50 protein-coding genes (1 of these 50 cut by a window edge) are annotated in these 57,007 nt (G+C 66.3%); 36 read left to right on the forward strand and 14 right to left on the reverse strand.

Annotation, left to right across the window (positions count from 1 at the left end; translation table 11 throughout):
- The 4 genes from G452_RS21275 to G452_RS17435 all read right to left on the reverse strand — a co-directional run.
- Window positions 1-374: RHS repeat-associated core domain-containing protein (locus tag G452_RS21275; protein ID WP_162141256.1), on the reverse strand; the 374-nt coding region annotated here is incomplete at its 3' end.
- Window positions 375-404: 30 nt separating this feature from the next.
- Window positions 405-1,085 carry a hypothetical protein gene (locus G452_RS17430; protein ID WP_051141955.1) on the reverse strand — a complete coding sequence of 227 codons (681 nt, stop codon included), beginning with the start codon at window positions 1,083-1,085 and terminating at the stop codon, window positions 405-407.
- Window positions 1,086-1,364: 279 nt separating this feature from the next.
- Window positions 1,365-2,696: a sigma-54-dependent transcriptional regulator gene (locus G452_RS0100490; protein ID WP_022660300.1), complete on the reverse strand. Its 1,332-nt coding sequence runs from the start codon at window positions 2,694-2,696 to the stop codon at window positions 1,365-1,367.
- On the reverse strand, window positions 2,693-4,156 hold the full coding sequence (locus G452_RS17435; RefSeq protein ID WP_022660301.1) for a sensor histidine kinase: 1,464 nt from the start codon (window positions 4,154-4,156) through the stop codon (window positions 2,693-2,695). Before G452_RS17435 ends, G452_RS0100490 begins: the two co-directional genes overlap by 4 nt.
- A 165-nt stretch (window positions 4,157-4,321) precedes the next feature.
- Here G452_RS17435 and G452_RS0100500 point away from each other — a divergent pair, with 165 nt between their 5' ends.
- From G452_RS0100500 to G452_RS0100535, 7 genes are all read left to right on the forward strand, one after another.
- Window positions 4,322-4,900 (forward strand): hypothetical protein, encoded by a 579-nt coding sequence (locus tag G452_RS0100500; protein ID WP_027188891.1) that lies wholly within the window; start codon window positions 4,322-4,324, stop codon window positions 4,898-4,900.
- Window positions 4,897-5,679 (forward strand): LytR/AlgR family response regulator transcription factor, encoded by a 783-nt coding sequence (locus tag G452_RS0100505; protein WP_022660303.1) that lies wholly within the window; start codon window positions 4,897-4,899, stop codon window positions 5,677-5,679. The genes G452_RS0100500 and G452_RS0100505 overlap by 4 nt, the downstream gene beginning before the upstream one ends.
- Before the next feature lie 19 nt (window positions 5,680-5,698).
- On the forward strand, window positions 5,699-7,411 hold the full coding sequence (locus G452_RS0100510; protein WP_022660304.1) for a LytS/YhcK type 5TM receptor domain-containing protein: 1,713 nt from the start codon (window positions 5,699-5,701) through the stop codon (window positions 7,409-7,411).
- A 201-nt stretch (window positions 7,412-7,612) separates the two neighbouring features.
- Complete coding sequence (locus tag G452_RS0100515; protein WP_022660305.1) at window positions 7,613-9,352, forward strand: carbon starvation CstA family protein; 1,740 nt, start codon at window positions 7,613-7,615, stop codon at window positions 9,350-9,352.
- Window positions 9,353-9,420: 68 nt separating this feature from the next.
- A complete protein-coding gene (locus tag G452_RS20290; RefSeq protein ID WP_022660306.1) occupies window positions 9,421-9,951 on the forward strand; it encodes a hypothetical protein in 531 nt (176 codons plus the stop codon).
- A 44-nt stretch (window positions 9,952-9,995) separates the two neighbouring features.
- Window positions 9,996-10,298, forward strand: coding sequence for a hypothetical protein (locus tag G452_RS0100530; protein WP_051141958.1), 303 nt, complete (start codon window positions 9,996-9,998; stop codon window positions 10,296-10,298).
- Window positions 10,299-10,316: 18 nt separating this feature from the next.
- Window positions 10,317-11,216 (forward strand): ArsA family ATPase, encoded by a 900-nt coding sequence (locus G452_RS0100535; RefSeq protein ID WP_022660308.1) that lies wholly within the window; start codon window positions 10,317-10,319, stop codon window positions 11,214-11,216.
- A gap of 6 nt (window positions 11,217-11,222) precedes the next feature.
- Here G452_RS0100535 and G452_RS0100540 read toward each other — a convergent pair whose 3' ends face one another.
- Entirely contained in the window at window positions 11,223-12,671 is a 1,449-nt protein-coding gene (locus tag G452_RS0100540) for an aminotransferase-like domain-containing protein (RefSeq protein ID WP_022660309.1), read from the reverse strand.
- A 135-nt stretch (window positions 12,672-12,806) separates the two neighbouring features.
- Between G452_RS0100540 and G452_RS0100545 the strand changes: the two genes are divergently transcribed.
- The 14 genes from G452_RS0100545 to tpx all read left to right on the forward strand — a co-directional run bounded on the left by G452_RS0100545 (window position 12,807) and on the right by tpx (window position 27,530).
- The gene (locus tag G452_RS0100545; RefSeq protein WP_022660310.1) at window positions 12,807-13,397 is read left to right on the forward strand and encodes a LysE family translocator; all 591 of its coding nucleotides are present in this window, start codon (window positions 12,807-12,809) and stop codon (window positions 13,395-13,397) included.
- Window positions 13,398-13,605: 208 nt separating this feature from the next.
- A complete protein-coding gene (locus tag G452_RS0100550; protein WP_022660311.1) occupies window positions 13,606-14,772 on the forward strand; it encodes a rhodanese-like domain-containing protein in 1,167 nt (388 codons plus the stop codon).
- Window positions 14,773-14,777: 5 nt separating this feature from the next.
- Window positions 14,778-15,812: an ABC transporter substrate-binding protein gene (locus G452_RS0100555; RefSeq protein ID WP_022660312.1), complete on the forward strand. Its 1,035-nt coding sequence runs from the start codon at window positions 14,778-14,780 to the stop codon at window positions 15,810-15,812.
- Window positions 15,802-17,754, forward strand: coding sequence for a SpoIIE family protein phosphatase (locus tag G452_RS0100560; protein WP_022660313.1), 1,953 nt, complete (start codon window positions 15,802-15,804; stop codon window positions 17,752-17,754). The genes G452_RS0100555 and G452_RS0100560 overlap by 11 nt, the downstream gene beginning before the upstream one ends.
- 19 nt (window positions 17,755-17,773) lie before the next feature.
- Window positions 17,774-18,103: an STAS domain-containing protein gene (locus G452_RS0100565; protein WP_022660314.1), complete on the forward strand. Its 330-nt coding sequence runs from the start codon at window positions 17,774-17,776 to the stop codon at window positions 18,101-18,103.
- 6 nt (window positions 18,104-18,109) lie between these two features.
- On the forward strand, window positions 18,110-18,529 hold the full coding sequence (locus G452_RS0100570) for an ATP-binding protein (protein ID WP_022660315.1): 420 nt from the start codon (window positions 18,110-18,112) through the stop codon (window positions 18,527-18,529).
- Window positions 18,530-18,577: 48 nt separating this feature from the next.
- Window positions 18,578-20,242, forward strand: a complete 1,665-nt coding sequence (locus tag G452_RS0100575; protein WP_022660316.1) for a Na/Pi cotransporter family protein — start codon at window positions 18,578-18,580, stop codon at window positions 20,240-20,242.
- Window positions 20,239-21,573: an ATP-binding protein gene (locus G452_RS17445; RefSeq protein WP_155887439.1), complete on the forward strand. Its 1,335-nt coding sequence runs from the start codon at window positions 20,239-20,241 to the stop codon at window positions 21,571-21,573. The genes G452_RS0100575 and G452_RS17445 overlap by 4 nt, the downstream gene beginning before the upstream one ends.
- Window positions 21,554-22,669 (forward strand): histidinol-phosphate transaminase, encoded by a 1,116-nt coding sequence (hisC, locus tag G452_RS0100585; protein ID WP_022660318.1) that lies wholly within the window; start codon window positions 21,554-21,556, stop codon window positions 22,667-22,669. The genes G452_RS17445 and hisC overlap by 20 nt, the downstream gene beginning before the upstream one ends.
- Before the next feature lie 147 nt (window positions 22,670-22,816).
- Window positions 22,817-24,325: a sensor domain-containing diguanylate cyclase gene (locus tag G452_RS17450; protein ID WP_022660319.1), complete on the forward strand. Its 1,509-nt coding sequence runs from the start codon at window positions 22,817-22,819 to the stop codon at window positions 24,323-24,325.
- Window positions 24,326-24,360: 35 nt separating this feature from the next.
- Window positions 24,361-25,245, forward strand: coding sequence for a PhzF family phenazine biosynthesis protein (locus G452_RS0100595; protein ID WP_022660320.1), 885 nt, complete (start codon window positions 24,361-24,363; stop codon window positions 25,243-25,245).
- A 32-nt stretch (window positions 25,246-25,277) separates the two neighbouring features.
- Window positions 25,278-26,030, forward strand: coding sequence for a substrate-binding periplasmic protein (locus G452_RS0100600; RefSeq protein ID WP_162141257.1), 753 nt, complete (start codon window positions 25,278-25,280; stop codon window positions 26,028-26,030).
- Between the two features lie 171 nt (window positions 26,031-26,201).
- Window positions 26,202-26,870, forward strand: coding sequence for a hypothetical protein (locus G452_RS0100605; protein WP_155887441.1), 669 nt, complete (start codon window positions 26,202-26,204; stop codon window positions 26,868-26,870).
- A 144-nt stretch (window positions 26,871-27,014) separates the two neighbouring features.
- Window positions 27,015-27,530, forward strand: coding sequence for a thiol peroxidase (gene tpx / locus G452_RS0100610; RefSeq protein ID WP_022660323.1), 516 nt, complete (start codon window positions 27,015-27,017; stop codon window positions 27,528-27,530).
- Between the two features lie 228 nt (window positions 27,531-27,758).
- Here tpx and G452_RS0100615 read toward each other — a convergent pair whose 3' ends face one another.
- From G452_RS0100615 to G452_RS0100650, 7 genes are all read right to left on the reverse strand, one after another.
- The gene (locus G452_RS0100615) at window positions 27,759-29,411 is read right to left on the reverse strand and encodes an FmdE family protein (protein ID WP_022660324.1); all 1,653 of its coding nucleotides are present in this window, start codon (window positions 29,409-29,411) and stop codon (window positions 27,759-27,761) included.
- On the reverse strand, window positions 29,377-30,264 hold the full coding sequence (locus G452_RS17455) for a formate dehydrogenase accessory sulfurtransferase FdhD (RefSeq protein WP_022660325.1): 888 nt from the start codon (window positions 30,262-30,264) through the stop codon (window positions 29,377-29,379). Before G452_RS17455 ends, G452_RS0100615 begins: the two co-directional genes overlap by 35 nt.
- A 53-nt stretch (window positions 30,265-30,317) precedes the next feature.
- On the reverse strand, window positions 30,318-31,229 hold the full coding sequence (locus G452_RS0100625; RefSeq protein ID WP_022660326.1) for a formate dehydrogenase accessory protein FdhE: 912 nt from the start codon (window positions 31,227-31,229) through the stop codon (window positions 30,318-30,320).
- Window positions 31,230-31,618: 389 nt separating this feature from the next.
- A complete protein-coding gene (locus G452_RS0100630; protein ID WP_022660327.1) occupies window positions 31,619-32,365 on the reverse strand; it encodes a 4Fe-4S dicluster domain-containing protein in 747 nt (248 codons plus the stop codon).
- A gap of 49 nt (window positions 32,366-32,414) precedes the next feature.
- Window positions 32,415-35,456, reverse strand: a complete 3,042-nt coding sequence (fdnG, locus tag G452_RS0100635; RefSeq protein ID WP_081650407.1) for a formate dehydrogenase-N subunit alpha — start codon at window positions 35,454-35,456, stop codon at window positions 32,415-32,417.
- 130 nt (window positions 35,457-35,586) lie between these two features.
- A complete protein-coding gene (locus G452_RS0100645) occupies window positions 35,587-36,003 on the reverse strand; it encodes a winged helix-turn-helix domain-containing protein (protein ID WP_022660328.1) in 417 nt (138 codons plus the stop codon).
- Between the two features lie 274 nt (window positions 36,004-36,277).
- Entirely contained in the window at window positions 36,278-38,368 is a 2,091-nt protein-coding gene (locus G452_RS0100650) for a molybdopterin-dependent oxidoreductase (RefSeq protein ID WP_027188900.1), read from the reverse strand.
- Window positions 38,369-38,695: 327 nt separating this feature from the next.
- Here G452_RS0100650 and G452_RS0100655 point away from each other — a divergent pair, with 327 nt between their 5' ends.
- From G452_RS0100655 to G452_RS17460, 3 genes are all read left to right on the forward strand, one after another.
- On the forward strand, window positions 38,696-39,142 hold the full coding sequence (locus tag G452_RS0100655; RefSeq protein WP_022660330.1) for a 4Fe-4S dicluster domain-containing protein: 447 nt from the start codon (window positions 38,696-38,698) through the stop codon (window positions 39,140-39,142).
- Between the two features lie 64 nt (window positions 39,143-39,206).
- A complete protein-coding gene (locus tag G452_RS0100660) occupies window positions 39,207-40,349 on the forward strand; it encodes a sulfite exporter TauE/SafE family protein (protein WP_022660331.1) in 1,143 nt (380 codons plus the stop codon).
- A 183-nt stretch (window positions 40,350-40,532) separates the two neighbouring features.
- Window positions 40,533-41,180: a hypothetical protein gene (locus tag G452_RS17460; protein ID WP_022660332.1), complete on the forward strand. Its 648-nt coding sequence runs from the start codon at window positions 40,533-40,535 to the stop codon at window positions 41,178-41,180.
- 121 nt (window positions 41,181-41,301) lie between these two features.
- Here the strand turns inward: G452_RS17460 and G452_RS0100670 are convergent, their stop codons facing one another.
- Window positions 41,302-41,811: a hypothetical protein gene (locus G452_RS0100670; protein WP_022660333.1), complete on the reverse strand. Its 510-nt coding sequence runs from the start codon at window positions 41,809-41,811 to the stop codon at window positions 41,302-41,304.
- 155 nt (window positions 41,812-41,966) lie between these two features.
- Between G452_RS0100670 and G452_RS0100675 the strand changes: the two genes are divergently transcribed.
- Genes G452_RS0100675 through G452_RS0100700 form a run of 6 tightly spaced genes read left to right on the forward strand, consistent with a single transcriptional unit; the run spans window position 41,967 to window position 49,709 of the window.
- Window positions 41,967-42,938, forward strand: a complete 972-nt coding sequence (locus G452_RS0100675; RefSeq protein WP_022660334.1) for a phosphate/phosphite/phosphonate ABC transporter substrate-binding protein — start codon at window positions 41,967-41,969, stop codon at window positions 42,936-42,938.
- Window positions 42,935-45,091: an ATP-binding protein gene (locus tag G452_RS17465; protein WP_081650408.1), complete on the forward strand. Its 2,157-nt coding sequence runs from the start codon at window positions 42,935-42,937 to the stop codon at window positions 45,089-45,091. The genes G452_RS0100675 and G452_RS17465 overlap by 4 nt, the downstream gene beginning before the upstream one ends.
- A complete protein-coding gene (locus G452_RS0100685; protein ID WP_022660336.1) occupies window positions 45,084-45,443 on the forward strand; it encodes a response regulator in 360 nt (119 codons plus the stop codon). The genes G452_RS17465 and G452_RS0100685 overlap by 8 nt, the downstream gene beginning before the upstream one ends.
- A 21-nt stretch (window positions 45,444-45,464) precedes the next feature.
- On the forward strand, window positions 45,465-47,924 hold the full coding sequence (locus G452_RS0100690; protein ID WP_022660337.1) for a PEP/pyruvate-binding domain-containing protein: 2,460 nt from the start codon (window positions 45,465-45,467) through the stop codon (window positions 47,922-47,924).
- Between the two features lie 7 nt (window positions 47,925-47,931).
- Window positions 47,932-49,020, forward strand: a complete 1,089-nt coding sequence (locus tag G452_RS0100695; RefSeq protein ID WP_022660338.1) for a protein-tyrosine phosphatase family protein — start codon at window positions 47,932-47,934, stop codon at window positions 49,018-49,020.
- Entirely contained in the window at window positions 49,017-49,709 is a 693-nt protein-coding gene (locus G452_RS0100700; RefSeq protein ID WP_022660339.1) for a phosphoadenosine phosphosulfate reductase family protein, read from the forward strand. The genes G452_RS0100695 and G452_RS0100700 overlap by 4 nt, the downstream gene beginning before the upstream one ends.
- Before the next feature lie 28 nt (window positions 49,710-49,737).
- Here G452_RS0100700 and G452_RS0100705 read toward each other — a convergent pair whose 3' ends face one another.
- Complete coding sequence (locus G452_RS0100705) at window positions 49,738-50,676, reverse strand: hypothetical protein (protein ID WP_022660340.1); 939 nt, start codon at window positions 50,674-50,676, stop codon at window positions 49,738-49,740.
- A gap of 209 nt (window positions 50,677-50,885) precedes the next feature.
- Between G452_RS0100705 and G452_RS20295 the strand changes: the two genes are divergently transcribed.
- The 6 genes from G452_RS20295 to dxs all read left to right on the forward strand — a co-directional run.
- Window positions 50,886-51,917: a hypothetical protein gene (locus tag G452_RS20295; RefSeq protein ID WP_155887443.1), complete on the forward strand. Its 1,032-nt coding sequence runs from the start codon at window positions 50,886-50,888 to the stop codon at window positions 51,915-51,917.
- Between the two features lie 91 nt (window positions 51,918-52,008).
- Entirely contained in the window at window positions 52,009-53,433 is a 1,425-nt protein-coding gene (gene xseA, locus G452_RS0100715) for an exodeoxyribonuclease VII large subunit (protein WP_022660342.1), read from the forward strand.
- Window positions 53,434-53,493: 60 nt separating this feature from the next.
- Window positions 53,494-54,450 carry a M23 family metallopeptidase gene (locus G452_RS17480; RefSeq protein ID WP_155887445.1) on the forward strand — a complete coding sequence of 319 codons (957 nt, stop codon included), beginning with the start codon at window positions 53,494-53,496 and terminating at the stop codon, window positions 54,448-54,450.
- Between the two features lie 10 nt (window positions 54,451-54,460).
- Window positions 54,461-54,697: an exodeoxyribonuclease VII small subunit gene (gene xseB / locus G452_RS0100725; RefSeq protein WP_022660344.1), complete on the forward strand. Its 237-nt coding sequence runs from the start codon at window positions 54,461-54,463 to the stop codon at window positions 54,695-54,697.
- Window positions 54,694-55,599 (forward strand): polyprenyl synthetase family protein, encoded by a 906-nt coding sequence (locus G452_RS0100730; protein WP_022660345.1) that lies wholly within the window; start codon window positions 54,694-54,696, stop codon window positions 55,597-55,599. The genes xseB and G452_RS0100730 overlap by 4 nt, the downstream gene beginning before the upstream one ends.
- Before the next feature lie 17 nt (window positions 55,600-55,616).
- Window positions 55,617-57,007: the 5' portion of a 1-deoxy-D-xylulose-5-phosphate synthase gene (gene dxs, locus G452_RS0100735; protein WP_022660346.1), read on the forward strand. Its footprint extends 508 nt past the window's final position; 1,391 of the gene's 1,899 nt are visible here — the first part of the coding sequence; the start codon lies at window positions 55,617-55,619; its stop codon lies off the right edge, out of view.

Here is a 57,007-nt window from a genome sequence, read left to right on the forward strand (position 1 = left end):
AATAGTGTCTCTACGCCAGGGAAAGATCGTATCATATTTACATCATCTTTCGTAATTGGTTCATAGTCTCCGCACAGAAAGCAGTTTTCGGTACAAGTGTTGTGGTTGCAATATATATTTTTGTCTCCACATTTTTCGGAGTTGTCTTTACATTCATAAAGCCCCTGCGGATCCCGCCCATTGACTGGATCATCCGAACAATACCCATACCAATCCGAATCCCCTCCAGCAGCGCCGATGGGGTCTTTGGCTGTGAAGCGTCCGGTATCCGGATCGTAATCCCGCCAGCCGAAGCGGACCCGTCCCGTATCCCAGTCGTGCAGGCCGCCCGCAAATCCGAGGGGCGAGCGCAGGTATGGGTTGCCGTCCTTCACCACATTGCCGAAGGCGTCGTACAGGATTTCCTATACCATGCCTTCGGTCGGAAATTCAACCATACGCACACTGCCGATCTGGTCCGTATGCAGAAGAATTTCCGCGCCTTGCCCCTGACCTTGCCCCTGATCTTTTGTAACCAGTCCCACGGGCCGACCATCCTGGCCGTAAGCCACTTCCCACCATTGCCCGCCCGCCATGTCCGCATGGGACCAGGCCGCCAGGTGCGCCCGGTCATGCCAGCGGAATCGTTCCGTCAGCCTGCCGTCCACGTGCTTGGCGCTGCGCAGGCCGTGTTCGTCGTGCGCGTATTCCACGACCTTGCCGTCCGGCAGTTCCACGGCCAGCAGGCGGTAGTCGGGCGCATAGTGGTAGCGCGTCTCGCCCTGGGGCGTAACCTTGCGGCTTCGGAACCCTCTGTCGTCGTGCTCGTAGCGCGCGTCCCCGGCCTGAAGCAGGCGGTTGTCCGGGCCGTATCGGAAAGCACGGTCAGCTTGACCCCGCAGGGGCACATAGTCCTCGGCGCGGCGGTCCTGCGCATCATAGAGATACAGCTCCACGCCCGTGCCGTCGCGATTCACGCAAGCCAGTCGGCCAGCAGCGTCATAGCGGTATTCCCAACGCACGGACCAACCGTTTGCAAGCTCTTTTTTGGTGGTGATCCGACCCTGCCCGCCGCGCTCCAGTTGCAGTGAATATTTTTGTTCCATCTCCATCCTCCTTGCGGTTGATTGCCCGCCGCGCACTTTCGGACGATCGGATGATGCGCGCGGCGGGATTTCCGCAAGGCTACCCCCGGTCTTAGGGGTGGGATGACAATGGAGGGAAAATGGAATGCAAAAGGACGAGAATTCCCTATTGACAGAGAGGAGGAATCCAGAATTCCGTCTCAATGCCCATCATGGTTCAAACTTGATTTGTGGCAGACGGAATGTCGGCTCTGAGCGGCAGACAGGGGCTTGGCGCGGCCGTTTCAGAGCAAGGCCGGGCTATTCCAGCCCGTGGCGCTTGAGCTTGCGCCAGAGCGAGACGCGGTCGATGCCGAGGATGCGCGCGGCCTGGGTCTTGTTGCCGCCGGAGGCGCGCAGCACCTTCTCTATCTGGCGGCGCTCGGTGTCCTCCAGGGTCAGCAGCGGCGCTCTTTCCGGACAGGAGCGGACCTCCGGGGGGAGCAGGTCCGGGGTCAGGGCTTCGCCCTTGGCCAGGGCCAGGGCGCGCTGGACGATGTTTTCCAGCTCGCGCACGTTGCCGGGGAATGGGTAGTTCACGAGCATTTCCAGGGCTTCCGGGTCGATGGTCGTGATGGTTCGGTCGCGGGTGCGGTGCTTTTCCAGAAAATGTCCCACGAGCACGGGAATGTCCTCGCGGTGCTTGCGCAGGGGGGGGGCTTCCAGCGTGACCACGTTCAGGCGGTAGAAGAGATCCTGGCGGAAGGTTCCCTGCTCCACGTGCTCGCGCAGGTCGCAGTTGGTGGCGGCGATGACCCGGATGTCCACGGGGATTTCGCGGGTGCCGCCCACGCGCAGGAAGCTGCGCTCCTGCAGCACGCGCAGCAGCTTGACCTGCATGTGCAGCGGCAGCTCGCCGATCTCGTCGAAGAACATGGTCCCGCCGTCGGCCACCTCCAGGATGCCTTTCTGGCCGCGATGCGCCCCGGTGAAGGCTTCCTTTTCGTGGCCGAAAAGTTCCTTGTCCATCAGCTCGGCCGTGAAGGTGCCGCAGTTGATGGCCATGAATCGCTCCTCGGAGCGCTGGCTGAGCATGTGCACCCCGCGCGCGACCAGCTCCTTGCCCGTGCCCGTCTCGCCCTGGATGAGCACGTTGCAGTTCATCTGGGCGAGCTGCTCCACGGCCTTGCGCAGCCGGGTCATGACCTCGCTCTGGCCCACGAGGGGGAAGTCGCGTCCGCCGCGCGCCACGACCTCGCGCAGGCGCAGCACCTCGGCGGAGAGCGCGCGCTGTTCCAGGGCCTTGCGCACCTGGAGCCGCAGCTCCTCCAGGTTCAGGGGCTTGGCGATGTAGGAGTGCGCTCCTTTCTGCATGGCGCGCACCGCCGTGGGCACGGTGGCGTGGCCCGTGACCACGATGGCCTGGATGGCGGGCTGCATGGCCCGCGCGCGCTCCAGCAGGCCGATGCCGTCCATGCCGGGCAGCATCAGATCCGTGATCAGCAGGTCGTACTCGCTGCGGTCCAGCTCGCGCAGGGCGGCTTCGGCGTTTTCGGACGTGGTGGTGGCGTGCCCTTCCTGGGTCAGGACATGGTCGAGGTTGTCGCGGGCGATGGCCTCGTCGTCCACGATGAGGATGTGCGCGACGCTCATGCCCCGGCTCCTGCATGGGGATCGCTCGTCGTGGGCGCGTTTTCCGCTGCGCCCTCGACCGCTTCGGGCAGGGGCAGCCGGATGGAGAAGGTCGTGCCCTTGCCGGGCGTGCTTTCCGCGTCGATGCGGCCCAGGTGCTTCTCCACGATGCCGTAGACGATGAACAGGCCCAGGCCCGTGCCCTGGCCCACTTCCTTGGTGGAGAAGAAGGGATCGAAGATGCGTTCCAGCGTCCTGGCGTCCATGCCCGAACCGTCGTCCTCCACGGTGATCAGGGCGTGGTGCTGTTCGCGCTCGGCGCGGATGCGGATGTGGCCCTCGTCCGGCTCGATGGCCTGGACCGCGTTGAGGATCAGGTTGATGAAGGCCTCCTGGAGCCGCTGCTGGTCGATGCGCAGCAGGAGGTCGTCCGGGATGTCCGAGGTCAGGGCGATGTTCGAGGGCAGCTGGCTGGAGACGAGGCGCATGGCTGAGCGCACCACCGCGGACAGGGGAAAGGGCGAGGGCGCGAAGTCCTGGTGGCGCGAGAATTCGAGCAGGCCCTTGACGATGTCGCGGGCGCGCAGCGTTTCCTGCTCGATGTTGCGCATCATCCGGTCCGCGAAGGCGTCCTTGCCGCCCTCGTTTTCCATGAGCAGCTGGCAGGAGGTGGAAATGTTGTTCAGCGGGTTGTTCAGCTGGTGGGCGATGCCGGAGGAGAGCGTGCCGATGGAGGAGAGCTTCTGGGCCTGGACCAGCTGGATCTGGCGCTTTTCCAGCTGCTCGACCATGGAGTTCAGCGCCACGAAGACCTGCTGGACCTCGTCGTGGTCGTTGCGGATGGGCAGCGGGGCGAAGGTGCCCTGGGCGATGTTGCGCGTGGCGACCTGCACGCGCCGCAGCGGCCGCAGGATGCCGGAGGAGACGAAGAGCACGAGGGAGAGCATGACCGCCGCGATGACGCCCATGGAGACCACCAGGGTGGTGCGCAGCTCGCGGTTGATGTCCAGGATGCTCTGGCGTTCCAGGCGGGTCACGGCGCGGGAGTGCTCCACGAGGCGCTGGCCCGCCTCGCGCAGGAGCTGGGCGGCCTCGCGGTCCTGGGAGGCGCTGCCCGGAGTGCGGTCGATGCGGTCCAGGAGCGTGCGGTATTCGCGCAGGTCCGTGGCCAGGGTCGCGCCGTGGGCGCGGGCCGGGGCGTTCTTCATCTCCGGCATGATCGCGTCCAGCACGGAAGCGGCCTCGTCCACGTAGCGCACGCCCTGGGTGAACAGGGCCGGGTCGTTGTAGAGAAAGAAGTTCTTTTCCACGCGCCGCGCTTCCAGGATCAGGTTGCTGAGGTCGTCCGTGCGTTCCACGAGCTGGACCTCGTGCTCCAGCTGGTCGATGTTCGTGAACGAGAGCACGGCGATGCAGCCGAAGCAGATGGTGAAGATGGCGATGCCGAAGACGATTTTCTGTCGGATGTTCGGTTTGAGCATGTTTTTCCCGGAGCGCGTTTTTCGGGCGCAGGCCCGACCATGGGGCCAAGGGTAAGCCGCGGCTGCGCAAAAGGCAATAGAGCCGCTTCTCGCGTTGCGCTTCGGCCTTTGTTCGCCGCTATCCGGCATGGACAACGGACGTGATTTTCTAGTATGCGCGGAGGCATGGACAAAGAGCGGAAGGAATGCTGCGCGGGCTGCGGCTCCTGCGACGGCCTCGGCCGGGGAGTCTACTATTACGGCAAGCAGCTTTCCATGCGGGAGCGCACGGAAGGCTCCTGCTGCCGCACCAGGGAGGTCGTCACGGCCTTCGAGATCCAGGGCCGGGGGAGCGAAGCCGTCTGCGACGGCTGCGTGCGGCGGCGGCGACTGCTGCTCCTGCTTTCCGCGCTGCCCTGCCTGGGATTGATGGCTTTCGCGCTGGCCGCTCCCGGAGCGATTCCCCCGCAAGGCCCCGTGCGCCTGGCTTTCTTCGCGCTCATGGCCGCGAGCCTTTTCCCGGTCTGGATTTTCGGCCGCCGGGCCTTTTTCAGGGCGGACTGGCTGCGCGACGAGATCGCGGCGGCCCGCGCAAAGCGCCGTCTGCGCGGCAAGGTCGCCTACGAGCGGGTCAACCGGGCAGGGATCGACGGCGGGCCGGGCGCCGGGGAGGAATGGACCGGGACCACGACCCTGCGCAGCTATTCCTTCTTCACCCGGCGGGAGTATCGCCGCCTGGGCGGAACGGACCGGGGCACGCCATGAAGATCCGGACCCTGCTCGTGGACGACGAACCCCCGGCGCGGGACGAGCTGGCCTACCTGCTGGCGAGCTTTCCGGACCTGGAAGTCTCCGAGGCCCGCAACGCCAGCGAAGCCCTGAGCGCCATCCGCGAGACTACGCCCGACCTCGTTTTCCTCGACATCCAGATGCCCGGCCGCGACGGCTTTTACGTGCTCCGCGAATCCCTCTGCCTGCCCGACCCGCCCCTGTTCGTCTTCGTCACCGCCTACAACGACTACGCCGTGCGCGCTTTCGAGGAAAACGCCGTGGACTACCTGCTCAAGCCCGTGGCGCGGGAGCGGCTGCAAAAGAGCGTGGAGCGCGTGCGCGGGCTGCTGCGCAGGAGCCGGGAATCCGGCCCGCTCCAGCCGGAGCTGGCCGCCCTGGTCCGGGACGCCGTTGCCGGACCTCCCTCCGGGGCGCTGGTCCGGCTGACCGTGGAGACGGGCGGGCGCATCCAGCTCCTGGACGCCTCGGAGGTCACGCACTGCGAGCGGCAGGACAAGCACATCCTGGTCCATACGCGCACGGAGAGCTTTCCCTGCCACGGCACGGGAACCCTGGACGAGCTGGAGGAGCGCCTGCGCGGGCAGGCGTTTTTCCGGGCCAACCGGGGCACGCTGGTCAACCTGGAGCGGGTGCGCGAGTTCGCGCCCTGGACCGGGGGGAAATACAGCCTCGTGCTCGACGACGACGCCGGGACCGAGGTCACGCTGAGCCGCAGCCGCGTCAAGGACTTCAAGCAATGCCTCGGCATCTGAGGCCGGGGAGCGGGGAGAGATGACCTACTACATACTCAACCTGCTGCTCACGCTCATCGAGCGTTTCGGGGCCATGCTGGCCATGGGCCTGTTCGTGCTCTCGCTCACGCCCCTGGGCAAGCTCGGCGTGATCCGCAAGCCCGATCCGCGCTATCGGCTGGTCCTGGCCGTGATCTTCGGCTGTTTCGGCATTCTCGGCACCTACGGCGGGGACGTGGTCTACGAGTCCTACGCCAACCTGCGCGGGGTTTCGGTGATCACCGCGGGGCTGCTCGGCGGTCCGGTCGTGGGCTTCGGAGCGGGGCTCATCGCGGGCGGCCACCGCTTTCTCATCGATCCGTCCGGGTTCAGCTCCCTGCCCTGCGGGCTGGCGACCTTTCTCGAAGGCTGTTTCGCGGGCTGGGTGTTCCACCGCCTGCGCGGCAACAGCCTGAACTGGCGCGTGGCCCTGCTGGTGGGACTCGTGGGCGAGACCACCCACCAGATCATGGTCCTGACCATGGCCCAGCCGTTCGACCAGGCCCTGGCCCTGGTCAAGGTCATCGCCATTCCCATGATCTCGGTGAACACCTTCGGCGCGGTGCTCTTCGTGCAGTCCCTGCACATGCTCTTCGAGTACCGCAGCCGGCGCGACTCCAGCCGCATTCACCAGATCCTGGACATCGCCAACAAGACCGTGGGCCACCTGCGTTCCGGGCTGAACCGCGAATCGGCGCGGGCCACGGCTTCCATCATCTGGGAGCGCGTGCCCGTGGCCGCCGTGGACATCGCGGACACGACCAAGGTGCTCGCCCACATCGGCGCGGGCGACGACCACCACGTCTCCGGCAAGGCCCTGCGCACGCGGGCCACCCGCAAGGTGCTGCGCACGGGCGCGCCCGTGTTCCTGGGCTCGCGCGAGGAGATCGGCTGCGACGAGCCGGGCTGTCCGCTGTCCGCCGCCATCATCGTGCCCATGCGCAAGGGCGGCCGCATCGTGGGCGCGCTCAAGCTCTACGGCACCGAGGACGTGCGCCTGGACGAGGTGCATTTCGAGCTGGCCAAGGGCCTTGCGGATCTTTTTTCGACCCAGCTGGAACTGGAGGACATCCAGATCAAGAACCAGCTGCTGGCCAGGGCCGAGATCCGCCGCCTGCAAACCCAGATCAATCCCCATTTCCTGTTCAACGCCCTGAACACCATCGGCTCCTTCTGCCGGACCAAGCCGGAGCGCGCGCGGGCGCTGCTCTCGGAGCTGGCCCTGTACATGCGCCGCAACCTGGGCGCGGACGGCAGCTTCGCCCCGCTCCGGGCCGAGCTGGAGCAGGTCCGCTCCTACCTCGAGATCGAGAAGGCCCGCTTCGGCGAACGCATCAGGAGCGAGCTGGACGTGGCTCCCGATCTGGAGGACTGCTTCATCCCCAGCCTGATCATCCAGCCCCTGGTGGAGAACGGGGTCAAGCACGGCATCCTGGGCCGGGAGCAGGGCGGGCTGGTGCGGCTGCGCGTGCGCGGCGAGCACGACCTGCTCACCGTGGACGTGGAGGACGACGGCGTGGGCATCGAGCGCAGCCGTGTGGACGCGCTGCTCAACGGCGACGGCGAATACGCCGGAAACGACCACATCGGCGTGCGCAACTGCAACAGCCGCCTGGAGCAGATCTACGGGCCGGAGCACACCCTGCGCATCGAGAGCCGACCCGGCCAGGGCACGCGCGTCTCGTTCACGGTTCCCCGCCGCAGCGCGCTCTGATCCGCGCCGGAAAGCCCCTCCTCTGCATTTCAGTTCGGCCTGAGTGCCGTTCATCCCCAAAAAGTGCTTTTTGCACCCTTCCTATTGAAAGGATGAAGGAATCCTCCGTAGGGTTCCGGCAATGTCCGGCCGGGAGGTGCGGCCCGCCGTGCGCGAGCGCCGCAGGGCCGGACGCAATGCAAACCTACTGGAGGGACGCGTATGGACGCCTTGATCATGATGTTGGCCGCTTTTTTCGGCTACCTCATCATGTACCGCCTCTATGGCCGGTACATCGGCAAAAGGATTTTCGCCCTTTCCGCGGACGCGAAGACGCCGTCGGTGGAATTTGACGACGGGCACGACTTCGTGCCGACCAAGAAGGAAATCATCTTCGGTCACCACTTCACCTCCATCGCGGGCACCGGACCCATCGTGGGCCCGGCCATCGCGGTCATCTGGGGCTGGGTGCCGGCCATGATCTGGATCTTCTTCGGAAGCATCATCATGGGCGCGGTGCACGACTTCGGCGCGCTGATCCTGTCCATGCGCAACCAGGGCAAGTCCGTGTCCGAGTTCACGGCCAAGTACATCAGCCCGCGCACCAAGATCTTCTTCTTCGTGGTCGTCTTCCTCGACCTGCTGATCATCACCGCCATCTTCGGCCTGGTCATCGCGGTGATCTTCAACATGTACCCGGCCTCGGTCCTGCCCGTCTGGCTGGAAGTGCCCATCGCCATGCTCCTCGGCTACATGATCTACAAGAAGGGCGTGAACAGCCTGACCTGGTCCATCGGCGCGGTGGTCCTAATGTACGTCACCGTGGTCATCGGCACCTACGTGCCCGTCAACCTGCCGACCATCGCGGGCATGCCCCCGACCGGTTCCTGGACCGTGGCGCTGCTGATCTACGCCTTCATCGCCTCGACTCTGCCCGTGACCCTGCTGCTCCAGCCGCGCGACTTCATCAACTCGCACCAGCTCTTCGTGGCCCTGGCCCTGATGGTCGTGGGCGTGTTCGCGGCCTCCTTCGCGGGCGACGGCCTGACCTTCGTGGCCCCGGCCGTGCAGGCCACTCCCGAAGGCGCGCCGTCCATGATCCCGTTCCTGTTCATCACCATCGCCTGCGGGGCCATCTCCGGCTTCCACGCGCTGGTCTCCTCCGGCACCACCTCAAAGCAGGTGCGCAGCGAGGAGGACGCCCTCTTCGTGGGCTACGGCGGCATGCTCACCGAGGCCACCCTGTCCACCCTGGTCATCGTGGCCGTGGCCGCGGGCATCGGCCTGGGATACACCACCAAGGACGGCGTGGCCCTGACCGGCCTGGCCGCCTGGACCACCCACTACGCCTCCTGGGCCGCCGCCGCGGGCCTCGGCTCCAAGGTCGCGGCCTTCGTGGTCGGCGCGGCCAACATGATCGAAACCATCGGCATGCCGCATGGCGTGGCCATGGCCATCATGGGCGTGTTCGTGGCCTCCTTCGCCGGAACCACCATGGACACCGCCACCCGCATCGAGCGCTACGCCCTGACCGAGCTGTTCAGCTCCACCCCGCTGAGCGGCCTGTTCAACAACAAGTACTTCTCCACGGCCGTGGCCGTGTTCCTGGCGGGCTGCCTGGCCTTCAGCTCCGGCGCCAACGGCAAGGGCGCTCTCTCGCTCTGGCCCCTGTTCGGCTGCATCAACCAGATCCTCGCGGCCCTGGTGCTGACCACCGTGACGGTCTATCTCAAGCGGCGCGGCGGCCTGACCTGGATCCTGTCGGGCATCCCGGCCCTGTTCCTGGCCTCCATGACCATCTGGGCGATCATGATCAACCAGGGCATGTACGCGGCCAAGGACAACATGCTGCTGATGACCCTGAACATGCTCGTGCTCGGCGTGTCCATCTGGGTCATCGTCGAAGGCCTGCTCCGCTTCTTCAAGACGGACGGAACCGAAGCGCTTCACGACGCTCCCTAGCCGAGGCTTTCGACGCGACAACGACAGACCCCGGCCGGGTTCGCCCGGCCGGGCCTTCCGGAGAGAACATGCCCGCCGAGAACGACCCGAAAACCGCCGCCCACGGCGCCGAAAGCCGCGACATCCGCCGGACCCTGCTGCGCCATTACCTGCTCCTGGTGGGGCCCGCCGCCGTGGTCGCGGCCCTCTGGGCGGGACTGAAGGCCCTGGCCCTGGTGAATCCCGTGCAGGGCGTTTCCGCGGCCGTGGCCGGGCCCGCGCTGTTCATCCTGGCCGCGGTGCTGGCCCTGGCCGCCCCGATCCCGCTGCGGGCGCGGTTCGTGAACCGGGTGGCCGGGAAGCGGAGCGTGGATCCCGAAGCGTTTCTGGAATTCGAAAAGCTGCTGCTCAGCGTGTCCCTGCCGTCGGTCTGGGCCGCTGTCGCGGCCTACGTGCTGGAGGCCAATCTCTTCCACGTGGCCGGAAGCCTGCTCGCGGCGCTGTACGCCGCGTATTACTACTATCCCTCGCCGCAGCGGGTCGCGCACGAGATGCGGCTCTTCCGCGTGGGCCGGTACGGCTCGGCTGCGGACGGCGCGGAACAGGGGCGTGCGGCGTGAGCGGCGCTTCGGGAAACGGCCCCAAGCGGGAAGCGGAGCAAAGCTTGGCCCGACATGCGGCCCGGCTGCCCGCCAGAATATGGGGCAAGCTGCGCGACGGCTGGAAACTGGCCGAGGAGATCCACAAGCATCAGGCCACGGACCGCCTCGAGTGGGAGACGCGCGAGCTGGAGAACATCTTCAGCCTGCTGACCCTGGGCGCGTTCGTGGGGCTTCAGGCCCCGCCCATGTATATTTCCCTGGAACTTCTGCCCGACATGGAAAAGGAGCTGGTACTCATGGCCAACCGGGCCTGCACGGCCCAGGATCCCCTGGCGGACCTCTTTTCCATGTTCGATTCCTTCTAGCCGAGCCCCGGAGGCCCCATGCAGCGGTATTACTTCCACGCGGGCAAGGGCGGCGTGGGCAAGTCCACCACCTCGTCGCTCACGGCCCTGCACCTGGCGCGCACGGGCCGCAAGGTGCTGCTCGTCTCCCTGGACCCGGCCCACAACCAGGCGGACATCTTCGACATGGACTTCAAGGCCCGGCCCCGCGAAGTGGCGCCCGGCCTGAGCGTGGCCCAGGCGGACATCGACGCCTGGATCAAGGCCTGGCTGCACGGCATCGAGGAGCAGGTCCGGCGCACCTACACCTACCAGACGGCCTTCAACCTCGAAAACCGGATGAACGTGATCAAGCATTCGCCGGGACTGGAGGAATACGCGCTGCTTCTGGCCTTCAAGCATTATCGGGAGAAGAATCCGGATCCGGACGTGATCATCTACGACATGCCGCCCACGGCCCTGACCATGAAGTTCTTCAGCCTGCCCGCGCTCTCGCTGCTCTGGCTGGAGCAGCTCCTGGCCCTGCGCTGCGAGATCATGGAAAAGAAGAAGATCATCACCAAGATCCACCTGGGCAAATGCGAGATCGAGTGCGACAAGATCAGCTCGCGCCTGGGCAAGCAGCAGAAGTTCTTCACGGAGCTGCGCGACGTGTTCCAGGACGGGGAGGCCTGCCGCGTGCACATCGTGGTCAACCCGGACCGGCTCTCCTTTGCCGAGGCCGGACGCATCTTCGAGGGGCTGGATGAAATGAGGATTCCCCTGGGGGGCGTGCTCATGAACAAGGTCGCCCCGGAGAGCACCTGGGACGAGGGCCACGCGGTCTTCCTGCGCGGCAAGGTCCACCCGCTGCCCCAGTCGCCCGCGCCGCTCATCGGCCTGGACGCGCTCCAGGCCTATCTCGACGCGAACGGCGCGGCCTTCGGCTTCGCGCTGTAGCGGGCCTCAGAGCAGGGTCGCCGGTTCCGGCAGGGCGCTGCCTGCGGCCTCTTCCAGAAGCCGGACCACCACGCCCAGGCCCCGGCGCAGCTCGCGGTCGTCCGCAGGCCCGGTGAGCGAGAGGCGAACCGCGCGCGGGGCGCGGGCGTCGCCCACGGTGAAGCGTTCGGCACCGAACAGGCTGACCCCGGCCTCGCGCGCGCGGGCCTCGAATTCCCTTCCGGTCCAGCCCGCGTCCGGTCCCGCGTTTCCGTTCGCGTCCGAGCCCTGCGCCCCGGACGCCGCACCCGGCAATTCCAGCCAGAGGAAATAGCCCGACGGCTGCGCAGAGAAGCGCTGCCCGGCCAGGGCCGCCTCCGCGATGCGCATGCGCCGGGCCGCTTCCGTGCGCTTGGCCGCCACGGTGCGGTCCGCGGTGCCGTCCTTGATCCAGTGCGCGGCCAGCTCCACGCTCAGCGGGGGAGCCATCCAGACCGTGTTCAGCACGGCCCCGGCCAGGGCGGGCACCAGGCGTTTCGGCGCGGCCAGGAAGGCCACGCGCAGCCCCGGAGCCAGGGCCTTGGACAGCCCGGCCACGTAGACGCCGGTTTCGGGCAGGCGCGCGGCCACGGGCCGCTGTCGGTCCGGCGCGGTCAGGTCGTAGGCGTCGTCCTCGATCACGGTCAGGCCGTGGCGCAGGGCCGTTTCCGCGATGCGGTCCCGGCGGCGTTCGGACATGCGCACCGAGGTGGGATTGTGCACGCCGGGCATGAGGTAGAGCCCCTTGATTTCCTCGCGGCGGCAGGCCGCGTCCAGCGCTTCCGGAAGCATGCCCCCGGCGTCCATCTCCACGGGGGCGAGGCGCAGGCCGAGCTGCGCGGCCAGGGTCTTGACCCCCGGATAGGTCAGGGCGTCCACGGCGATGCGCTCGCCGGGCCGCAGCAGGCCCGAAAGGCAGCAGGCCAGGGCGTGCTGCGCCCCGGCGCAGACCAGGACGTTGTCCGGGCTGGCTTCCAGCCCGTAGCGCGAGGCCCAGTCCGCTCCGGCGGCGCGGTGTTCCGGCAGGCCGCGCGGGTCGCCGTAGCGCATCAGCGCGGCGGGGTCGCGCCGGGCGAGCACCCTGCGCATGCCTTCGGAAACGTCCGGGTCGAGGTGGTAGAGCGGGGTGATCAGGCCCATCTCCACGGTGCCGGGCAGATGCGGCTCCAGGGATACGATGGCCGAGGAGCCCGCCGCGTCCGAGGAGACGAAGGTGCCCCGGCCCACGGTGCCGGAGACGAGCCCGCGCTGTTCGGCCGCGCGGTACCCCCGCGTGACCGTGGTCACGTTCAGGCCGAGCTGGTCCGCCAGCTCGCGGTGCGTGGGCAGGCGCTGGCCCGGCCGCAGTTCGCCGGAGGCCACGTCCCGTTCCAGGGCGTCCGCCAGGGCGAGATACTTGGGACCGCCGCTTTCCAGGAGAGGGTTCCATATTGTCATGCGTACAATAATTCCATTGAATCCATACAATGTCAATGCTACCTCTGGGACAATCAAGCCGATCGGCGCAACAGGCATTGGCCGCGCAGCGCCCCGTCCCGGCCAGGCGGGGAGCGGAGTCGCGGAGGAGGAAGCATGTCCCACCAGTTTTTACCGTTTCTCGTTTTCGTCGTCGTCATGACCGGCACGCCCGGCATGGGCAACCTTTCCATGCTGGCCATCGGCCAGACCGCGGGCTTCGCAAGGGCCGTGCCCTTCCTGGCCGGAAGCTCGCTGGGATTCGTCTCGCTCGGAGTGCTCGTGGCCCTGGGCCTGGGCGGCGTGTTCGCGGCCTCGCCCGCGGCCCGGCTGGTCATGCGCGTGGCGGGCACCGCCTACATCGTCTATCTGGCCGTGAAGATCCTGCGCATGCAGCTGGCCGAGCCGGACCTGCGCAAGGGCTTCGGCTTTGCCGAGGGGCTGGTGCTGCACCCGTTGAACCCGAAAAGCTGGGCCATGCTCGTGGTCGGTTTCAGCCAGTTCTCGGACCCGTCCCAGCCCCTGGCGGTCCAGGCCCTGGTTTTCGTGGGCACCTTCATGGTCTTCCAGATCAGCTTCCACAGCCTCTGGGGGCTGGCCGGGGCCGGGCTGCTCCGGGCGCTGGGACGGGGCCGGGCGCTTCTGGCCGTGAACGGCGCGCTCGTGAGCGTCATGGTCGGCGCGACTCTCTACGCCTTGTTTCTGTGATTCGCGCGGGGAGGGCGGTCCGCCGTCCTCCCCCCTTTCCGCCTTCCCGGTGTGCCCGGTTTTCCTCTTTTCCCATCCGTCTCGTCTGCGTCCGGCCCATTCCGCAAAGCTCCCCTGCCGAACCGTTTGGCGGTTACGGTCCCGGAGTGAAGAAGCCTTGTCATTCCCAGTCCGAATCGTATAGGTTGGGTCGTGAAAAGGAGCGGTGATGGAGCTGAAAACGGTTCGAGTCCTGACTGCGCTGTGCCTGGCCCTGCTTTGCGCGGCGCTGCCCGGCGGCGCGCCCGCGGCATTTGCGCAGGACGACTTCCCTCTGCGTCCGTTCTACCCGTCCGTGCAGGTGATCGACACCGAAACCCTGCTCGGCATCTACGCCGACGCCATCATCGTGGACGTGCGCAGCAATTTCGAGTTCGACGTGGCGCGCATCAACAAGGCCGTGAACGCGCCCCTGGCCTACGGCGGCATCCTGCGCATCCTGGAGCGCCTGCGGACCCGGGACGGCTCGGCCCCGCTGGTCTTCTACTGCAACGACCCGGCCTGCTCGCGGGCCTTCCGGGCGGCCCAGGAGGCCGTCGGCGAGGGCTGGAAGAACGTCTTCGTCTACGACGCGGGCGTTTTCGCCTGGATCGCGGCGGCGCCGGACAAGGCTACGCTCATGGGCAACTCGCCCGCGAGCCTGGAACGGGTCATCTCTCCGTCGCTCTACCGCAAGCACCTGCTGGAATACCCCGATTTCGAGCTGGCCGCCTATGATTCCAGCGCCCTGGTCATCGACATCCGCGACGTCTATCACCGCGACTACGAGCCCAAGCTCCAGGGCATCCGCAACATTCCCATGGAGTCCCTGCTGGAGGCCGTGACCAACCGCATCTGGACCGAGAAACGGCTGCTGATCTTCGATTCGGATGGAAGCCAGTCCCGCTGGCTGCAATATTTCCTCCAGGCCAACGGCTATACCGATTACCATTTCCTCAACGGGGGGGTGGAGTCCCTGGACCACGCCCGCCAGACCCGCCGGGTGGAGGTGGACAGCGCCTCCGTGACCTTCAGCCAGCACCAGTTGCAGGCCCTGCTCACGGACGACGGTTTCGGCGACCTGGAACGGCGGCTGGCCTGCTTCGTGGCCGGGCGCATCCGTTTCGACAACTACGCCATGCTCGACCGCGAGGAGGCCGAGGCCCTGCTCGGAGTGGACCAGGCGCGGCTCTTCGCCGCCTCGGACAGGCTCGCGGAAAAGGGCTGGCTGCTCTACACCCGCGTGAACGGCTCGCTGGTCTATCGCATCAATCCCCGTCTGGCCTGGAAGGGCGAGATGGCGGGCAAGGTCTGGATGGGCCGCGTGCGTGAATTTGAAAAGGCTCTGGGGAGGTAGGCGGGATGCGCGGATTCATGACGTTCCCGTTTTCCGGCGCCGCCCGCGCAGCGATCCGGCTGGCTGCGCCGCTGCTTTGCCTCTGCCTGCTGGCCTGGGCTGCGCTGCCGGGACCGGCGCGGGCCGGGCAGAGGCTGGAGCGCGCCTCGCTGATCCTCCAGTGGACGCCCCAGGCCCAGTTCGCCGGGTTCTACATGGCCCGGGAAAAAGGCTTTTACGAGGCGCGCGGGGTGAACATGATGCTCATTCCGGGCGGCCCGGACCGGGTGGCCTCGGACTGGCTCGACTCCCGCAACGCGGACTTCTGCACCATGTTTCTCTCCACGGCCCTGGAGCGCTACGATTCGGGAATGCCCCTGGTCAACGTGGGACAGTTCCTGCACCATTCCGCGTTGATGATCATCACCCGTAAGGGCATGGGCATCCGCAAGCCCGCGGACCTGGACCGCCGCAAGCTCTCCATGTGGGCCAACGAGTTCCAGATCCAGCCCCGGGCGCTCTTCCGCAGCCTGGGGGTGAATCCGGTCTACGTGCCGCTGGGCGCGTCCATGGACCTCTTCCTGCGCGGGGCCGTGCATGCCACCTTGGGCATGTGGTACAACGAGTACCACACCATCCTCTCCGCCGGGCTGCGGGAGAACGAGCTGGAGCCCATCTTCTTCCGCGACACGGATTTCGACTTTCCGGAGGACGGCATCTACTGCCTGCGCTCCACCGCGGAGCAGCGGCCCGAGGTCGTGCGCGCCGTGGTCGAGGCCACCCGCGAGGGCTGGCAATACGCCTTCGCGCACGAGCAGGAAACCCTGGACGTGATCATGGCCAAGATGGAGGAGGCGGGGCTGCCCGCCACCCGCGTGCACCAGCTTTGGATGCTGCGGCGCATGAAGGACGTCATCGAGCCTTCCGGGAGCGGCGGGATCAGCGCGGTGCTCGATCCGGAGACCTTCCGCCACGTGGTCGGAGTGCTCAAGGATTCCGACGTGATCCGGCAGGCGCCGCTGTACGAGGACTTCTACAAGGGACCGGAAAATGACCGGTAAACGGCTCGACAGACACAGCCTCGCCTTCCGGCTGGCCGGTCTCGTGCTCGGCGTTTCCGTGCTGCTCTTCGGCGCGGTGCTGGGCTACAACTATTTCTTCGCGCGCGGGATCATCGTGCGCCAGGCCGAGGAAAACAGCCGCTCCCTGGGCCGCGAGGTGGCCAACCACATCGCCTCCGAGGTCAAGCCCATCGAGGAGGTCGTGCGCAACATCGCCTTGGCCCTGGAGGACGCCTCCCTGACCAGCGGCGAAATCACCTCCCTGGCGCGGCGCGTGGTCGAGGGCAACGAGGACATCTTCGGCATGGCCATCGCCTTCGAGCCTTTCGGCATGACCAAGGACCGGCTCTTCTTCGCGCCCTACAGCTACCGCGACAAGGACGGGGTCCGCACCACCGAGCTGGGCGGACCGGGCTACCGCTATTTCTACATGGACTGGTACCAGCTGGCCAAGGAGCTGGACGCCCCGACCTGGACCGAGCCGTATTTCGACGAGGGCGGCGGCGGGGTGATCATGACCACCTACGCGGCCCCGTTCTACCGGCTGGTGGACGGCCAGCGCCGCTTCGCCGGGGTCGTCACGGCGGACATCCCGCTCTCCTGGATGCAGAAGATCGCCTCGGAGGTGAAGCTCTACGATTCGGGCTATTCCTTCATCATCTCCCGCAACGGCACCTTCATCTACCACCCGCTCAAGAAGCTGATGCTCAACTATACGATCTTCTCCCTGGCCGAGGAGCGCGGCGAGCAGGCGCTCTGGGATCTGGGCCGGGACATGACCGAGGGCGGCACGGCCTTCATGGATCGCGTCAGCGTCAAGGGCAACAAGGACAGCTTTCTTTTCTACACGCCGCTGCCCGTGGGCGGCTGGTCCCTGGGCTTCCTCTTTCCCAAGGACGAAGTCCTGCGCGACGCGACCGTGCTCTCGCGCAACCTCCTGATCATGGGCGGCGTGGGCTTTCTGCTCATGGCGGGCGGTGTCTTCTGGGTCGCGGGGAGCATCACCCGGCCCCTGCGCGAGCTTTCGGGCGCGGCCATGGAGATCGCCGGGGGCAACCTCGGCGCGGCAGTGCCGGAAATCGACTCGGCGGACGAGGTCGGCGAGCTGGCCGAGTCCTTCGCGCACATGCGCGATTCCCTGCGCCGCTACATCAGCAGCCTGACCGAGACCACCGCCCAGAAGGAGCGCATCGAATCCGAGCTGCGCATCGCCCGCGACATCCAGATGGGCATCTTGCCGAAGCTTTTCCCCGCGTTCCCGGAGCATGAGGAATTCGACGTCTACGCCTCCATCGAGCCGGCCAAGGAGGTCGGAGGCGACCTCTACGACTTCTTCTTCATCGACGAGCGGCATTTCTGCTTCCTCGTGGGCGACGTTTCGGACAAGGGCGTGCCCGCGGCCTTCTTCATGGCCGTGACCAAGACCCTGCTCAAGGCCGTGGCCCCGCAGAGCGAAAGCCCCGGCGAGATTCTCCGCAAGGTCAACGACGACCTGGCCGAGGACAACGACTCCTGCATGTTCGTGACGCTGTTCCTGGCCATCCTGGACATCGCCACGGGCGAGGTCCGCTACGCCAGCGCCGGGCACAACCCGCCCGTGATCCTGGACGCGGAGGGCGTCCGCTTCGTGCCGCCGCTGAACGAGCCCATGGCCGGGGCCATGCCGGGCATGAGCTACACCACGCGGACCATGACCCTGGCGCACGGGGACATGCTCTTCCTCTACACCGACGGCGTGACCGAGGCCATGAACCGTTCCAAGGAGCTGTATTCCGAAGAGCGTCTGCTGGAGCTGCTCGAAGGGATGCGGCAGCAGGGCGTGGACGTCGTGGTGCGCACGGTGGACGAGTCCATCAAGAAATTTACGGGCGGAGCCCAGCAGTCCGACGACATCACCATGCTGGCCTTCAAGTTCACGGGCAATAAGCCGAAACAGGATTAACCGGATCAAGGAGATGGATATGGAGTTCAAGAGCGAGAAGCTGGGCGATTACGTTGTGCTGAGCGTTGCCGGACGCATGGACGCGCTGACCGCCGGGGAGTTCGAGAAGCAGTGCTGCCAGTGCATGGATGCCGGGGACGCCAAGATCGTGGCGGACATGGGCGGCGTGGACTACATCAGCTCCGCGGGCCTGCGCAGCATTCTTTCCGCGGCCAAGAAGCTCCGGGGCTCCCAGGGCGAAATCCGCTTCTGCGGCCTGAGCGGCATGGTCAACGACGTGTTCACGGTTTCCGGCTTCGCGGCCATGTTCAAGATCTTCGACACCGCAGCGGACGCGACCAAGGCCTAGCCGCGCATGGCCGAAACCCTGCGTCTTCAGGCCGAGATGGCCAATCTCGAAGCCTTCCTGGGCTTCGCCCTGGAACAGGCGGACGCGCTCGGCGCGCCTCCGGCTCTCGGCGGCAAGCTCCAGCTCGTGCTGGAGGAGCTGCTGGTCAACGTCTTTCACTATGCCTACGGCGACGGGGAGGGCGACGCGGAGCTGGAATGCCGCACCGAGGGAGCCGCCGGGGAGCAGCGCCGCTTCTGCGTGGTTCTCCGCGACTGGGGCGCTCCCTTCGACCCGCTGGCCAAGGAGGCTCCCGACACCAGCGCCGACGTGGACGAGCGGCCCATCGGCGGGCTGGGCATCCTGCTTGCCGTGCAGATGTCCGACCGCATCGGCTACGCGCGCAAGCAGGACGCCAACGTGCTCACCGCCTGCTTCAACATCTGAACGGGACGTCGCGGGACGCCGTTCCGCATCCGCAATGACGGGGACAGTATGCTGACGGAAATAACGGGTCCGCTGCTGGGGGGCATCGGCATTTTCTTCGTGGGCGCGACCATGCTCGGAAGCAACCTGAAGATGATGACCACGCGCAGGCTGCGCATGCTCTTCGCACGATTCACGAGCAGGGACTGGCAGTCCGCCCTGCTGGGGCTGGCTTCGGGGATGATCACCCAGAGCACGTCCGTGGCCGCGTTCATCGTGGCCGGGCTTTCGGCCAGCGGGCTGATGCGCGTGCGCAACGCCCTGCCCGTGGTCTTCTGGGCCAACGCGGGCTGCTCCCTGCTGGTCATCGTGGCGGTCATGGACATCCGCTATCTGGTGTTCCTGCTGCTCTTCGTCTCCGGCGTGAGCGTGGCCTTCGAGAAACCCTACGCCCTGCGTTTTCTGGCCCGCGCCCTGTTCGGCGTGGGCATGCTTTTTTTCGGGCTCCAGCTCATCAAGCAGGGCGCCTCGCCCCTGGCCGAAATGCCCTGGGTGCGCGAGGTGCTGGCCTCGTCCCACGGCTCGACCCTGCTGGCCTTCGCTCTGGGCGCGGTCATGACGGTGATCACCCAGACGGCCCTGGGCGTGATCCTCATCGCCATGACCATGACCAAGTCCGGCCTGTTCACGGTGGAGCAGTCCTTCATGCTCGTGTACGGCGTGCATATCGGCTCCAGCGTCGTGACCTGGATCCTCGCCGCGGGCCTGCGCGGCACCTCCAAGCAGCTGGTCATGGCCCAGGCCGTGTTCAACGTTCTGGGCACGCTGCTCATGGTCGCGCTCTTCTACGCGGAAACGGTTTTCCGCGTTCCCCTGGTCATCGCGGGCGTGACCTCGCTCAGCCCGGTGCTCGACCAGCAGGTCGCCTACCTCGTGGTCCTTTTCAACTTCACCGTGCCCGTGGTCAGCCAGTTTCTCTACGCGCCGCTGGTGCGCGTGCTGGAGCGCTTCTGGCCGCCCACCAGCGAGGAGTCCCTGGCCCAGATCCGGTTCATCAAGGACCATACCCTGGACGTGCCCGAAGCGGCGCTGCTCCTGGTGGAAAAGGAGCAGATGCGGCTGGTGGAGCGCCTGCCCGCGTATGTCGCCCGCGCGCGGCACAAGGCCGGGCTGGACGGCGGCGCGGCCATGCCCGAGGCGTCCCGCGCCGAATCCCTGGCTTCCTACCATGCGGCCTTCGAGGCCATCAGCAAGGAGATCGGGCATACCCTGGGCGGCATTTCCGGACGCGACCTCGACGAAACGGCCAGCGCCCGGCTGCTGGCGCTGCTGAACCTGCACGAACTGGTGGTGGCCCTGGAGGAGAACGTCACGGCGTTTTGCCGGGCCGTGGCCGAATCCGCGGGGCCGGGGGCGTCCGAGCCGCTGCGGCGCTTCGCTTCGGTCCTGCTCGAAAGCCAGGAGTTCCTGCTCATGCAGACGGCGGACGCCCTGGCCGGAGGCGAACCCGAGGAACTGGCCCTGCTCGCGGCGCTGACCTCGGACAGCGGCGGCATGGTCGAGAAGGTCCGCAAGCAGTATCTCGACGCGGAACAGGGACTCGGCTTCCAGGACAAGGCCCTGCTGCACCGGAATTCGGGCCTGTTTGAGCGCAGCGCCTGGCTCGTGAACCGGCTGGGTTCGGTTCTCGGCCAGGGCGAAACAGGCCGGACGAAACTCCAGGAGGCGACGTGATGCGAGCGGACGCGCGAACTCCCTCGGCGGGAGCGGAAGAGCAGGCCGCGGCGGTCCTGACGCTGAACGCTTCGGCGCAATGGATTCCCACGGCCCAGGCCGTGGCCGAGAACGGGGCCAAGGCGCTGGGGCTGCCGCAGGAAAAGGCCCTGGTCCTGACCATGGCCGTGGAGGAGGTCGTCGCGCATCTGGCTCTGGCCGCACCGGACGAGCGGCTGGAAATGCGCCTCTTGCCGGAAAGCACGGGCGTGGCCGTGGAATTTCTCTTTCGCGCGGACGCGGCGGACCTTTCGGCCCTGAACGTCACGGGCGGTCCGGATTCCGGGGATTTCATGGAAGGCATGGGCCTTTTGCTCGCCTCCCGGCTGACGGATTCCTTCAGCATCGCCGCGGAAGGAAGGCTGATCCGGCTGCGGCTGCGGCTGGACAGGCCCTATGCCGAGGCCGCTCCGGACGGGGCGGCGCGCCGCGAGCCGCAAGGAGCCGCGCGCATGGTCCCGGACCCGGAGCCGAGCCTGCTGCGCGCGGCCTGCGTCCAGGCCCTGGGCCTCTATCCCGACCATGAGCTGGCCTCCTGGCTGCGCACGCCGGGCAAGGTCGCGGACATGGTCGCGGGCGGGACGCTGGAATGCGCCGTGTCCGCGGACGAGGCGGGCGGGCTTTGCGGCGTGCTCTTCTGGCACCGGCCCTCGTCGCAGAGCGTGGCCTTTTTCGGGCCGTACGATTTCACCCCGGACAGGGAGGCGGCCGGCCCGCTGACGCGGGAGATGATCCGCCGCGTGGCGCGCAGCAGCGCCCTGGGCGTGTTCAGCGAGATCGCTTCCTCGGACCTGCCCGAAGAGGAGTTCGAGCGGCTGGCGATCGTTCCGGCCTGCGGCGCGGACGGCGCCTGCCTGGAGCGCACTGCCTGGTACCGCCACCTGCGCGAGGACACGGGCGGCGTGGTCTGGGCGCACCCGTCCATGCGCCATTTCCTGGAACACGCCTATGGCGACCTCGTGCTCATGCGCGAGATCCGCGAGGTGGAGGAGCCCGAAGGGCGCAGGCCGGAGCGTTCCGTCTTCGCCGCGCGTCTGCGCCGCGACATTTCCGAGGCCGTGCTCACGCCCATGCTCGACGGCAAGGACGCCGCCGAGAACCTGCGGCGGCACGTGCATGCCCTCAGCGGCGAGGGGCTGCGCAACATCTTCGTTCACCTGGACCTGGCTTCCGGCTGGCGCGCGGCCCTGGCCGGACCACTCCTGAACTGCGGATTCCAAGCCCGCCTCGTGCTGCCCCACGCCGGGCAGGCCGACGTGGCCGTGTTGCAATATGACGAACTTCTCGCTTGAGCGGCTTGTCCCGGCCCATATCCAGCGCTTCGAGCCGTATTATCCGAGCAAGCCGGACCCGGAGCTGATGCGCGCCTACGGCGTCGAGCATCTGCACCGCCTGAACAACAACGAGAACGCCCTGGGGCCTGCTCCCGGCCCCGCGGCCGTGGTGGCGGGCTTTCCCTCGGACCTGGCTCCGGTCTATCCCAACGGAGATTGCCACTACCTGCGCGCGGCCCTGGCCCGCAAATTCGGAAAGCATCCGGACCAATTTCTCGTGGGCAACGGCTCCTGCGAGGTCATCTCCAGCGTGATCAAGGCCTTCTGCGAGGAGGGCGACAACATCGTCACGGCGGACCGGACCTTCGCGGTCTATGAATGGGTCGCGGAATTCTCCGGATACGAGGCCCGGCTGATCCCTCTGCGCGGCTACGGCTTCGACTCCGAAGCCATGCTGGCGGCCATGGACGAGCGGACCAAGATCCTTTTCGTCTGCAACCCGAACAACCCCACGGGAACCTATTGGGACCGGGCGACCATGGAGGACTTTCTGGAGCGGGTCGCGGGCCGGGCCGTGGTGGTCGTGGACGAAGCCTACTTCGAGTACGTGGACCGTCCCGATTTTCCCGACGGCATGGACCTCCTGGAGCGGCACCCCAACGTGGTCGTCTTCCGGACCTTTTCCAAGATGTACGCCCTGGCCGCGCTGCGCGTGGGCTATCTCTGCGGTTCGGCCGAAGTGGTGGACATGGTCCGGCGCGCGCACATCGTCTATTCCGTGAACGCCCTGGCCCAGGCCGCGGCCGCGGCCGCCCTGGAGGACGACGCCGGGCACATCGCGGCCACGCGGCGCATGGTGGCCGAGGCCCGCGCCCTGCTCGAAGCCTGTTTCGACGACCTGGGCTTCGAATACGTCAGCGGCGAGGGCAACTACATCATGGTCCGCACCCCCATGCCGGACACGCTGCTCTACCGCAGGCTGATGAAGCACGGGGTCATGGTCCGGACCATGACGGGGTTTCGTTTTCCGGGATGGATACGGGTCAGTCTTGTCCAGCTTCCGGCCATGCGGGCGTTTTGCGAGGCGTTCCGTTCCGTTTTCGATGGAAAATGACGGCATGGACAAGGCGATGCCGCGCCTGCGACCGGGAAGGCCGCCTTCCGGAAGGTTTTCAGCGCCGTCGGTCATTTGACCCCGCTTCGGCACTGGGCTAAAAATAGACCCGCCTATCCGCTCCAAACCACATACCGCAGAGAGCCGATGCCCAGCGCCACGCACCAACGCATATCCTCCGCAGAACTGCTCAACGCCGTGGCCTCCGGCGCCGAGGAGCTGCTCTCGGAGCAGGGCTGGCCCGACGGGGTGAACACCCTGCTGGCGGGGCTCGGCAAGGTCACGGGAGTGAGCCGCGTCTGGATTTTCCAGAAGATCGAGCTGCGGGACAACTACATCGTCCAGGACTACGTCTTCGAGTGGGCCTCGCATCCGCGCCACGTCCAGCTCGGCATGGCCATGTTCAGCATGTTCCGCACCGAGCGCAATAACCCCGAATACGACGAATTGATCCAAAGCCGGTTGCGCGGCGAGCACCAGGTCGTGATGACGAACGCGCTGCCCCGCTGCTGGCTGCGCGCCAACCAGCGCAAGCAGAACATCCTCTCCATGCTGACCTTGCCGATCATGGTGGACGGCGAGTGGTGGGGCATCCTGGGGTTCGACGACTGCGAGCGCGAGTACGAGTGGTCCGAAACCGAGGTCGCCCTCTTGCGCACGGCGGCCAGCCTGATCTCCGGGGCCATCGTCCGCAGCCGCCTCAGCGCCCGCGTGAAGCAGTTCAACATCCTGCGCAAGCTGACGGACAGCGCGGCCTGGGCCATTGACCTGCGCCGCGGCCGGATGTGGTGTTCGGGCGAGCTGGCGGGGCGCAAGGGCGTGGGGCCGGAAGGCTGCTACTTCACCATGCGCGGGGCCTTGCGCGAAGTGCATCCCGCCGACCGGGCCGGGCTTCTGGAATCCATACGCGGGGCCATGCGCGACGGGAAGGGACCGTTGCGCTGCGACCTGCGCGTGCGCATGAGCGACGGCAACTACCGCTGGGTGGAGCTGATCGGCGAAGTCGTCCTGGACAGCGATTCGAGGCCGCTGCAACTGTCCGGCATCGCCGTGGACATCCGCCACCGCAAGCGCACGGAGCGGCATCTGCGCAGGCAGGCGGTGACGGATCCCCTCACGGGAACCAACAACCGGCGCACCTTCATGGAAGAGCTGGACTACTGCTTCGCGCGTGCGGCGGAGGAAGGGCGGCCTCTTTCCATGCTGGTCATGGACCTGGACCATTTCAAGCGCATCAACGACACCTGGGGGCATCCCGCCGGAGACGCCGCGCTGAGGATGTTCGCGGAATATTGCCGCCAGAGTCTGCGCGAGGGCGACCTGCTGGCGCGCATCGGCGGCGAGGAATTCGCCGTGCTCCTGCCGGACACCGAGGCGGAAAGTGCCGTGGCCGCCGGGGAGCGCATCCGGCGCTCGGTCTGCAAAGGCCCGGTGGACGCGGGAGGCGTTTGCGTGCCCCTGACCGTGAGCCTGGGCTGCGCCACGTTCCCGGACGATTTTCCGGAAGGCCATGCCGCGACTCCCTCGGAGCGCAAGGGGGAGGAGCTCTTCGCCCTTGCGGACGGGGCCTTGTACGAAGCCAAGCGGAGCGGGCGCAATCGCCTCATGCGCGCCGCGAATTTCAAGGATCAAGCCTGGACGGAGCGCAGCGCCTGAAGCCCGCCACCAGGCCAAGGACCGAAGGAGTGCACATGCTGGCCGATGAAATTTCCGGCCTGGAATATCGACTGGCGGACGTGTTCGCCGTGGGACCGCTTTCCGGAAACGGCTTGGCCGTGTTCTTCGACTGCGCGGAACTGAGCAGCGAAACCATGCAGGCCCTGACGCGCGAGATGCGCCAGTTCGAGTCCATCTTCCTCATGCCGGGCAGCGGCCCCCGGAACGTCCGGGCGCGGCTCTTCACCATGGAAGAGGAGCTGGATTTCGCCGGGCATCCCGTGCTCGGCGCGGCCTGCGCCCTGCACGCCCGCCTCGGCGGCCCGGACGAGCAGGACTGGACCCTGGAGCTGAACGTCAAAAGCGTGCCCGTGATCACCCGCAGGAACGGCGACGCCTTCGAGGCGGAGATGGATCAGGGCGTGGCGGAAATCGCCCCCCCCCTGACGCCGGAACAGGCGGCTCCCTTTCTGAAGGCCATGAACATCGGCCACGCGGATCTGGCTCCGGGCCTGCCTGCGCAGGTCGTCTCCACGGGCCTGCCGTACCTGATCCTGCCTGTTTCCGGCGGGTTGGAGCGAATTCGCCAGGCGCATGAGCATTTCGAGGAACTGCTCGCGAAGATCGGCGCGAAGTTCGCCTACGTGCTGGACGCGGCAGGGCTGGAAGGGCGCACCTGGGACAACGCGGGCCTGGTGGAGGACGTGGCCACGGGCAGCGCGGCCGGACCCGTGGGGGCCTATCTCGCGGCGCATGGCCGGATTGCGCCCGGCAGGGAATTCACCCTGCGGCAAGGTCGTTTCGCCCATCGGCCGAGCGAGCTGCGCGTCGTCGCGGACAAGCGCGGGGACGGCTGGGCGGTTCGGGTTTCCGGCAGCGTGGTCATGGTGGCGTCGGGACGCTTCGACAAGCGCGGATGAGACCGGGGAGAGCGGTAAATGGGGGCATGGAAATGAGGATCGGGAAAACGTTGCTGCTCCTGCTGGTCGTCTGCTCCTGCTGCCCGGCAGCCGCTCGGGCCGGGGACGCCGCGCTCGACGTGGCCTACATCGAGTATCCGCCCTACTACTATACCGCACCGGACGGCTCGCCCGACGGTTTTCTGCTGTTTCGCGGGGAGAGGATCTTCCGGGAGGCCGGAGTGTCGCCCCGGTTTCAATCCATGCCCGCCCAGCGCATCCTGGAGCTCATCCGCTCCGGGGAGCGGCTCTGCTCCCTGGGCTGGTTTTCCACTCCGGAGCGCCGGAGCTACGCGCGCTACACCCGTCCCATCTATCGGGGCCGCCCGTTGGCCGTGGTCGCGCTCGGCTCCAACGGCTCCCGCATCCGCCATCCGGGAAGCCTGCGCGCGCTTCTGAAAGACCGCAGCATGCGCATCGGGCTGATCGACGGCCACTCCGAAGGAAACGAAGTGGACGAGATGATCCGGGAAACCGGGCCTTCCGTCGTGCGCATCACGGGCAGCGAGGCGCAGCGGCTGCAAATGCTCGCGCTGGGGCGCGTGGACTACCTTCTCCAGGCTCCGGAAGAGCTGGAATCGCTGGCGCGATCGGCGGGATTGGATCCAGCGCTGTTCGTTCTCGTCGACATGCCGGACATCCCCCCGGGCAACCTCCGCTACATCATCTGCGGCAAGGCCGTTTCCTCCGAGCAGATCCAGCGGCTCGACGATGCGATTTTGAAGCTTTTCGACGAACTTCGCTGACTTCTTTGGCCGGGCACCGCGTTTTGCGTGCCATGTCGAGGCGATGAAGAACGCCGGAGAATTTTGTTTCGAAATACTACCTTTGTCTGATTGACTTGCTATTTCTATAAAGAAGTGTATGCTCACATCGTCGGAGCAGTACCGTCTTCGACAGGACAAGGGGGGAATCCTATGAGAAAGCTGATTATTCTTGCCAGTACAGCGGTGATGGTCCTTTGGGCCGCGGCGTCTTTCGCCACGCCGTTCAGCATCACCTATACGGCCGACAACGCCCTGACCGACTTCACCTTCAGCGTGGACGGCGGCGCGGCCGCTTCGGTTCCCGGCTTCGTGGACGAAGGCGCTTACGGCGATTGGAAGAACGCCGCGTCCCTGAGCTTCAACATGGCCAAGGGCAGCACCTACCAGCTGGTCTGGCGGGTGCAGAACTACGGCGGCGCGCCCGGCACGGGCGGCAACAACCCCATGGCCTTCCTGGCGGACGTTTCCGGGCTGTTCGGCAGCGCCGTGACCTCGGCCTCCTGGGAAGTGGCCCTCGACGTCGGCGGCAAGACTCCCGGCGCGTGGCAGTCCGCCACGGAATACGCCCTGAACAGCGGCGCGTGGCTCACCGGAGCCAGCGGCGACAGCATCTGGTACACGGCCAACAGCGGTTCCATTGCGGGCATTTCCGGCGACGCCAGGTGGATCGGCTTTGACGCGTACCCCGGCTCGCCGAGTTCCGACGGCATGTTCGTCCGCCTGACCTACACGGCGACTCCGCTGCCCGCAGCGGTCTGGCTGCTCGGCGGCGGATTGATCAGCCTGCTGGGCTTCCGCAGAATGTCCCGGAACAGCTGAGTTTCGCCAAACCTCGCTTTCGTGAGCGGAGCCTTCGGGCTCCGCTTTTTTTTGCGTTTTGGGTCAGGTCGGAGCGCTGCGGGCTGTACAAAAATCCAGAAAAGATTATCATTCCTTTTCCATTCATAACCAAGGAGAACAGCCATGCAGGAAAGACAAGGCATAGTGACCATTCACGGCAACCCGCTGACCCTGGTGGGAACGGAACTCAAGGCAGGGGAAAAGGCCCCGGATTTCACCCTGCTCGACAACGACCTCGCCCCCAAGACCCTGGCGGATTACAAGGGCAAGACCCTGATCATCTCCAGCGTGCCCTCGCTGGATACGCCCGTATGCGACATGGAGACCCGGCGGTTCAACAAGGAGGCCGGGAGCCTCGGCGACGGCGTCACCGTGCTGACCGTGAGCATGGACCTGCCCTTCGCCCAGAAGCGCTGGTGCGGGGCTGCCGGGGCGGACAACGTCGTGACCCTCTCGGACCACAAGGACGCCTCCTTCGGCACGGCCTGGGGCGTGCTGCTCAAGGAACTGCGCCTGCTCGCGCGCTGCGTTTTCGTGATCGACAAGCAGGGCGTGATCCGTCTCGTGCATCTCGTGCCCGAGGTGACCAACGAGCCTGATTACGATGCGATCCTCAAGGTCGTGCGCGAAATAGCCTGAGCGCATTTCTTGCGAGTGCGACAACACGAAAAAGCCGGCGTCCGCGCCGGCTTTTTCGTGCCCAGCGCGGGCCACGGAAAACGCGGGATTGCTTTTCCGCCGCAGCACTCGCGAATGCACTCATGGCGGAGAGGTCGCCGGACGCAGAAAAGGGCAGGGCGCCGCATCGGTGCGGCGGGCCCTGCCCCTGAGTCGTCGGATTCCGCCGCAGTGACGGCGGTCAGGCCCCTACTTGCCGAAGGGGCACTTGGGGAAGGTGCAGGTCTTGCAGCCCAGGCAGTAGCCGCCTTCGGCCAGATCCGCGAGGTCGCGGCGGGTCAGTTCCTGCCCGGCCAAAAGGCGCGGCAGGAGCAGGTCCAGGCTGGTGGTCTTGTGGAACAGCGCGCAGGCGGGCACGCCCAGCACGGGCACGCCGCTTCCTTCGCGTTGCAGCCTGCCCACCAGGGTCATGGCGCCGGGCAGCACGGGCATGCCGTAGAACATGTCCGTCAGGCCGGCGTCCACCAGGCCTGCGCGGGTCACGTCGTCCGGGTCCACGGAAAGCCCTGCCGTGGTCACGATCATGTCGCAGCCTTCGTCCAGCAGTTCGCGCACTCCGGCGGTGATGGCGGCCCTGTCGTCCGGGGTGATGCGCGCGGCCGTGACCCTCGCGCCGAGGGCTTCGGCCTTGGAGCGGATCACCGGCTCGAACTTGTCCTGGATCAGCCCCTTGAAGACTTCGGTTCCGGTGACGAGCACGCCGATGGCCAGGTCGCGCAGGGGCAGAACCTCGAAGAGCGGGCGCTCGCCGAGCACGGCCAGGGCGCGGTTCAGGTTCTGGCGGGAAATGTAGAGCGGGATGGCCCGGCAGGCGGCGAATCCCTTGCCCTCTTCCACGAGCATGTCGCCTCGGCGCGAGGTGCACATCACGTCCGGCACGAGGTTGAAGGCCAGCAGGGCCTCGCGGTTGAGCGAGAGCAGGCCCCTGTATGCGGCCGTGAAATTCAGCTTGCCCTCGCTTGGCGCGTCGTCGAAGGTCACGCCCTTTCCGGCCATGCGTCTGGCAAAGGCGAGCACCGCGTCGTTTTCGTGGACCCAGTCCTCGCCGGGCAGGGCGTCCTCGGCCACGAAGACGCGGCTGCGGCCCATCTGGTGCAGGCGGCAGAGGTCGCCCACGCCGAAGGTCTGTCCGGCCTTGAATTCCGGCCCCTTGGACTTGCCGGGCTCGATGCGGGTCATGTCGTGCAGGGCGGTCTTGCCCACGGCCTCTTCCACGGGAATGGCCCGCAGGGGCGGCAGGGTGCGGTCGTCGCCGTCCCCGCCGGGCTCCTGCCAGGAGCCGAGATACGGGGCTTCGCCCTGGCAGCCGCGGCAGATGCCGCCGTCGCTGGCGGGGTAGGCCTCGTTGCAGCCCGGACAGACGCGGATTTCGCGCATGCCGTGCTTGTGCATGAACCGTTTGGGAATGGTCACGGGGTGCGTGGAGCAGATGGTGTGTCCGGCTGCCTCGATTTCGGCGAAAAGCCGGTCCGAGTCCTGTTCCTTCTTGGGCTTGAGCTTCAGGAACCAGGCCTTGATTTCCGGCCAGTCTTCCAGCAGGGCCGTATCCACGAAAACGCGGTGGCCTTCGCCGGTGTATTTGTCGTAGAGCGAAAGCGCGTAGCGTCCGAGGTTGACGACCTTCATCCAGCTGTTGCCCGTGGAGAGGGGCGTCAGGATCTGGACTGCGTCGGGCAGGCATTTGCCCGTCTCGACCACTGCTTCGAACAGGATGTCCTTGGGCAAGAGGCTGCGCGCGGCTTCGACCATGTAGCCGCCGATGAGCAGCCCCGGAGCTGGATAGCCGTGAAAATCTTTCGCTTTCTGCTTAAATTCCTCGAAGGTGTACGGTCCGATGTTCATGCGTTGGTTCCGATGCTTGGTTGGAGGATTGGTTTGCCAGCGACGCGAGGCGCCAGGGGTGCGTGTAGATGTTCATGCCGCGGCTGCGCAGCCTGCCGATGAGGGTTATGCCCCTGGCCGCGGCCAGTTCCACGGAGGAGCAGGTGGCCACGGAGAGTCCGGCCAGGACCGTGATCCCGGCCACGGCGGCCTTCATGGTCAGCTCCAGCGCCAGGCGGGAGGAGAGCAGCGCGATTTCCGTCCGGTGGAGCGCGCCGCGCAGCAAGGCCTCGCCGATGACCTTGTCGAAGGCGTTGTGCCGTCCGATGTCCTCGGCAAAGGCAAGCATGTCTCCCTGGCCGTCGAACAGGGCCGCTCCGTGCATGGCGCCGGTGACGCGGTAGATGCGCTGCCGGGCCTCGAAGGCCTCGCGCAGCCGGAAAATCCGTTCCGCTCCCAGGCCCATCTCCTGCTCGCCCGCCTCCATGCCCGGCGTCGCGGCGGCGACAAGCGAAAGCCTGCAAGGTTCCTGAGGCTTGATCGCGGCCTGGGCTCTGGTTCGCGAACCATACTCCGAAAAGTTGAGCGCATCAATATCTTCAGGCTTGCGGATCAGTCCGCGTGTGAACAGCGAGCCCACGACAAGCTGCATATCCTGTCCCGGAGTGCGGCTGAGCAGGATGGATTCGTGCCCGGACACGCAAATTTCGATTTCCTCTTCCACGCCGACGTTGTCCTGGACGACGGAGAGGCGACCGTCCTCGTAGCGGTGCAGGACGCGGAATTCCGTGCGCGGCTTGGGGGACGACGAAGGGACCGCCCGCCCTGTTTCCGATACGGTTGCTTGCGGAGCCGTGGTGTTTTTCGTGCTCATGGCCTTCCTCGGCGGGTGCGGACGGTTTTCGGGCCGATATGCTTCCGGGCCGCTTATCTCAAGGTGTTCCAGGTGTTCCCGGCCAGGGGGCGAAGCGACTTGCCCTGGGCCAGGATGTCGAGGTGCAGGAGTCCGAGGGGCACGGTGTCCAGCGCGGGCGGAGTGTCATACTCGCGCAGGTCGATGCAGAGGCTGTAGCTCTTGCAGTAGTGGCAGGCCTCAATGCGTTCGCGCGGGGCATCCTCGGCGAAAAGCAGCTCGCGCTTCTCCGTTTCGGCCGTGCCGCAACTGGGGCAGGCGTCGCGGCGCACGCGCCAGTCGTGGCCGCAAAGGCCGCAATGCAGGTATTTGCGGCCGCCTCCGCTGACGAGCTGATCGGTGTGCGCGGGTTCGCGCAGGGAGAGGTAGGCGAAGGCGGGCAGGGAGCCGCAGACCGGGCATACGGACTGGGTCCAGTCGCCCCAGCCCGAACCTTCCTCCACGTGGGCTGCCACGGCGGAAAGCACCGGAGCGAGGATGTTTTCCAGCACGAAGCCGAGGGAAGGAACAGGCAGGTTCATGGCTTTGGCCGCGCGGCGCATGGATTCCTCGTCCCCTTCCAGGCGCAGCAGCGCCATCTTGGTCAGATCGGAATCTTCCTTGGCCAGATGGCCGCGCACGACCCCGGCCAGGTCCGATACGTTGAGGAGCTTGCCGAGCACGGGGAACAGTTCGTCCGCAGCCCGTTCCAGCAGAGAACTCCAGGAGCGCAGGTTGTTGCCGGCGAGCAGATGCACTCCCTGCTTTCTGGCCGTGGCCGTGTGGTCCGGGGGAGCGGAGCAGGCGGCCGCGAACTCGGACGCGATTTTTTCGCGGGTGCGCAGCAGCGGTCCGAAGAGGTCGATGATTTCGGCGTAGGCAGGGCGGTCCTTGCGCAGCGTTTCAAGGCTGGCTTCGACGGAGGCGGTGGTGAACGGGCGGGGCATCTCGATCCTTCCTGTTTCTGGTCGGGTTGCAGGGGAAGTCCCCTGAATCTGGTGCGTTCCCTCGGACGCGACCGGAGCTGCTTGCGCGGTCCGGTCCGGATTGTCCGGCGGAGCAGCCGGGCCGGATCCGTTCGGGCCTTGCGCCGAGAGGGCGCGGCAAGGCCTGGTTATTATGCCTATTCCGGCATGATTATGAGTATGCCACAAGCTGGCGAGGCGCAATAGGCGCTCATTTAGGCGAGGTTTGACACCTGAAAGCGGCCGCTCCGGGCGCTGAAGGCCGCGCAAATGCCGAAAGAAGGGATTTTCGGGCGAGCCTGCTTTCCGATGCGCGTCCCCTGGGGGCGCGGCCGCAAGGGCCGCGCCCGGCAGGGTTTCGACAGTCCGGCCTAGGCCAGTCTGTCGGCGATCCGCTTGAAGGGTCTGCCCAGCGCGGCCAGGAACTCCTTGCGGTCCAGGGGCCGCACCGGCGTGAGCGCGGCCACGGCGTAGTCGTGGTAGTTCTTGGGTTCGTCGATGAGCAGGAAGATCACGTTCACGTCTTCCGGGTCCGCGAGCATGGCCTGGGGGAAGCTCTGCTTCACCGTGGCCAGCCGCTCTTCTGCGAGCTTCAGCATGTCCGCGCGCTCCCCGAAGTTCATGGTCCCGGTGGGACAGGCCTTGACGCAGGCGGGCAGCATGCCCTTGAGCACGCGCTCGTTGCACATGGTGCACTTAGAGATCAGCCCGGTTTCCGCGTTGCGGCGCGGAATGTTGTAGGGGCAGGCGTCGCGGATGTCCTCGAAGTCCGATGCGCTGTACTTCCTGGTCTTGTCCGTAAAGATCACGGCGCCGGTCTTCTTGTCCTGGACGATGGCGTTTTCCACGGTCATGTCGCCGACCTGCTTGCAGGGCGGGGACACGCAGTGGCGGCACTGGTCCGGGAAGAAGTTCCAGCGGATCACTTCGCCGTCCAGGTGCTCGCTGAAGCGCACGAGCTTATAGTTGAAGGGGTTGAGATCCTGCGGGTTCTGGTGGCTCCCCCAACCGGACTGGGTGGTCTTGTTGGCGGGCAGCTCGTTCCATTCCTTGCAGGCGACCTGGCAACCCCGGCACGCCGTGCAGCGCGAGGTGTCGATCAGAAACGACTTCGGCATGGTGGTCTCCTTTCTGGACCGGGCGGGCAATGCCCGCCCGGGTCACACGTTAGCTTGCAAGCTCGGTGAGCTTGTCGGCCTTGCGGATGTTCACGCAGCAGGCCTTGTATTCCGGGATGGTGGTGTTCGGGTCGCCGACCGAGGGCGTGAGCCTGTTGGTCGAGTCGCCCGTACCGGGGGTGGTCCATCCGAAACAGAAAGGCATGCCGATTTCGTGAATGATCCTGCCGTGCACCTTGAGGGGACGCATGCGCACCGTGACCATGGCGAAGGCTTCCACGCGGCCGCGGATGCTCTCGATGATCACGCCTTCGCCGTTCTTGATGCCCTTTTCCTCGGCCAGTTCCGGGCTCAGTTCCACGTAGAGCTGGGGCTCGGTTTCCAGGAGGTTGGGCACGTTGCGGGTTTCGCCGCCGCCGCACCAGTGCTCCGTGACGTTGTAGGTCGTGAGCACGATGGGGTAGCGCGGGTCCGCCGGAGCCGCGAGCAGGTCCATGTCGCTGTTCACGGACTTGTAGCACGGGCTGCTGAGCTGCTTCGAGAACAGGTTGCTGTCCACCGGAGTCTCGACGGGCTCGTAGTGTTCGGAGAACGGTCCGTCCTGGCGTCCCGGCCCGAAGACCTGGCCGTAGCCGTGCTTGGACATGATGAAGGGGTTTCTGCCCTTGCCCGTGGACAGGGGCGGCCAGCCGCCGTCGGGCACGTCGCCGACCCACTTGCCGTCCTTCCATTCGATGACGGCCTTGGCCGGGTTGTACGGCTTGCCGTTTTCGTCCACGGAGGCGCGGTTGTAGAGGATGCGGCGGTTGACGGGCCAGGACCAGGACCAGTTCGGGTAGAGCCCGATGTTGGCCTGCATTTCGGTCTGCTCCGCGCTGCGGCGCTTGGACTTGTTCCCGTCTTCCTCGGTGTAGCTGCCCGCGTAGAGCCAGTTCAGGCTGGCGGTGGAGCCGTCGTCCGCCAGCGCCGTGAACGAGGGCACCTGCTGTCCGGCCTTGTAGAGCTTGTCCTTCACCATGGTGTCCTTGGTGAAGTGGCCGTTGATGCGCTTGCAGACGTCGTCCGGGTCGTAGGTCGCGGGCCAGTCGAGCTTGAGCACGGCTTCGGGCAGGGTTCCGCCTTCCTTCTTGTACAGGCCGCGGACGTTGTTGACGATGTCCACGAACATCTGGCCGAAGTTGCGGGCCTCGAACTGCGGCTTGATGGCCTGGTAGTGCCAGAGCAGCCAGCGGCCGGAGTTGGTCACGGAGCCTTCCTTCTCCAGGCGGTGGGCCGAAGGCAGCAGGAATACCTCGGTCTTGACCTTTTTCGGGTCCACGCCGGGTCGGCGCCAGTTGTCCGTGGTCTCGGAGTGGTGCAGTTCCGCGGTCACGAGCCAGTCCAGGTTGTCCAGGGCCTTGCGGATCTTGTTCGAGTTCGGCACCGAGTTCATGGGGTTCAGTCCGATGATGATGCCGCCCTTGATCTTGCCCTGATACATGCGGTCGAAGAGGAACATATAGGAATAGTCCTCGCCCTTTTCGATCTTGGGCAGCAGCTCGTAGCAGAAGCCGTTGTCCTTGGTGGCGTTCTCGCCGAACCAAGCCTTGAGCAGGCTGGCGAAGTACTTGGGCTTGTTTTGCCACCAGTTGGCCGAGAGCGGGTCGTGGCTGACCGGGGTGTTGGCCTTGTTGTAGTCCTCGAAGGTCTGCCAGCCGTTGTGCGGCATGGCCATGTATCCGGGGATGATGTGGTAGAGCAGGGTGTGGTCCGTGGAGCCCTGGACGTTGGGCTCGCCGCGCAGCGCGTTGATGCCGCCGCCGGCCACGCCGATGTTGCCGAGCAGGAGCTGGATGATGGCTGCGGAACGGATGTTCTGCACGCCCACGGTGTGCTGGGTCCAGCCCAGGGCGTACATGATGGTTCCGGCCTTGTCCGCCTTGCCCGTGGCCGCGAAGGCTTCGTACACGCGCCTGAGGTTCTTCTCGGATACGCCCGTGGTGGCGGAGACGTCCGCCAGGGTGTAGCGCGAGTAGTGCTTCTTCATCAGCTGGAACACGCAGCGGGGATTCTTCAGGCTGGCGTCGCGCACGGGCACGCCGTCCGCGTCCATCTCGAACTCCCACTTGCTCTTGTCGTAGAGCCGGGTCTTGGGGTCATACCCCGAGAACAGGCCGTCCTTGAAGTCGTAGCCCTTGCCCACGACCAGGGCCGCGTTGGTGTATTCGGCCACGTACTTCTTGAAGTAGGACTCGGTTTCGAGGATGTGGTGGATCATGCCGCCGAGAAAGGCGATGTCCGTGCCGGAGCGCAGGGGAACGTGGAAATCCGAGCGGGCCGAGGTCCGCGAGAACTTCGGGTCCACGTGCATGACCACTGCGCCCTTGTCCTTGGCGCGCAGAACCCACTTGAAAGAGATTGGATGGTGCTCGGCAGCATTGCTGCCCATGATCAGGATGGCATCGGCATTCTTGATGTCGATCCAGTGATTCGTCATCGCGCCGCGTCCGAACGACTCTCCCAGAGCCGCAACAGTGGCGCTGTGTCAAATACGAGCCTGGTGGTCCATGTGGACGACGCCCAGGCCGCGCATGGCCTGGTGGGCGAGCGCGCATTCCTCGTTGTCCGCGTGGGACGTTCCGAGGAGGAACATGGATTCGAGGCGGTTGACCGTGTCGCCCTTTTCGTTCTTGAGGATCAGATCCTTGTCGCGGGTGTCCTTGACGCGCCTTGCGATGCGCTCCAGGGTCCACTCCCAGCTCTTCTCTTCCCACTTGTCGCTGAAGGGCGCGCGGTAGAGCGGCTTCTTCACGCGATGGTGGCTGGTGGTCATGGTGAACATGGCCGCGCCCTTGGCGCAGAGCGATCCCTCGTTGACGGGGTAGTCCGGGTCGCCTTCGGTGTTCACCAGCTTGCCGTCCTTCACGTAGCCGATGGCGTTGCAGCTCACCGAGCAGAACGGGCAGACCGTGAAGATTTCCTTGGCGCCGTCGATCTTGAGATCGGCGGCATACGCCTCCACCGGCGTGAGGTCCACGCCGAGCTGGACCAGCCCGAAGCCGGCAGCCCCGGCTCCGGCCAGCTTGAGGAAACTCCTCCGATTACATTGCATCAATGGCCTCCTTTGCTTGGCCCGTCAGCGATTTGCGGGCCGTATGGATAGACAGGGTCGATACTGGAGGCCAGGATACAATAAAATTCTTTTATTTCAACATGTTATATTTAACATGTTGGAAGCCGGACTACTTCCGCCCGGAGAATGGTTGCGTCTTTATCGGCAGGATATCGCAGCTTTTTTGGAAGGCGAAACTCTCCACGGCGCGGAACCATTCCTCGAAGCGTGCGGAAAGCGTTTCTCCGAACGGCGTGAGCCGATACCCGGAACGGCGGCAGCCATTTCTTTCAATGAGCTGCTCGCCGAGCAGTTCCTCTGTCTTCTTGATCTTGCCCCAGGCGCCCCGGTAGGACATGCCCAGGTTGGCCGCCGCGGCGGTCAGGGAGCCGCTGTTCCTGATCTCGCGCAGGAGCAGCAGCCGTCCCATGCCGAAGAGCACGCCGTCCGGCGATTCGAGCCAGAGATGCATGCGGATCACGGCGTTGCGGCTGGATGGGCGCTGCCGTCCCGTTGCGGCGGTTCTGTTCTGGTCGTCGTGGTCCATGCGTTCTCCGGCGGGGTGTGGGACCGTCCGTGCCCGGTGATCCGGATTGATTATGCTCAAAAAGACATGATTATGTCTAGGAGATGCTCCGGGGCGGGGCAACGGCCTTTTACTGTACCTCGGTTTGGCACTCGGCGCGCTGCGGCAAAGGAATGGGGCCGCAAAAAAGGAGCCGATAAGGAAAGGATCGCAAAAAAAGGGGGCCGATCCGGAGAGCTGCCGGATCGGCCCGAAGGGGTTCGCGGGCTGTCGCAGAACAGCCGCGGGGAGAGAGCTAGACCTTGCGCACCTCGATGAAGTGCTCCTGCATGGAGATGGCTCCGCCGGCCTTGTCGTACTTGCCGATGCCCTTGGGCATGAGCTGGTTGTCGGCGACGCCCTTGCCGCGCGCGCGGCTCTCGCAGGGCAGGGTATGTCCGAATCCGTGGATCATGAAGACGCATTCGGGATGGATGAACGGGGTCACGAAGGCCTTGATGCGGCCCCTGTGTCCGTTGCTGCCCACTTCCACGTAGTCGCCGTCCGCGATGCCGAGCTTTTCGGCTTCGGTCGTGTTGATCCAGAGCAGGTTCTCCGGCATGCGCTCGTGCAGCAGCGGGTTGTTGACCGTATGGCCCTGGGTGTGCAGAGCGCAGCGTCCGAAGGCGATGCGGTAGCGGCCCTGGGGCGGGCGTTCCGGGGACTTGTAGGGCGGGAGCGAGGGCAGCCCGTCCGCGTCCAGCTTGGGCGAGTGGACCTCGATCTTGCCGGAGGCGGTCTTGAACTTGAACTCGTCCATGTTCCGGTAGAGCGGCTTGTCCGCGAGGCCGACAGAGCCCTTGGCCTCGAAGTCCTCGATGCTCACGCCGGTTCCGTCGAGCTGGAAGTTCCAGACGTCCTCGATCTTGTCGTAGGCCAGTTCATCGATGCCCATCTTCTTGGCCAGCATGGCGTAGATTTCCCAGATGGCCTTGGTGTCGTGGAGCGGCTCCATGACGCGCTTGCGCATGATGAACGAGGGCTTCAGGCCGTTCTTGGTGGCCAGGATCGAATCGCGCTCCAGGTAGGGCGAGATGGGCAGGACCACGTCCGCGAACCAGGCCGTGTCGGACCAGGAGAAGGTCACGGCCACGAGCAGGTCGAGGTTGGCCCACTTCTTCTTCACGTCCTCCACGTCCGGGAAGGCCATGAGGGGGTCGTGGCGGTGGGCGATGTAGGCCTTGATGGGATACGGCTCGCCCGTGACGATGGCCTCGTAGGCGAGGTTCACCAGTCCGGGACCGGCGTCGTAGTGGGTGCGGCCTTCCATCCAGCCCACGCCGTCGGCGCGCTTGGCCTTGGGCTTGGGGAAGAGTTCCATGAAGCTCTTCAGGCCCTTGCGGCCGAAGTCGTCGGGCTTGTTCATGATCGGCAGTCCGCCCTTGGCCCCGATGCTGCCCAGCAGGGCGTTGATCAGGTAGGCGGTGCGCGACATGTAGAACGAGTCGGAATAGCGGGCGGTCATCCAGCCGGGATGCCAGATCACGGCGGGGGCGGCTTCGGAAAGCTCGCGGCAGAAGGCGCGGAGCTTTTCGGCGGGCACGCCGGTTTCCTGCTCGGCCCATTCCGGGGTGTAGGGCTTGACGAACTCCGCGAGCACTTCGAAGTCGTTGAAGTGCTTTTTCACAAAGTCCGCGTCGTAGAGCTTGGCTTCGATCAGCTCGTTGATGACGGCCAGGTTGAATCCGTAGTCGGTGCCGGGGCGGACCATGAAGAAGTTGTCCGCCTTGGCCGCGGTCACGCTGGCCCGGATGTCGATGCTGGTGATCTTGGCGCCGTTGGCCACGGCGTCCAGGGTGTTGTTGACCTCGGCGACGTTCACGGCCTCGAAGATGTTCCTGGTCTGGACCACGAGGTGCTTGGTGTTCTTGAGGTCGTAGGCCACGCCCTTGCGTCCGAATCCGAACACGGACAGGGCCGCGTTCTGCACGTTGCGCGCGCAGGCGGAGTCGTGGTTGTTGTAGTTCGGGGTACCGATGGCGCGCAAAAACGCCCGGTAGAAGTCGCGGAAGGGACCGCCCCGGTCCGAGAAGAGCACGGCTTCGTCGCCGTATTTCTCGCGGACCGCGTTCAGTTTGGCGGCCACGTAGTCCAGGGCCTCGTCCCAGCTCACCGCGCGCCACTTTCCTTCGCCCCGTTCGCCCTCGCGGATGAGCGGGGTTTGAGGACGTTCGTTGTCCTCGGTCAGGGCCACACCCGCCGCACCGCGCGGACAGAGCGCGCCGTTGAGTCCCGGCGCGTGGGGGTTGCCCTGGATATAGACGCAGCGACCGTCCTCGACCTCCGCCTCGATGGGACAGCGGACCGAACACATGCCGCAAATGCTGAAAACTTTCTTTCTCGCCATGGCTTCCTCCAGAATGCCGTCTGTGCCCGAAACAGCGGCTTTCTTCTCCTTATACAGCAAAAGCGCGGGGAATCCACGTTTTCGAGGTATTTTGGAGACGACACGATTTCGCTTGATTTACAGGATGTTTCGCTCAGGCAAAAGACATGTGAAAAAAATAACGTGAGAATGCGGCCCAAGGGGCATTTCCTCCTCTTTTGGGTCGTCAAGCAATGGGAAAAAAATAACGAGGCCGCATCGACATTGACACATGGGAGGCGATATGGTTCTAGACTGGACTATAGAAGTGTGCCCGAAACACACGGTTAAAGCCTGTCGAGGTGATAAATGGCCGCTTACAGGATCAAATTGGACAAGAGTCGCTGCATCGCCTGCATGGCCTGCCTGGTTCATTGCAAGCAGAAGAACCGGGTGCCGCAGGGACTTTCTTTGAACAAGCTTTTCGCGGAGCTGGAAGACAAGGACGGCAAGCCCGTGCTCAAGGTCAAATACCAGCCCTGCCTGATGTGCAAGAACCCGGAATGCGTTCCCGCCTGCCCCACCGGGGCCATGCAGAAGCGCGAGTCCGACGGTCTCGTGTTCATCGACGAAGAGCTTTGCATCGGCTGCGGAGAGTGCATCGAGGCCTGCCCCTGGGACGTGCCCGTCCTGGACGAGGCGCGGGGCAAGGCCATCAAGTGCGACTACTGCATGGACCGCATCAAGGAAGGCCGCGACCCGGCCTGCGTCACGGGCTGCACCGCCCACGCGCTCTCCTTCCTGCGTCCGGAATAACCGAATCGGACGGCCGGAACACGGCCGACAACCGTAAGAGCATCACAAGTCCAAGGAGGAAGGGATGAAATCCAAGAGGCTGTATCTTCTTCTGGCGCTGGCCGTTCTGGCCGTGTGCCTGTTCGCCATGCCCGCGTGGGCCAACGAACGTCTGGTCAAGGCCATTGCCGAGGCCCAGGCCAACATGCCCGACAAGGTCACCGGCGAAGCCGGCTACCTGGGCATTCCCGGCGGTCCGCAGCTGCAGTGGTGGTGGGGCCTGCTCTGGGCGATCTGGGTCGGCTGGATCTTCTCCACGGTCGGCGCGTTCGGCGGCATCATGGCCGGCGTCGGCCACATCACCATCTACGGCCTGGGCGACTACGCCAAGGGCTTCGGCAAGGACGCCAAGCTGAACAAGGTCGTCACCGACTCCATCCGCGTGTCCAACCAGTGGCTGGTGGGCTGCTCCGCGGGTCTGTCCACCTTCAACTACTGGAAGGCCGGACGCCTCGTGCTGCCCCTGGGCATCGCCCTGGCCATCGGTTCCGTGGCCGGTTCCTGGCTGGTGCCCTGGCTCACCGCGGGCAAGATCAGCCTGAAGGCCTACCTCGGCTACTTCGGCCTGTTCGTGCTCTTCCTGGGCTGCTACCTCTTCTATGAAACCACCCCGGCCGGCCAGGGCAAGAAAAAGGCCGCCAAGGCCGCTGCCCAGGCTTTCCAGGAGAGTGTGAAGAAGCAGCGCGAGGGCGGCGAAGTGAACATGGCCGAGATGGGCGTGAAGGTTCAGAAGTTCACCCCCACCAGCTGCGAGTTCACCTTCTTCGGCGTCGAGTTCAATTTCAACCCGGTCATCCCGGTCATCGGCGGCTTCTTCATCGCGGCCCTGGCGTCCTTCCTGGGCGTGGGCGGCGGCTTCCTGCTGGTGCCGTTCCTGACCTCCGTGGCCGGACTGCCCATGTACCTCGTGGCCGGCACCTCCGCCGCCGCGGTCTTCGTGGGCATGGTCAACTCCATCGCCTCCTACATGGTCCTCAAGGGCACCCCGGTGGAATGGTCCCTCATCGGCGCCGAGCTGGTGGGCATCGTCATCGGCTCCCTGATCGGCCCGCGCACCTCCAAGTACATCCCGGACATCTGGCTGAAGCGCCTCTTCATCGTCCTGGCCGTGTACGTGGGCATGCGCTACACCCTCAAGGGCTTCTTCGGCATCAGCATCTGGCCGTAAGCCTCCCGAGTCCAACGCCGCAAGGCGATACCGTCACCTTCGCGGGGCCGTCCGGGTTGTCCGGGCGGCCCCGCCCTCTTCGGGGAGGAGGCCCTCTCCGCCGGATTCCGCCGAAACGCAAGACTTGGTTTGCCGTCCGCTTCAGGGTAGGATGCACGAAATCTTGAAACGAGGAACCGCCCGATGCTGAGCGAATTCTATTCCTTCATCGACCCCGCGCTGATCGCGCCCTTCCGCTGGCCCGGCAACGAATACGCCGGCTTCGCCCTGGGCCTGTTCTGGGTCGCGCTGGTGGCCACGGTCATCGGCGAGCTGTGCATGGCCGGGGTGTATTTCTTCAACCGCGACCACTTCGCGGAGATGCGCCGGGAAATGGTCCGGCACAACAATCTTTCCATCCGCGCCCTGGGCTTCAAGGACAAGGCCAGCTACAAGGCGTGCAACTCCATCGCCAACGAGGAGTTCGGCCGCAATTTCTTCGCGGGCATCGCGCTCTTCGCCTCCTCGGTCTGGCCCGCGTTCTTCGCCATGGGCTGGTTCGACTTCCGCTTCCGCGGCGTGGAATTCGAGTTGCCCCTGTTCGGCGTCGTGGGCACCGGGTTTCTCTTCGTGCCGATCTACATCCTCACCCGCTACGGCTTCCACAAGGCCAAGCCCTGGCTGCCGCTCTTCTCCTGGATCAAGAAGAAGGTCGCGGAGAACGAGGCGGGCGAGGAGATGATCACCTATATGGATATCGTCAAGAAGCCGGAAGAGGAGGGCGCTCCCTCCGAGACGGAAAAGACGAGGAGCAAGAACACCGCCTCGGAAGAGGCAGCGGCCTCGCGCTGACGTTTGTTTCCGCTGCTTCGTTCCGCAACGGCTTCGGAGCAAAAACGTCGAAAGCCGCCGCACGCGAGCAACGTGCGGCGGCTTTTTGCGTCCGGCGGCTGTCGGGGAATCGGCCCGGCGGCTAGCTCGCGTGCTCCTGGACGGCCAGGAGCAGCTCGTCCGGCTTGTCCGGAGCCAGGAGCAGCCGCACCTCGCCCGCGTCCACGAACACGGCCTCGTTGCTGTTGCCGAGCACGAAGGCCTCTCCGCCGCCCACCAGGGTGAAGGTTCCGCAGCGATACTGGCCGAACTTCATGCCGCGTTTGGTGGATTTGACGGCCAGCAGGGGGTCGGTCTTCAGGTCGGCGCGGCTGACGCGGGCGACGTCGCTCCAGGGCAGGGCCAAATCCAGGAAAGGAGGGCCGCTGAGCAGCAGGCCGTCGGCGTCCGCCGTGATCTCGGCGCGGGCGGGGTTGACCAGGAGCATGTACCAGTAGAGCAGGGCCAGGGGACCGGCCACGGCGATGAGGCAGATGCCCGTCCAGGTCAGGCCCGACCGGAACGACCAGGCCGTGATCGCGGCCACGACCGCCACCGCCAGGATGAAGCCGATGATCACCCAGCGGTTCATGGGTATCCGGAATACGCGCATTGTACGGACCTCCGCAGTGTCTTTATGGATGCGGAACATAGTACGTTTCCGGCGCGCGGTCAAAAATACGTTGGAATGGTGCGGCCGTTGGGGTAGACTCGCGGCGGCTGCCCGCGCGTCGCGCTGCGCGGCCAAAAGGGGATCAAGGGGGCTGAATGCAGCGAAAACGGAATGCGGCCTGGGCCGCCCGCTGGCTTTTCCTCGCCTTGGCGCTCTTCGCGCTGGCAGGGGCTTCGGGCTGCGGCGAGGACGAGCCCTCGGTGCGCGTGAATCTGGCGCACCGCGAGGAACTGACGGCCCAACCTCGGCAGGACGCCGTGACCTACGCCTACCTGCCGCAATATTCCCACGCCGTATCCTACGAGCGCCACCGCCAGTTGCTCGAATATCTCCGCCGCGAGACCGGCCTGCCCCTGCGCCAGATCTTCCCGGACACCTTCGACGAGCATATCGAGATGGTCCGGCGCGGCGAGATCGACATCTCCTTTTCCAACCCCTTCGTCTACATTCAGCTCGCCGAGGACGGCGCGCGCGCCTTCGCCCGCATCGTGGAGCCGGACGGCAGGCCCTATTTCCGGGGCCAGATCATCTGCCGCGCGGACAACCGCTCCATAAAATCCCTGAAGGACTGCCGGGGCAAGCGCTGGATCGCCGTGGACGCCAACTCCGCGGGCGGCTACCTCTTTCCCCTGGGTCTTTTTCTGGACAACGGCATCCGCAGGAACGACTTCGCCCAGCTGGCCTTTGCGCCCGGACCGGGCGGCAAGCAGGAGAAGGTCGTGCTTTCGGTGCATTCCGGCGCCTACGACCTCGGCTCCATCCGCAAGGGAACGCTGGACATTCTCGCTGGCAAGGTGGACCTCTCCAAGATCCGGGTGCTGGCCGAGACGCCGGACTATCCCGGCTGGGTCTATTCCGCGCGCAAGGGGCTCGACCCGGCCATCGTCAAGAAGGTGGCCAGGGCCATGTTCGCCCTGGATCCGGGCAGGCCCGACGACGCGCGCATCCTCTCTGCCGCCGGGGTGCGGGGCATCGTCCCCGCGACGGACGACGACTACGACGCCGTGCGCGAGCTGGCCAGCAAGCTCGCCGAGGACGGCGCCCTTCCCAGCGTGGTGACGGAATGAGGCTCGTGTCGCGTCTGCGGTTCCGTTCCAAGCTGGTGCTGGGCATTTCGGCCATCGTGGTCTGCACCACCGTGATGCTCACCCCGCTGGTGGCGCGCATGACCGCCACGGCCCTGCTGGACGAGAGCAAGAAGCGCGGCTCCGCCGTGGCCGAGAGCCTTGCCGCGCGCGCCGTGGACCCGCTGCTCTCCGGCGACCTCCTGCGGCTCAAGAACATGGTCGACGAGGCCGAAAAGCTGGGGGACGAGGTCATCTACGCCTTCATCCTCGACCAGACCGGCTATGTTCTGGCCCAGACCTTCAAGGGCGGATTTCCCGTGGAGCTGCTCGGCGCGAACCGGGCGGGACCGGATTCCAAGGCGCGCATCCAGCTCCTGGAAACCGACCAGGGCCGCATCGACGATTTCGCGGCTCCGGTGCGCGTGGGCGGGGCCAATTTCGGCGAGGTCCGCCTGGGGCTTTCGCGCAAGCCCATCCAGGCCCGCGTCAACGATCTCGTCCTGACCATGAGCACGCTTTCCGGCGGAGCCCTGGCCCTGGCCATCGCCCTTTCCACCATCTTCGCCAACAAGGTCACCAGCCGCATCGGCCGATTGCGCGAGCACGCCGAGAACATGGTCAAGGGCGACCTGGACCTGCACTCGGCCCCGCCCGCGAACAGGAACTGCTGGGAGATCATGAACTGCGGGCTGAAGGCCTGCCCGGCCTACAAGGACAGGGACCGGCGCTGCTGGTATCTCGCCGGGACGCTCTGCCCGGACTGCGCCCACCCGGACGCCTCGAACTATCGCGACTCCTGCCGCCACTGCCCGGTCTATCATGAAAACGCGGGCGACGAGATTCAGGATCTGGCCGAAACCTTCGACGTCATGGCCCTGAGCCTGAAGACCTACATCAGCGAGCTCAAGGACGCCGAGCGCGTGCTCTCCAACCAGGAGCGGCTCATGCGCACGATCCTCAACGTGACCCCGGACCTCGTCTCCCTGGTGGACACCCGCATGATCTACCAGGCCGCGAACACGGCCTTCGCCTCGTTCGTGGGCCGCGACGTGCGCGACATCCGGGGCAAGACCGACTTCGACCTCTTTCCGGAAGAGATGGCCGAGCAGCGCCACCTGGAGAGCCGCGACATCCTCCAGACGGGCCGCCGCCTGGACCGCCAGGACTGGATCGTCTCGTCCAAGGGCACCCGCTGGTTCCACACCGTGAGCATCCCCGTGCGCGACCAGGAGGGCCGCATCACCGGCCTGCTGCGCACGGACCGCGACCTCACGGACCTGAAACGCTACCAGGAACAGCTCATCCAGTCCCAGAAGATGGAATCCGTGGGCAAGCTCGCGGGCGGCGTGGCCCACGAGATCAACACCCCCCTGGGCGTGATCCTGGGCTATTCCCAGCTGCTCATGGAAGACGTGGAGGAGGATTCCCAGATTCACCAGGATCTGGCCACCATCGCCAAGCAGGCCAAGGTCTGCCGCAAGATCGTGGCCGACCTGCTCGGGTTTTCCCGCCAGGCCGAGAGCGTCAAGCGCGAGATGTGCTTCAACAACTCCGTCATGGAGGCCGTGAGCCTCGTTCGCCACACGTTCGAGATGGACAAGGTGGAGATCGAGGAACGGCTCGACGATCGGATGCCGATCATTTACGGTGATCCCGAAAAGCTCAAGCAAGTCTGGATCAACCTGCTCAACAACGCCCGAGACGCCATGCCCGAGGGCGGGCGCATCGTGGTCAAGACCAAGCTGGACACCCCGGCCCAAAAAGTGACACTCTGGCTGGCGGATACGGGCACGGGCATCGGCGAAGAGGACATGCGGCTGGTTTTCGACCCGTTTTTCACCACCAAACCCGTAGGCAAGGGCACGGGCCTGGGGCTTTCCGTTTCTTTCGGCATCATAGAGGACCACGGCGGCGAGATTCGCGCCGAGAGCCCCGCGCCGGAGGAGTTCGCGGACCATTCGCGGCCGGAGGCCGGGCCGGGCACCCTGTTCATCGTGGACCTGCCCCTGGACCACGCCAGCATGGTCGAGGCGGGGAGTCCCGCCCTGCGGCAGGGGGCGCCGGGACCGTGGACCGCCGGAACCGTCCGCACAGGAACCACCAAAACGCACATCGCGCGCGAGGCAGAGGAGCAGAAGGGATACAATGGCTGAAATCATAGTTGTGGACGACATTTCCGACGCCGGGATTCTGGTCAAGCGCATTCTGGAACGCAAGGGGCACACGGTGTTCGCCTTCACCGAAGAGGAGGAGGCCATTGCCCACGCCGCGACCAGCAAGCCCGACCTCGCCATCCTGGACATCAAGCTCAAGAAGATGACCGGGGTGGAGGTGCTCGAGGAACTCAAGAAGGTCAATCCCGACATCAAGGCCATCATGCTCACCGGCTACCCCACGCTGGAAACGGCGCGCGAGTCCCTGCGCCTGGGCGCGAGCGAGTATTGCGTCAAGCCCATCGACAAGGACGAGCTGGAGGCCAAGGTTGCCGAAGTCCTGGAAGGCTAGCCGGGAGGCGGGTGCGCGCGCGTGATCATCGCCGAACTCTTCAAGCACTGGACCTACCAGGTCTTTGCGCCCGGAGCGCTCCTGCGCAGCAAGTACAACGCCTTCAAGGAGCTGCTGGAGTACGACGACCGCTGCCTGGAGGGCATCGCCGACCTTGAGGAGATCGCCTACGGGCGGGAAAAGGCGGACTGGGCGCGCATGAGCCGGCTGAGCCGCCAACTGACACGCGACGTGGGCGAAATGGTCCGGCGGCTGAAGATCATGGGCCCCTCGCGCTACGTGGGCCTGCCCGACTACTACAACAAATTCCGCTTTTACGTGAGCATGGGCATGGACATGCCCGACCCGGCCATTGCCCCGCCCCATGTCATCGGGCTGGAGGAGGCCGCGGACGTGCCCCTGCTCGCAGGGGGCAAGGCGCGCAACGCCGGGCTCATGGCCGCCGAAACCTATCTCAACGTGCCGCCGGGCTTCGTGGTCACGTCCAACGCCTTCAACTACTATCTTGAAGCCAACGGGCTGCGCCCGGAGCTGGACGAGCTGCTCGGCAGGGTCGAGCTGTCCCGCCCGGCCGAGCTGGAGCGGCTCTGCGCCGAGATGCGCACGCTGGTGCTGTCCGGCTCGGTGCCGCCCCCCATCGCTTCGGAAATGGAGCGCCGCGCGCACGAGCTCGCGGGCGAGGGCGGCGCGCTGGCGGTGCGCTCCAGCGCCGTGGCCGAGGACGGCGAACTCTCCTTTGCCGGGCAGTACGAGAGCATCCTGCCCGTGGACCCGGCCCTGACCCTGGAAGCCTACAAGCGCGTGCTGGCCGGGAAATACGCGCCCCGCGCCGTGACCTACCGCATTCTCAACGGCCTCAGCGACGTGGAGACGCCCATGGCCGTGCTGGTCATGCCCGTTGTCGAGGCGCGGGCCGCCGGCGTGGTCTACACCCTGGACATGGACCGCACCCAGGCCGTCTGCGGCATGCTCTCCATCTACGCCGTGCCCGGAGTGGGCGAAAATCTCGTGGGCGGCAAGTCCGTTCCGCAAATCTACTGCCTGACCCGCGAGGCGGACCCGCTGCTCGTGCAGGAGCCCGGCGAGTCCGCAGTGCTCGACCCGGAGCAGGCGGCCGAGGTGGCCAAGGCGGCCCTGGAGCTGGAGCAGATGTTCGGCGAGCCCCAGGACGTGGAATGGGCCATGGACCAGCAGGGCAAGCTGCACATCCTGCAATCCCGGCCCCTGGGCGGGGGACACAGGATCGCCTCCGCACCGGAAAGGCCGGCCCCGCCCGACGCCCGGCTTCTGCTCGCGGACGCCAGCCGCGCTTCCGCGGGCGCGGCCCATGGCCGGGTCTTTCATTTCGTTCCGCCGGGCCACACCCTGGAGGACATCCCCCGCGACGCCGTGCTCGTGGTCGGCGCGCTGGACCCGGCCCTGGCCGGAGCCGTGGGCAAGATCCGCGGCGTCATCGCCGAGGCGGGCAGCCGGGCCAGCCACTTCGCCTCGGTGGCGCGCGAATTCGGCCTGCCCGTGCTCGTGGGCGTGGAGGACGCCTTCGAGCGCTTTTCCGCCGGGGGCGAGGTCACGATGGACGCGGACACCGGCTCGGTCTACGAGGGGCTGGTGGAGAGCCTGCTCCTCGCGGAGGAAAAGGCCCCGCGTTCCAGCCCGGCCCTGGAGCGGCTGCGGCAGGTCATGCCGCACATCGCCCGGCTCACGCTCACGGATCCGGAATCCCCTGAGTTTTCACCTGAAAAGTGCCATTCCCTGCACGACATCGTGCGCTTCTGCCACGAGAAGGCCGTTTCGGAGATGTTTCTGCTCGTGGGCAGGGGCGGGCGCGGCCTGGGCGCGGCGCGCAAGCTGGAGTCCGGCCTGCCGCTGGTCATGTACCTGCTGGACGTGGGGGGCGGCTTTTTCGACCAGGCCAAGGACAAGGACACGGTCACGCCGGACGACATCAAAAGCCCGCCCATGTGGTCGCTCTGGCAGGGGCTTTCGGACAAGGAAGTGGTCTGGCACGACGGGCTCACGCACATGGACTGGGAGGAGTTCGACCGGGTCAGCGCGGGCATCTTCAAGCACGACTCCGCGCTCCTGGCGAGCTACGCCGTGGTGGCCGAGGACTACGCCCATCTCATGGTCCGCTTCGGCTATCATTTTTCCCAGGTGGACGCGCTCTGCGGGCCGGACGCGCGCAAGAACTACGTCAATTTCCGCTTCAAGGGCGGCGGCGGGCTGATGCACCAGCGCGAGCTGCGCCTGCTCTTCCTGCAGCGCGTGCTGGAGGCCGAGGGCTGGAAGGTGCGCGTGCGCGGCGACCTGCTCGACGCGGCCACCGGGGGCCGGAGCGAAGCCGCGACCCAGAAGCAGCTCTTCCTGCTCGGCCGTATTCTTGGCCGCACCCGGCTCATGGACATGGGCCTGGAGGACGAGCGCCACGTGGAGCGGCTGGTGGAGGAATTTCTGAATCCGCCCGCAGGGAACGAATACTGAGGCGCGCATGGCCGAGAACAAGCCCGCATACAAGCTCGACTGGGTCACGGACCATCTGGCCGTGGGATATGCGCCCATGTCCGTGGCGCAGCTCGACTCCCTGCACGAGCAGGGCGTGGACGCCATTTTGAATCTCTGCGGCGAGTTCTGCGACCTGCACGACATCGAGGCCGGGCACGGCTTCGAGGTCTACTACATGCCCCTGCACGACGAGGAGGCCCCGGACCTGGCCGAGCTGGAAAAAGCCCTGGAATGGCTGGACGAGTCCATCTACCTGGACAAGCGCGTGCTGATCCACTGCCGCCACGGCATCGGCCGCACCGGCACGGTGCTCAACGCCTACCTGCTGCGCCGGGGCCTGGGCCACAAGCTCGCGGGCCGCACCCTGCGGGGGCTGCGCTCCAAGCCGGCCAACTTCGACCAGTGGTGGGCCATCCGCAAGTACGGCCGCAAGAGCGGCAAGCTGACCCTGCGCGAGCCTTCCCTGGAGTTCAAGCATCTCGTGGATCTCGCCCCGTACTTCCAGGACTACGAGGCGCTGGTGCGGCGGGCCGAGGATCTCTTCGACTACGAGGCGTCGGAATCCGCCGAGCGCAAGGCCCAGGGCCGCTGCGGCCTGAACCACGACCGCTGCTGCCATACTCCGGTCCGGCTGAGCCTTGTGGAGGCGGTCTATGTGGCGCACAAGATCAACGCGCAGCTGACCAGCCAGGAGCGGCTCGACGCCATCGGCCGGGCCGTGGCCACCGCGGGCAAGGAGCGCGCCGAACAGGCCCGGCACGAGGGCCGCGAGGTCTGCCTCGCCGAGGCCGGGGCGCTCTGCCCCCTTTCGGTGGACGGGCAGTGCTCCATCTTCCCGTACCGCCCGCTGCAATGCCGCTCGTTCGAGCTTTCCGAGGAGGTCGCGAACGAGCTGTGGGAAGACCTGCTCGCGCCGGAGCTGGACAAAGGCTCCCGCGACCTGTTCTTCTCCTTCACGTCCGAGTTCCCGGCGGAGGCGGCCATGTTCTTCGCCCTGCCGGACGTGGTCTCCGGCCGCTACGTCCAGACCTTCTTCCATTACATGATGCAAAAGAGCAAGAAACAGCCCGCATGACGTCGGCACGCCCCCTTTCCGAAAAGATCGACGCGGCCCTGAACCTTCTGAACGGGCTTTGCCGCGCGCATGGGCCGCAGCGGGTGGCCGTGGCCTGGACCGGGGGCAAGGATTCCACCGTGGCCCTGGATCTCTGGCGGCGGACGCTCGCCGGGTGCGGCGCTGGTGCGGCCGCGCGCGTCCTTTCCGTGGATACCGGGCTGAAGTTTCCGGAGGTGGTCGCGTTCCGGGACCGCTGGGCGCGGGAGTGGAAACTGGATCTGACCGTGGCCCGGCCGGAAATGGAGCTGCGGGGCTATGCCGTGGCCGTGGACAAGGTGGCCTGCTGCCGCGACCTCAAGGTGCTGCCTCTGCAACGGGTCGTGCGGGAGCAGGGGCTGGCCGTTCTGATTTCCGGATTGCGGAGCGACGAGCATCCCAGCCGGGCCGCGCGCGCGGCCCTGGAGCCGCGCGAGGCGGGGCAAGGATGCGTCTATGCGCAGTGCAATCCGCTCCTGGACTGGAGCGAGATGGAAATCTGGGCCTACCTGACCGGCCGGAACCTGCCTTTCTGCGAGCTGTACGCCCAGGGCTACCGCTCCCTGGGCTGCGTGCCCTGCACCTCGCGTTCGGGCCGGGGCGAACGCTCTGGCCGCGCCGCGGACAAGGAAGCCCAGCTCGATACCCTGCGTTCGCTGGGGTACTTCTAGCCCCCCATCCACGCCCCGGAGCGGTGCGTCAGCGCGCCGCGCCCGGTCCGGCGAAGAGCAGGCGCAGGGCCTGGCTGCGTTCCTCCAGCGGAAGCTTCATGATTTCCTCGTAAAAGCTGATGGCCACGTCCGCGACCACGGCGTGGTCGGCCTTGGGCATCAGGCGCGGGTCGGACATGGCCGCGAAGGCCGCGACAACGGGTTCGCGGCCCTTGTAGCGCGCTTCCAGCCGGGGCAGCAGCGTGTTCAGGGTCCGGCTGAGGGCCTCGTTGGCCCGTTCCCTGGACGGCGGGGCCTGGGGTTCGTGCAGGGCGCTGTCCATGACCTCGGCCAGCACGTCGAGAACGCGCTTGTTGTCCAGGCCGGAGATGTTCGGAGGCACGCGCTCCCCGGCAAAGGCCTGGGGAAAGAGGAACAGCAGGCAATATTTGGGATCCTGGTCGCGCAGGGCGTGCATCTGCTCCAGAGCCACCTCGGCGAAGTGGGACACGGAGAGGTCCGAGGCCTTGTCGATCAGAGGCATGGCGGCCTCGGCCGCAGTCTCGCCGATCAAGGCCATGTCCGTGACCAGGAATTCGCCGCCGGTTTCCAGGGCGTGGCGGGCCATGTCGGCCAGCCGGGCGCGGACCCTGTCCGCCGCGGCCGGGTCGGCCTCTTCGAGCAGGGCGAAGAAGCGGTGCTTGGACCAGGCCTTGTCCACCTCGGCCCGGATGCGGCGGTCGAGTTCGTTGCCGCCGTCTTCCGTTCCCGGCTCGCTTTGGTTCGTCTGAATGGAGGAGCCGCCGGAGAACAGGGGCACGACGTACTTGAGCCCGCCCACGGCGAGAACCGCTCCGAGCAGCAGGCAGAGCGCGCTGATGCCCAGGCGTTTGGCGCGGCTCTCCGTGCCGGTGAGCAGCACGCGGGAAAGGCCCATGCAGACGGCGGAACTGGCCAGGATCACGGCGACGACGATGAAGGTGTTCATGATTCCTCCTGCCCGCCCCATATCCCGTATTCTCGGACATGGCAATTTTTGCAATGTTCACGGAGAGGTGGTCCATGTCCGAGACGGAATCGAAATGCGGGCGGCAAAGCGCATCAAGGGTTTGACGCTTTTCCCGGCGCGCGCTAATCCACATGGTCGGGGGGACGGAAAACGAATCCGGGCCTTGCGGTCCTTTGGGGAGGCGTGCCATGCGTCGAATCGGCGTTCTTGTGCTGCTTTGCTGTCTTTGGATTCTTCCGCCTGCGCCGGCGGGAGCGGCGAGTCCCGTGCTGGAGCTTTGGCAGGGGCCGGGCTTCCAGCTCAGCAAACCCCAGGGCTGGAAGGTGCTCGTCAGCGGGCAGTGCTCGGAATTGGGATTTCTGGTCTACGACCCGACTGCCCCAGCCCGGCAATTCTTTTTTTTCGGTTCCGTGGGACCGTTCTACATGAGCGGGGATCAGAAGCAGCTCGACCAGCAGGTGGCAGGCTATTACCAGGGCATGCTCAACTGGCTGGACATGCCCGTGGTCGCGCCGCTGACGCCGGAGAATCTTTTCCGCAACTTCGAAGGCATCGCCGCGTCCGGGCTTGCCCGTCAATACGTCCCCCATTTTCCGCCCCTGCGCGGGTTCGAGCCGGTCTGGGCCGCGCCGCTGCAAAGCCAGGTGCAGGGCGGGCGGACCGGGCTTGTGCGCGGTCTCTTCGTGCAGGGAAACGTCCTGGCCGAGGGACTTTTCCAGGCCACGGTGGCTCCGTTCGCGCCTTTCACGGGCTCGCCGGGGGGCGGCACGGGCGTGGGGCTGATGGTCATGGGCCTGAGCGCGGCCAAGGATGAGTTCGCCTTCTGGCAGCCCGTGCTGACCCGGTGCCTGAGCAGTTTCGACGTGAATCCGGACTACGCCCGCCAGTGCATGCAGGCCTCGGGCCAGGCATGGGGCGCGGTGGCCTCGGCCGGGCGGACCCTCGCCGAAAGCTCGGACATGATCATGCAGGGCTGGGAGAGCCGCAACCGGAGCTACGACATCATGGCCGAGAAGCGCAGCGACGCGATTCTCGAACGCGACCGGGTCTACAACCCGGAAACGGACGAGGTCTACGAGGTCGGCCCGCGGTTCTGGGAGCATTACAGGCTCAATCGCCAGCAGTACAAGCAGAAGGAGCTGGAGCAATTGCCGGACGGCGACCACCGGCTCTGGGACAAGCCGCTTCTGCCCGGCGACCAGTACATTCAGCCGGAATAGGCCGACAGCGGCGGGGCTGCGCCCGATCCGCCGATCCGGAGTGCGCATTCCGAGGTTTTACCCTTGTCCAAGTCGTGGTATGGGGATCGCCATGCCCACGATACTCACCGTTGCCGAGCTGACCCGCGCCGTCAAGGACGTCCTGGAGACGGAATTCCCGTTCGTCTGGGTGCGCGGACAGGTGGCCAACGTCTCGCGCCCGGCCAGCGGGCATCTCTACTTCACCCTGACGGACGGCGACTGCGTGCTCGGCGTGGTCTGGTTCAAGTCCGCCCAGTGGAAGCGCGGGGAGGACGGCGGCGCCGTGAACCCGGCCACGGGCGAGGTGCTGGAGGCGGGTGCGGGCGAGAGCGCGCCCCGGCTGGAGGAGGGCCGCGAGGTGCTCTGCGCCGGGCGGCTCAACGTCTACGAGCGGCGCGGCGTGTACCAGCTCGTGGCGGAACTGGTCCAGGAAGAGGGCGTGGGCGATCTGCACATGGCCTTCGAGGCGCTCAAGCGCGACCTGGAGGCGCGGGGCTGGTTCGATCCTTCCCGCAAGAAGCCGCTGCCGCGCCACCCCTGGCGCGTGGCCGTGGTCACGTCGCCTCGCGGCGCGGCCGTGCGCGATTTTCTCCGCCTTGCGGGCGAGCGCGGCTGGGGCGCGGAAATCCGCATCCACCCGACCCTCGTGCAGGGCGAGCAGGCTCCGGCCCAGATCGCCGAGGCCCTGGCCCGCGTCAAGGCGGACGGCTGGGCCGAAGTCGCGGTCCTGGTGCGCGGGGGCGGCTCCCTGGAGGATCTCTGGGCCTTCAACACCGAAGAGGTGGCCGCCGCCATCGTGGGCATGTACATTCCCGTGGTCACGGGCGTGGGCCACGAGCCGGACGTGAGCATCGCGGACTACGTGGCCGACCGCCGGGCCGCCACGCCGAGCCATGCGGCGGAATTGCTCTGGCCCCGGCGCAGCAGCCTCGTCCAGGAGGTGGACGGGCTGGAGATGCGCCTTGGCCGGGCCTTCGGAGCGCTCCTGACCGCGCGGGACGAACGGCTGGCCGGGCTGCGAAAGGCCCTGGCCTGGCTTTCTCCGGCGCAGCGTCTGGAGCGGCTGTCCCAGGGATTCGAGCAGGCCGGGCGGCGTCTGGATCAGGCCGGGGAACGTTTTTTCAAGCTGCGCGGGGAACGGCTGCGCGCCGTGGCCCTGCGCCTGGAGCGCGCCCAGGGCGACCAGCGGCTGCGCGAGCGCGGGCGGCCCCTGCGGGAGACGGTCCTGCGGCTGGAACGCGCGGCCGAAGGGCTGCTCGCCCAGCGGAGCCGCGAGCGGGACGTGCTCCAGGCGCGGCTGGCGGCCCTGGACCCGGAAAAGCCCCTGGAACGGGGCTACAGCCTGGTGCGGATGCAAAAGGACGGACGGTTTCTGCGTTCCTGGCGCGAGGTCGCGCCTGGGGACCGGCTGGAAATCCGCGTACGCGACGGCGTGGTCCTGGCCGAGGCCGAACAGGCCGGACCAGAACAGAAAAAGGACACGGGCGGCGAGTGACGCGCCCCTTGAAACGGAATTCGCAAGGCCGCGCGTTGCGGCCATGAGGAGATTGACGCGGTGCGACATTTTTTGAAATCGCTGTTGTTCCTGCTTGTTGCGCTGGCGCTGCCCGTCTGGGCGGGAGCCGCGGAAGAGCCCGTCCCGGCTGCCGACACGGCCCAGACCCCGGCCCCGGCTTCGGCCGCCGCGCAGGAAGAGATTTTCGTCCTGGCCCATCCGACCGACGTGGCCCTGGGCCAGCCCTTTGCCGTGCGCCTGACGTCCAGCCGCCCCCTGGACCAGGTCGAGGTCCGCTGGCAGGGCAAGACCGTGCATCCCTCGGTGGGCGTCTGGAACGGCAAGTACGTGGCCCTGGCCCTGCTCGGCACGGACGTGCTGCATTCCAAGCCGGGCATGCAGGAGCTCGAGGTTTCGGCGCGGGTGGACGGCGAGGTGCGCGAATTCAAGCGGCCCGTGGCCGTGAAGAGCAAGAAATATCCGGAACAGCGCCTGACCCTGGAGCAGAAGATGGTCACGGCGCCGTCCACGGAGGGCGCGCGTATCGCCCAGGACCGCAAGCACGTGGCCGCGGCCCTGGCGACCATGAGCCCGGAGCGGCGCTGGGCCTTGCCCATGCTCAGCCCCGTGCCCGGCATCGTCACCAGCCAATACGGCTACCGGCGCATCCTCAACGGCCAGCCCAAGAACCCGCACCGGGGGCTGGACATGCGCGCCGCCCTGGGCGAGCCCGTGCACGCCTGCGCGGACGGCGTCGTCGTGCTCGCGGAGGAGCACTACTACGCGGGCAATAGCGTCTACGTCGATCACGGCAACGGGGTGGTCTCCATGTACTTTCATCTTTCCAAGCTAAAGGTTACTGTGGGCCAAACCGTGCAGCGCGGCGACGTGGTCGGGCTGGCCGGGGCCACGGGCCGGGCCACCGGGCCGCATCTGCACTTCGGCGTGGCCGTGCAGGGACTCATGGTGGATCCGCAGACCCTGGTTTCGTCCGACGCGGACGCGCTGCTGGAATAGGGGAACGGGCATGGCGAAAGCGAAAGCGACCTACGAAGACAAGCTCGCAAGGCTCACGGCCATTGTCGAGGAGCTGGAACAAGGCGACGCCGCGCTGGAACGCGGGGTGGAGCTTTACAAGGAAGGGCTGGCCCTGGCGCGCGACTGCTCGGCGCGGCTGGAAGCGGCCCGCAACGAGGTCCGGCTGGTGGGGCGGGAGCTTCTGACGACTTTCGACGAAAACGCGGACAGCGGGGACGGCGAATGAGCAAGCAGAACGGCATCAAGGACAAGCTGGCCGCGCGGGCCAGGGAAGTGGACGGATTCCTTTGCGGATGCCTGGAGGGGCGCGGCTTTCCGGCGCGTCTGCGGGAATCTATGGAATACAGCCTCATGGCGGGCGGCAAGCGGCTGCGGCCCGTGCTGCTGCTTTCCTTCGTGCGCCTGCTGGGCGGGGACGCGGACGCTGCCTTGCCCTTTGCGGCCAGCCTGGAAATGATCCACACCTACTCGCTGATCCACGACGACCTGCCCGCCATGGACGACGACGACCTGCGGCGCGGACGGCCCTCGAACCACAAGCGCTTCGACGAGGCCACGGCCATTCTCGCCGGGGACGGCCTGCTCACGGAGTCCTTCGGCTTCATGCTCGACGCGGCCCTGGAACGGGGCCTGCCTTCCACGGTCGTGCTCCAGGCCATGCGCATGATGGTCCGTTCCGCAGGCTGCGAAGGCATGGTCGGCGGGCAGGCGCTGGACATGCAGATGACCGGCGGGAAGGACACGGGGCTGGACGAGCTGCGCGCCATGCACGCCATGAAGACCGGGGCGCTGCTCACGGCTTCCTGCGCCTGCGGCGCGATCCTCGCGGGCGCGCCCCTGGAGGATCTGCGCCGGGCAACGGCCTACGGCAAGGAAATCGGCGTGGCCTTCCAAATCGTGGACGACGTGCTCGACGTGGTCGGGGACGAGGCCAGCCTGGGCAAGCCCGTGGGCAGCGACGAGGCCAACGGCAAGATCACCTATCCGAGCCTCGTGGGCCTGGACCGCAGCCGCGCCATGGCCGGGGACCACATTGCCGAGGCCCTGCGCCAGTTGGAGCCCTATGCCGGGCCGGAACGCGAATTTCTAGAGGAGCTGGCCCGTTACATCGTCGAACGGGTCCAGTGACAGAGCAGCGGAGCCCCATGAGCCATTTCAAGAATCTCAAGCTGTTGCCGGGCGTGAAACGTCCGTCGGACGTGCGCCGGCTTTCCCTGTCCGAGCTGGACGTCATGGCCGCCGAGCTTCGGGAGGTGATCATCTCCCAGGTTTCCCAGTCCGGCGGCCACCTCGCCCCGAACCTGGGCACCGTGGAGCTGACCCTGGCGCTTTTCCGGGCCTTTGATTTCGAGAAAGACAAGATCGTCTGGGACGTGGGCCATCAGGCCTACGCCCACAAGATCCTCTCCGGCAGGCTGGAGCGGTTCCACACCCTGCGCCAGTTCGGCGGCATCAGCGGGTTTCCGCGCATGGCCGAAAGCCCCTACGACCATTTCGGGGTCGGCCATTCCTCCACGTCCATCTCCGCAGGCCTGGGCATCGCCACGGCGCGCGACCTCGCAGGGGAGGACTACAACGTCGTCTCGGTCATCGGGGACGGCTCCCTCACGGCCGGGCTGGCCTTCGAGGGCCTGAACCAGGCGGGCGACCTGGAGCGCCCCTTCATCGTGGTGCTCAACGACAACGAGATGTCCATCTCCACCAACGTGGGCGCGCTCTCGCGCTTCCTCTCGCGCACGGTCTCGGCCCCTATGTTCGTGCGCTGGAAGGACTACGTGGAGCGGCGCATCAAGGACATTCCGCGCATCGGCGACGAGCTGCACCACTGGGCCAAGCGCGGCAAGGACTCGGTCAAGAGCTTCTTCACGCCGGGCATGCTCTTCGAGGCCTTCCGCTTCAACTACGTCGGCCCCATCGACGGGCACGACATCGGCGCGCTCGTGGACACCTTCGAGCAGGTCCAGCGCATCAACACGCCCGTGCTGGTGCACGTGATGACCAAGAAGGGCAAGGGCTACAAGCCCGCCGAGGACAACCCGACCTATTTCCACGGCGTGGGCCGGTTCATGCCCGAAACAGGGCTCGCCCCCAAGCCCGCGCCCGGCGGCTGGGCCTCCTACACGGAGGTCTTCGGCGCGACGCTCTGCGCCCTGGCCCAGAAGGACGAGAAGATCGTGACCATCACGGCGGCCATGCCCGAAGGCACGGGCACGGACTGCTTCCGCAGCCGCTTTCCGGAACGGTTCGTGGATGTGGGCATCTGCGAGCAGCACGCCGTGACCTTTGCCGCGGGCCTGGCCACGCGCGGGTTCAAGCCCGCCGTGTCCATCTATTCCACCTTCCTTCAGCGCTCCTACGACCAGATCGTGCACGACGTCTGCCTCCAGAACCTGAACGTGAAGTTCTTCATGGACCGGGGCGGGCTCGTGGGCGCGGACGGCGCCACCCACCACGGGGCCTTCGACCTCTCCTTCCTGCGGCACATCCCGAACATGGTGCTCATGGCCCCCAAGGACGAGAACGAACTGGCCCGGAT

Source organism: Paucidesulfovibrio longus DSM 6739, assembly GCF_000420485.1.
GTDB lineage: Bacteria > Desulfobacterota > Desulfovibrionia > Desulfovibrionales > Desulfovibrionaceae > Paucidesulfovibrio > Paucidesulfovibrio longus.

Bases quoted from the DNA above. Each gene is read 5' to 3' on its own strand.
- G452_RS17430 (WP_051141955.1), bottom strand. From the start codon at position 1,085: ATGGAACAAAAATATTCACTGCAACTGGAGCGCGGCGGGCAGGGTCGG.
- G452_RS0100490 (WP_022660300.1), bottom strand. From the start codon at position 2,696: ATGAGCGTCGCGCACATCCTCATCGTGGACGACGAGGCCATCGCCCGC.
- G452_RS17435 (WP_022660301.1), bottom strand. From the start codon at position 4,156: ATGCTCAAACCGAACATCCGACAGAAAATCGTCTTCGGCATCGCCATC.
- G452_RS0100500 (WP_027188891.1), top strand. From the start codon at position 4,322: ATGGACAAAGAGCGGAAGGAATGCTGCGCGGGCTGCGGCTCCTGCGAC.
- G452_RS0100505 (WP_022660303.1), top strand. From the start codon at position 4,897: ATGAAGATCCGGACCCTGCTCGTGGACGACGAACCCCCGGCGCGGGAC.
- G452_RS0100510 (WP_022660304.1), top strand. From the start codon at position 5,699: ATGACCTACTACATACTCAACCTGCTGCTCACGCTCATCGAGCGTTTC.
- G452_RS0100515 (WP_022660305.1), top strand. From the start codon at position 7,613: ATGGACGCCTTGATCATGATGTTGGCCGCTTTTTTCGGCTACCTCATC.
- G452_RS20290 (WP_022660306.1), top strand. From the start codon at position 9,421: ATGCCCGCCGAGAACGACCCGAAAACCGCCGCCCACGGCGCCGAAAGC.
- G452_RS0100535 (WP_022660308.1), top strand. From the start codon at position 10,317: ATGCAGCGGTATTACTTCCACGCGGGCAAGGGCGGCGTGGGCAAGTCC.
- G452_RS0100540 (WP_022660309.1), bottom strand. From the start codon at position 12,671: ATGACAATATGGAACCCTCTCCTGGAAAGCGGCGGTCCCAAGTATCTC.
- G452_RS0100545 (WP_022660310.1), top strand. From the start codon at position 12,807: ATGTCCCACCAGTTTTTACCGTTTCTCGTTTTCGTCGTCGTCATGACC.
- G452_RS0100550 (WP_022660311.1), top strand. From the start codon at position 13,606: ATGGAGCTGAAAACGGTTCGAGTCCTGACTGCGCTGTGCCTGGCCCTG.
- G452_RS0100555 (WP_022660312.1), top strand. From the start codon at position 14,778: ATGCGCGGATTCATGACGTTCCCGTTTTCCGGCGCCGCCCGCGCAGCG.
- G452_RS0100560 (WP_022660313.1), top strand. From the start codon at position 15,802: ATGACCGGTAAACGGCTCGACAGACACAGCCTCGCCTTCCGGCTGGCC.
- G452_RS0100565 (WP_022660314.1), top strand. From the start codon at position 17,774: ATGGAGTTCAAGAGCGAGAAGCTGGGCGATTACGTTGTGCTGAGCGTT.
- G452_RS0100570 (WP_022660315.1), top strand. From the start codon at position 18,110: ATGGCCGAAACCCTGCGTCTTCAGGCCGAGATGGCCAATCTCGAAGCC.
- G452_RS0100575 (WP_022660316.1), top strand. From the start codon at position 18,578: ATGCTGACGGAAATAACGGGTCCGCTGCTGGGGGGCATCGGCATTTTC.
- hisC (WP_022660318.1), top strand. From the start codon at position 21,554: ATGACGAACTTCTCGCTTGAGCGGCTTGTCCCGGCCCATATCCAGCGC.
- G452_RS17450 (WP_022660319.1), top strand. From the start codon at position 22,817: ATGCCCAGCGCCACGCACCAACGCATATCCTCCGCAGAACTGCTCAAC.
- G452_RS0100595 (WP_022660320.1), top strand. From the start codon at position 24,361: ATGCTGGCCGATGAAATTTCCGGCCTGGAATATCGACTGGCGGACGTG.
- G452_RS0100600 (WP_162141257.1), top strand. From the start codon at position 25,278: ATGAGGATCGGGAAAACGTTGCTGCTCCTGCTGGTCGTCTGCTCCTGC.
- G452_RS0100605 (WP_155887441.1), top strand. From the start codon at position 26,202: ATGAGAAAGCTGATTATTCTTGCCAGTACAGCGGTGATGGTCCTTTGG.
- tpx (WP_022660323.1), top strand. From the start codon at position 27,015: ATGCAGGAAAGACAAGGCATAGTGACCATTCACGGCAACCCGCTGACC.
- G452_RS0100615 (WP_022660324.1), bottom strand. From the start codon at position 29,411: ATGAACATCGGACCGTACACCTTCGAGGAATTTAAGCAGAAAGCGAAA.
- G452_RS17455 (WP_022660325.1), bottom strand. From the start codon at position 30,264: ATGAGCACGAAAAACACCACGGCTCCGCAAGCAACCGTATCGGAAACA.
- G452_RS0100625 (WP_022660326.1), bottom strand. From the start codon at position 31,229: ATGCCCCGCCCGTTCACCACCGCCTCCGTCGAAGCCAGCCTTGAAACG.
- G452_RS0100630 (WP_022660327.1), bottom strand. From the start codon at position 32,365: ATGCCGAAGTCGTTTCTGATCGACACCTCGCGCTGCACGGCGTGCCGG.
- G452_RS0100645 (WP_022660328.1), bottom strand. From the start codon at position 36,003: ATGGACCACGACGACCAGAACAGAACCGCCGCAACGGGACGGCAGCGC.
- G452_RS0100650 (WP_027188900.1), bottom strand. From the start codon at position 38,368: ATGGCGAGAAAGAAAGTTTTCAGCATTTGCGGCATGTGTTCGGTCCGC.
- G452_RS0100655 (WP_022660330.1), top strand. From the start codon at position 38,696: ATGGCCGCTTACAGGATCAAATTGGACAAGAGTCGCTGCATCGCCTGC.
- G452_RS0100660 (WP_022660331.1), top strand. From the start codon at position 39,207: ATGAAATCCAAGAGGCTGTATCTTCTTCTGGCGCTGGCCGTTCTGGCC.
- G452_RS17460 (WP_022660332.1), top strand. From the start codon at position 40,533: ATGCTGAGCGAATTCTATTCCTTCATCGACCCCGCGCTGATCGCGCCC.
- G452_RS0100670 (WP_022660333.1), bottom strand. From the start codon at position 41,811: ATGCGCGTATTCCGGATACCCATGAACCGCTGGGTGATCATCGGCTTC.
- G452_RS0100675 (WP_022660334.1), top strand. From the start codon at position 41,967: ATGCAGCGAAAACGGAATGCGGCCTGGGCCGCCCGCTGGCTTTTCCTC.
- G452_RS17465 (WP_081650408.1), top strand. From the start codon at position 42,935: ATGAGGCTCGTGTCGCGTCTGCGGTTCCGTTCCAAGCTGGTGCTGGGC.
- G452_RS0100685 (WP_022660336.1), top strand. From the start codon at position 45,084: ATGGCTGAAATCATAGTTGTGGACGACATTTCCGACGCCGGGATTCTG.
- G452_RS0100695 (WP_022660338.1), top strand. From the start codon at position 47,932: ATGGCCGAGAACAAGCCCGCATACAAGCTCGACTGGGTCACGGACCAT.
- G452_RS0100700 (WP_022660339.1), top strand. From the start codon at position 49,017: ATGACGTCGGCACGCCCCCTTTCCGAAAAGATCGACGCGGCCCTGAAC.
- G452_RS0100705 (WP_022660340.1), bottom strand. From the start codon at position 50,676: ATGAACACCTTCATCGTCGTCGCCGTGATCCTGGCCAGTTCCGCCGTC.
- G452_RS20295 (WP_155887443.1), top strand. From the start codon at position 50,886: ATGCGTCGAATCGGCGTTCTTGTGCTGCTTTGCTGTCTTTGGATTCTT.
- xseA (WP_022660342.1), top strand. From the start codon at position 52,009: ATGCCCACGATACTCACCGTTGCCGAGCTGACCCGCGCCGTCAAGGAC.
- xseB (WP_022660344.1), top strand. From the start codon at position 54,461: ATGGCGAAAGCGAAAGCGACCTACGAAGACAAGCTCGCAAGGCTCACG.
- G452_RS0100730 (WP_022660345.1), top strand. From the start codon at position 54,694: ATGAGCAAGCAGAACGGCATCAAGGACAAGCTGGCCGCGCGGGCCAGG.